Origin of the sequence: Pseudomonas sp. lyk4-R2A-8 (genome assembly GCF_030209095.1) — a bacterium.
GTDB lineage: Bacteria > Pseudomonadota > Gammaproteobacteria > Pseudomonadales > Pseudomonadaceae > Aquipseudomonas > Aquipseudomonas quebecensis.
The window spans coordinates 56,668-114,338 of the sequence record NZ_JARVSS010000005.1 but is presented as its reverse complement, the minus strand read 5'-3'; the positions used below and the strand labels follow the sequence as shown (position 1 = coordinate 114,338).

Sequence of the window (57,671 nt, the reverse complement as noted above, 5' to 3'; positions counted from 1 at the left end):
GCGCCGGTATCGACGGCTACAACGGCTACGGCCAGCGTGGTTCGTACCCGGTGATCGAGCACACCATCCAGGCCATCGTCGAGATGTTCCCGGTGCTGTCGCGCGTGCGCATGAACCGCCAGTGGGGCGGCATCGTCGACACCACGCCGGATGCGTGCCCGATCATCTCCAAGACCCCGGTACCGAACATGTTCTTCAACTGCGGTTGGGGCACCGGTGGCTTCAAGGCCACGCCGGGCTCAGGCAACGTATTTGCCGCGAGCCTCGCCAAGGGTGAAATGCACCCGTTGGCCGCACCTTTCTCCATCGACCGTTTCCACAACGGTGCGTTGATCGACGAACACGGCGCCGCGGCCGTCGCCCACTAACAGGAGAAACTCCCTATGTTGCATATCTTCTGTCCTCACTGTGGCGAACTGCGCTCCGAAGAGGAATTCCATGCATCCGGCCAAGCGCACATCCCGCGCCCGCTGGACCCGAATGCCTGCACCGACGCAGAGTGGGGCGACTACATGTTCTTCCGCGACAACCCCCGTGGCCTGCACCACGAACTGTGGATTCACGCCGCCGGTTGCCGCCAGTACTTCAACGCGACCCGCGACACCGTGACCTACGAAATTCTTGAAACCTACAAGATCGGTGAGAAGCCTCAGTTCACCGCCAAGGCCTCTGGAGAGAAGGTATGAGCCAGATCAATCGCCTGTCCAACGGTGGCCGGATCGACCGTAATAAAGTCCTGACCTTCAGCTTCAACGGCCAGAGCTACAAAGGCTTCGAGGGCGACACCCTGGCCGCTGCTTTACTGGCCAACGGCGTCGATATCATCGGCCGCAGCTTCAAATATTCGCGCCCGCGGGGCATCTACGCCGCCGGCGCCGAAGAGCCGAACGCCGTGCTGCAGATCGGCGCTACCGAGGCCACGCAAATCCCTAACGTGCGCGCTACGCAACAGGCGCTGTACCAAGGGTTGGTTGCCACCAGCACCAACGGCTGGCCGAGCGTCAACAACGACATGATGGGCATCCTCGGCAAGGTCGGCGGCAAGCTGATGCCACCGGGCTTCTACTACAAAACCTTCATGTACCCGCAATCGTTCTGGATGACCTACGAGAAGTACATCCGCAAGGCTGCCGGCCTTGGTCGCTCGCCGACCGAGAACGATCCGGACACCTACGACAACTTCAACCGACACTGCGACGTGCTGGTGGTCGGCGCCGGCCCTGCGGGTCTCGCCGCCGCACTGGCCGCCGCGCGCAGCGGTGCCCGCGTGATCCTGGCCGATGAGCAGGAAGAGTTCGGTGGTTCGCTGCTCGATTCGCGCGAAAGCCTGGACGGCAAACCGGCCACTGAATGGGTGGCCAGCGTTATCGCCGAATTGAAAGCCCTGCCGGACGTGGTGCTGCTGCCCCGCGCCACCGTCAACGGCTACCACGACCATAACTTCCTGACCATTCACGAGCGCCTGACCGACCATCTCGGTGACCGCGCGCCCATCGGCGTGGTGCGTCAGCGTATCCACCGTGTACGTGCCAAGCGCGTGGTGCTGGCCACCGGTGCGTGCGAGCGTCCGCTGGTGTACGGCAACAACGACGTGCCGGGCAACATGCTCGCTGGTGCGGTTTCCACCTACGTGCGCCGCTACGGTGTGGCGCCAGGTAAAAAACTGGTGCTGTCGACCAACAACGACCACGCCTACCGCGTTGCATTGGACTGGCTGGATGCGGGCCTGCAAGTGGTGGCGGTCGCTGATGTGCGCCACAACCCACGCGGCGCGCTGGTGGAGGAAGCCCGCGCCAAAGGTATTCGCATCCTCACCGGCAGCGCTGTGGTCGAAGCCCGTGGCACCAAGCGCGTGACCGCTGCGCGTGTCGCCGCGATTGACGTCAAGGCGCATAAAGTCACCAGCCCCGGCGAGTGGCTGGACTGCGACCTGGTGGCCAGCTCCGGCGGCTACAGCCCGGTGGTTCACCTGGCCTCGCACCTGGGCGGCAAGCCGACCTGGCGTGAAGACATTCTCGGTTTTGTACCGGGCGAAGCGCCGCAAAAACGCGTGTGCGTCGGTGGTATCAACGGCGTCTACGGCCTCGGCGATTCCCTGGCCGATGGTTTTGAAGGCGGCGTGCGCGCCGCCAGCGAAGCCGGTTTTGCCCCGGTGGAAGGCACCCTGCCAAAGGCCTTGAGCCGTCTGGAAGAGCCAACACTGGCCGTTTACCAAGTGCCGCACGACAAGCCGACCGCACGGGCGCCGAAGCAATTCGTCGACCTGCAGAACGACGTCACCGCTGCCGCCATCGAACTGGCCACCCGCGAAGGCTTCGAGTCGGTCGAGCACGTCAAGCGCTACACCGCGCTGGGCTTCGGCACCGACCAGGGCAAGCTGGGTAACGTCAACGGCCTGGCGATTGCCGCGCGCTCGCTGAATGTGACCATCCCGCAGATGGGCACCACCATGTTCCGTCCCAACTACACGCCGGTCACCTTCGGCGCCGTAGCGGGCCGGCACTGTGGGCATATCTTCGAACCGGTGCGCTACACCGCGCTGCACGCCTGGCACGTGAAGAACGGCGCCGAGTTTGAAGACGTCGGCCAGTGGAAACGCCCGTGGTACTTCCCACGCAACGGTGAAGGCCTGCACGCTGCGGTGAAACGCGAATGCCTGGCCGTGCGCGACAGCGTCGGCCTGCTGGATGCGTCCACCCTCGGCAAGATCGACATTCAAGGCCCGGATGCCCGTGAGTTCCTCAACCGCATCTACACCAACGCCTGGACCAAGCTTGACGTGGGCAAGGCGCGCTACGGCCTGATGTGCAAGGAAGACGGCATGGTCTTCGACGACGGTGTGACCGCGTGCCTGGCTGACAACCACTTCCTGATGACCACCACCACCGGCGGCGCTGCCCGCGTACTGCAGTGGCTGGAAATCTACCAACAGACCGAATGGCCGGACCTCAAGGTGTACTTCACCTCGGTCACTGACCATTGGGCAACCATGACCCTGTCCGGCCCCAACAGCCGCAAGCTGCTGGCGGAAGTCACCGACATCGACCTGGACAAGGACGGCTTCCCGTTCATGACCTGGAAAGAAGGGTTGGTGGGCGGTGTACCGGCGCGGGTGTTCCGTATCTCGTTTACCGGTGAGTTGTCGTATGAGGTCAACGTGCAGGCCGACTACGCCATGGGCGTACTGGAACAGATCGTCGCCGCTGGCAAGAAGTACAACCTGACCCCTTACGGCACCGAGACCATGCACGTACTGCGGGCCGAGAAGGGCTTCATCATCGTCGGCCAGGACACCGACGGCTCGATGACCCCGGACGACCTGAACATGGGCTGGTGCGTAGGCCGTACCAAGCCGTTCTCGTGGATCGGCTGGCGCGGCATGAACCGTGAAGACTGCGTGCGTGAAGAGCGCAAGCAACTGGTGGGCCTCAAGCCGATCGACCCGAATGTGTGGCTGCCGGAAGGCGCGCAACTGGTGCTCGATCCGAAGCAGACGATCCCGATGAAGATGGTCGGTCACGTCACCTCAAGTTATGCGCACAACTCCCTGGGTTATTCGTTTGCCATGGGCGTGGTGAAAGGCGGCTTGAAGCGCATCGGCGAACGGGTGTTCTCGCCTCAGGCCGATGGCAGCGTGATCGAAGCGGAGATTGTGTCTTCGGTGTTCTTTGACCCGAAAGGCGATCGCCAGAACATTTGACACCTGATCGTTCCCACGCTCCGCGTGGGAATGCATCCCGGGACGCTCTGCGTCCCAAGAGCGGACGCAGAGCGTCCAAAGCGGCATTCCCACGCAGAGCCTGGGAACGATCAATTTAAGACACAGGTGCTTTATGACAGCAGCCAATGTTTACCAACAACGCCCCACCTCCGGCGCCAAGGCCGAGTCGTCGCTGCACCATGCCGACCTCGCCAGCCTGGTCGGCAAGGGTCGCAAGAACGCCGGCGTGACCGTGCGTGAAAAGAAACTGCTCGGCCATCTCACGATCCGTGGTGACGGCCATGACGCGGCCTTTGCCGCCGGCGTGCACAAGGCTCTGGGCATCGAATTGCCGGGCGCCCTGCAGGTGATCGTCAAAGGCGAAACCAGCCTGCAATGGCTCGGCCCGGATGAATGGTTGCTGATCGTGCCGAGCGGTGAAGAGTTCGCCGCCGAGCAGAACCTGCGTGCCGCTCTGGCTGATTTGCATATCCAGATCGTCAATGTCAGCGGCGGCCAGCAGATCCTTGAACTGAGCGGCCCGAACGTACGCGACGTGCTGATGAAGTCCACCAGCTACGACGTCCACCCCAACAACTTCCCGGTGGGCAAGGCGGTGGGCACGGTGTTCGCCAAGTCCCAACTGGTGATCCGCCATACCGCTGAAGACACCTGGGAACTGGTGATTCGTCGCAGTTTTTCGGATTACTGGTGGTTGTGGTTGCAGGATGCCTCGGCCGAGTTCGGTCTGAGCGTCGTCGCATGATCGTTCCCACGCTCCGCGTGGGAATGCCGCCATGGACGCTCTGCGTCCGCTTTTGGGACGTGGAACGTCCCGGTATGCATTCCCACGCAGAGCGTGGGAACGATCAGCCTGAGGAGTGACTCATGAGCCGCGCACCCGATACATGGATTTTGACCGCCGACTGCCCCAGCGTGCTCGGCACGGTGGACGCGGTCACCCGCTACCTGTTCGAGCAGGGCTGCTACGTCACCGAGCACCATTCGTTCGATGACCGCCTCTCGGGCCGGTTTTTCATTCGCGTTGAATTCCGTCAGCCCGGCGATTTCGACGAGCAGGCTTTCCGCGATGGCCTGGCCACGCGCGGTAAAGCCTTTGGCATGATCTTCGAGCTGACGGCACCGAACTACCGGCCAAAAGTGGTGATCATGGTCTCCAAGGCCGATCACTGCCTCAACGACCTGCTGTACCGCCAGCGCATCGGCCAACTGTCGATGGACGTGGTGGCGGTGGTGTCCAACCACCCCGATCTCAAGCCGTTGGCCGACTGGCATCAGATTCCCTACTACCATTTCCCCCTCGACCCCAACGACAAACCGTCCCAGGAGCGTCAGGTGTGGCAAGTGGTGGAAGACACCGGCGCTGAACTGGTGATTCTTGCGCGTTATATGCAAGTGCTGTCGCCGGAGCTGTGCCGCAAGCTCGATGGCAAGGCCATCAACATTCACCACTCGTTGTTGCCGGGGTTCAAGGGTGCCAAGCCGTATCACCAGGCGTACAACAAGGGCGTCAAACTGGTGGGCGCCACGGCGCATTACATCAACAACGACCTGGACGAAGGCCCGATCATCGCCCAGGGCGTGGAGGTGGTGGATCACAGCCACTATCCCGAGGACTTGATTGCCAAGGGGCGCGATATTGAAGGGCTGACACTGGCCCGGGCCGTTGGGTATCACATCGAAAAACGTGTGTTCTTGAACGCTAACAGGACGGTCGTTCTTTAGTGGCAAGTTGCAAGCTTCAAGCCGCAGGAAAAAGCGGCACTGCACACTTCTTGCGGCGGGTAGCTTGCCGCTTGAAGCTCGCTCCACTCTCTCAACAACGATAAATATAGAGGTGACTGACATGTCTGGTAATCGTGGTGTCGTGTATCTCGGCAACGGCAAGGTCGAAGTACAGAAAATCGACTATCCCAAAATGCAGGACCCCCGTGGCAGGAAGATTGAGCACGGCGTCATCCTGCGCGTGGTCTCCACCAACATCTGCGGCTCCGACCAACACATGGTGCGCGGCCGCACCACTGCCCAGACCGGCCTGGTGCTCGGTCACGAGATCACCGGTGAAGTGATCGAGAAGGGCAGCGACGTCGAAAACCTGAAGATCGGCGACCTGGTTTCCGTCCCCTTTAACGTCGCCTGCGGCCGCTGCCGTTCGTGCAAAGAGCAACACACCGGGGTGTGCCTCACCGTTAACCCGGCCCGTGCCGGTGGCGCCTACGGCTATGTCGACATGGGCGACTGGACCGGCGGCCAGGCCGAATACGTGCTGGTGCCGTATGCCGACTTCAACCTGCTCAAACTGCCGGATCGCGACAAGGCCATGGAGAAAATCCGTGACCTGACCTGCCTTTCCGACATTCTGCCGACGGGCTACCACGGCGCCGTCACGGCTGGTGTTGGCCCTGGCAGCACCGTCTATATCGCCGGTGCCGGCCCGGTCGGCCTGGCCGCTGCTGCCTCTGCGCGGCTGTTGGGCGCGGCGGTGGTGATCATCGGCGATGTGAACTCCATCCGCCTGGCCCACGCCAAGGCCCAGGGTTTTGAAATCGTCGACCTGTCCACCGATACGCCGTTGCATGAACAGATCGCCGCGCTGCTCGGCGAGCCGGAAGTGGACTGCGCCGTCGACTGCGTGGGTTTTGAAGCACGCGGCCACGGCCATGACGGCGTCAAGGCCGAAGCCCCGGCCACGGTGCTCAACTCACTAATGGGCGTGGTGCGCGTGGCCGGCAAAATCGGTATCCCTGGCCTGTACGTCACCGAAGATCCAGGTGCCGTGGATGCCGCCGCGAAAATGGGCAGCCTGAGCATTCGTTTCGGCCTGGGCTGGGCCAAGTCTCACAGCTTCCACACCGGCCAGACCCCGGTGATGAAGTACAACCGCCAACTGATGCAGGCGATCATGTGGGACCGCATCAACATCGCCGAAATCGTCGGCGTGCAGGTGATCAGCCTGGACGACGCGCCACGTGGGTACGGCGAGTTCGATGCGGGCGTGCCGAAGAAGTTTGTGATTGATCCGCACAAGTTGTTCAGCGCGGCGTAAGGCCCAATCACACGAAGACCCGAATGTGGGAGGGGGCAAGCCTCTCCCACATCGGGTTGTGGTATTTGGGATATCAGCGGTTGGCCAGGGCGCCCTGATAGACGGTGGGGCCGGTGGGTTGCTTGCTCACCGAACCGCCTTTGGTCTCCGAACTCACCATCAACTCCACCGGTTTGCTGATGGACGCTTGCTGACGTGGGTTCAGGCCAATGATGCCTTTGCCGTCCTCCGGCAACAGGCCCAGGGAGATCGGGGTGCCGTCTTTGGGGATCGCCCACAGTTCCAGGCTCTTATCCGGCTCCGCCGCGGCGGCGGCGATGGGTTGCACTTCGAGGTAATCCTTGTGCGCCATGATCTGCGCGGCCGGCTGCTGGGTGGTGGTCACCAGGGTGGCGGCGGATTTGACGCTGTCGTGGGTGTAGATCGCGCCGCCGATGCCGGCAACCACCACGACACAGGCGCCGACGAACAGGCGAGGGCGGCTCCAGAATGCAGGCTTGTGCTCAATCACTGGGGGTTGGATCGCAGTCATAAGTCTCTTCCTGACAAATTTTGTAGTCAGTTCATGGACCCGCTTTGGCTGGATCGGTTCCTCCCAGGGCTTGGAACAACCGACCGGTTACCCAGTCCAACGCCTGCTTTTGCCCTTATATCCCGAGGTTGGTCCAATGAAGATTTCACGCGGTTTCGCCCTTTCCTGCCTGATGACGCTGGCTGCCGGGCCCGCATTCGCTGCGGGCTTCAGCCTGGGCGACGCGGCCAATGCGATTTCCGGTATGCAGGGTGGCAACAACAAAGCCGCCGCTGCCGCACCGTCGTCCGAGACGGCCGACCTGCTGAGCGCGTTGACCTCGCAACTGAACGTCACGCCGGAGCAAGCCATCGGCGGCACCGGCGCCATGCTTGGCCTGGCGCGCAACCAGTTGAGCGGCAAAGACTACTCACAGTTGGGCCAGAGCGTGCCCGGGCTTGACCAGTTGTCGGGCAACAATGCTCTGGGCAGCCTCGGAGCCTTGAGCGGGATGCTTGGCCAGACCGGCGGCAGCAAGACCAGCGGCCTCGACGGCCTGCTGGGTAACGTGAAGAACACCAACGACCTCAACACCGCGTTCAGCGCCCTGGGCATGGACAGCGGCATGGTCGGCCAGTTTGCCCCGGTGATCCTGCAGTTCCTGGGCAGCCAGGGCGCCAACAGCTCGGTGCTGGGCAAACTGGCTCAGGCCTGGGGTACCGGCAGCTGATTACCCCTGCGCGCGCAGGTGTTCGATGCGCGCGTCTTTCTCTTCCCAGAGCTGGTTGACCCAGCTCTGTACGGTCTGGCGAAACACCGGATCGTTCTCGTAATCTCCCTGCCACAACGCCGGGTCCAGCTCGCGGGTCTGGATATCGATGATCACCTTCGGCACCGCGCCGCTGATCAAGTCCCAGAACCCCGGAGTGTGCTGCGACGGGTAGACCACGGTGACGTCGAGAACCGCATCCAGCTGTTCACCCATCGCCGCCAGCACAAACGCCACACCGCCCGCCTTGGGCTTGAGCAACCGCTTGAACGGTGACGCCTGCTGCGCGTGTTTGGCCTGGCTGAAGCGCGTGCCTTCCAGGTAATTGACCACCGTTACCGGCTGGCGCTTGAACAGCTCACAGGCCTGTTTGGTGATCTTCAAGTCCTGGCCCGCCAGCTCCGGGTGCCTGGCCAGGAACGCCTTGGTGTAGCGCTTCATGAACGGGTAATCCAGCGCCCACCAGGCCAGCCCCAGGAAGGGCACCCAGATCAGCTCTTTTTTCAGGAAGAACTTGAAGAACGGCGTACGCCGGTTGAGGGCCTGGACCAGCGCCGGGATGTCCACCCAGGACTGGTGGTTGCCGATGACCAGGTACGACGTGTCGCTGCGCAAATCCTCCCCGCCACGAATGTCCCACTGCGTTGGAATGCACAGGGCGAAGATCAGCTTGTCGATCTCGGCCCAGGTCTCGGCGATCCACATCACCGCCCAGGACATGTAGTCCCGATAACGACCGGGCGCCACCAGCTTGAGCAGGGCAAACACCATCAGCGGCCCGATCAGGACCAGCGTATTGAGTAACAGCAGCAATGTAACCAGACAGCCGATGAGCAGGCGGCGCATAAGCAACTCTTGGCAGGGTGTGGGCGGGCCATGATAAGCAGCTTGAGTCTAGAGGCCAAATCACAAAACGCCGGGGGATCTAACTAAGTAGCGCTTATGCGGTCTAGAATCCGCCTACTTCTTTTCCAAGGAATCACTTCGTGAAACTGCTCCTTGCCTCCCTCGCCCTGGTTGCCCTGCCGGTCATGGCCGCCGAACCGACCCTTTACGGTCGCTACGAATACATCCAGTTGCCGGAGATCGGCGAAACCTTCAAGGCCAAGATGGACACCGGCGCGCTGACCGCCTCGCTGTCGGCCCGTGACATCCAGACCTTTACCCGCGATGGCGACGACTGGGTGCGCTTCCGCCTCGGCGGCACGGGCGCATCCGACAAGGTCTACGAACACAAAGTCTCGCGCATCAGCAAGATCAAGAGCCGTGCCGACGAAGATGACGACAAGGACGAAGCCACCGTGGCCAAACGCCCGGTCATCGACCTGGAAATGTGCCTGGGCAACGTCAAGCGCACCGTCGAGGTCAACCTCACCGACCGCAGCAGTTTCAATTACCCGCTGCTGATCGGTGCCAAGGCCCTGCGTGAGTTCGGCGCTGCGGTAAATCCGGCCCGTCGGTACACTGCTGACAAACCGGACTGCTGACGGACTGCCATGCCCCACATCCTGATTGTCGAAGACGAAGCCGCGATTGCCGACACGTTGATATTCGCCCTGCAAGGCGAGGGCTTCGGCACTACTTGGCTGAGCCTGGGCCAGGCGGCGCTGGAGCATCAACGCAAGACGCCGGCCGACCTGATCATTCTCGACATCGGTCTGCCGGATATCAGTGGCTTTGAGACCTGCAAGCAGTTGCGCCGTTTCAGCGAAGTGCCTGTCATGTTCCTCAGTGCCCGCGACGGCGAGATCGACCGGGTGGTGGGGCTGGAGATCGGCGCCGACGATTACGTGGTCAAGCCGTTCAGCCCAAGGGAAGTGGCGGCGCGGGTCAAGGCGATCCTCAAGCGCGTCGGCCCCGGCGTGGCGCCGGCGTTGTTCCAGGTGGACCTGGAGCGCATGCAGATCGCCTATCGCGGTCAGCCCTTGAGCCTGACGCGCCATGAATTTCGTCTGCTGCAGAGCCTGCTGGAACAACCTGAGCGGGTGTTCAGCCGCGAACAGCTGCTGGACGCCGTGGGCGTGCCCGCCGATGCCGGCTACGAGCGCAACATCGACAGCCATATCAAAAGCCTGCGCAGCAAACTGCGCGGCGTTGCCGCCGAAGCCGAACCGATCCAGACCCATCGCGGCCTCGGCTACAGCTACAGTCCGAGCCACGGCTGATGCGCCTGGGGCTGCGGATTTTCCTGGTGTACGCGCTGTTTATCGGCCTGACCGGCTATTTCGTGCTCAGCACCGTAATGAAGGAAATCCGCCCCGGCGTGCGCCAGTCCACCGAAGAAACCCTGGTGGACACTGCCAACCTGTTGGCCGAGATCCTGCGCGATGATGTGAAAAATGGCACCCTCGGCCAAAGCCACTGGCCCGAATTGCTCAAGGCCTACGGCAACCGCCAGCCGGGCGCGACCATTTGGGGGTTGCCGAAAAACCAGGTCAACCACCGTATCTACGTGACCGACGCCAACGGCACCGTGCTGCTCGATTCCAGCGGCGTGGCGGTGGGCCAGGACTATTCGAAATGGAACGACGTTTACCTGACCCTGCGTGGCGAATACGGCGCGCGCTCCACCCGCAGCAACCCGGAGGACGCCACCTCGTCGGTGATGCACGTGGGCGCGCCGATCCGCGATAACGGCCAGATCATCGGCGTGGTCACCGTGGCCAAGCCGAACAGCTCGTTGCAGCCTTACGTCGACCGCACCGAGCGGCGCCTGCTGTGGTACGGCGCCGGCCTGGTGACCCTTGGTTTGCTGTTGGGCGCCTTGTTGTCGTGGTGGTTAAGCGTTGCGTTAAGACGACTGACCGCCTATGCCGAAGCGGTCAGCGAGGGCCGGCGGGCCGAGTTGCCGCATTACCGCGGCGGCGAGTTGAAGCAGTTATCCACCGCGGTGGAGCACATGCGCACGCAGTTGGAGGGCAAGGCCTACGTCGAACATTATGTGCACACCCTGACCCACGAGCTGAAAAGCCCGCTGGCGGCCATTCGCGGCGCGGCGGAGCTGTTGCAGGGCGATATGAGCCGTGAGCAGCAGCAGCGCTTTGTCGGCAATATCGACAGCGAAAGCGCGCGCTTGCAACAGTTGATCGAACGCCTGCTCAACCTGGCGCAGGTGGAGCAGCGCCAGGGATTGGAAGAACAAGTGAGTATCCCGCTGGCGGCCCTGGTAGACGATGTGCTCAATGCCCAATGTGCGCGCATCGAAGGCGCCGGGTTACACGTCGAACAAGCGATTGCGGCGGATGTGAAAGTGTTTGGCGAACCCTTCCTGTTGCGTCAGGCGTTGGGCAATCTGCTGGACAACGCCCTGGATTTCACCCCGTCGGGTGGCACGTTGCGCTTCAGTGCGAGCAGCCGGCACAACGATGTGCAGGTGAGCCTGTTCAACCAGGCCGCGCCGATTCCCGACTATGCCTTGCCCCGCTTGAGTGAGCGGTTCTATTCATTGCCGCGTCCGGTCAGTGGGCGCAAGAGCACGGGCCTGGGTTTGAACTTCGTCGAGGAGGTGATGAAGCTGCACGGTGGCGCCCTGCAGATCGGCAACACGTCGGGCGGCGTGCAGGTGGTGCTGCATCTCCACACAGTCTCCACAATGCCCACATAAAACACCCACGCACGCGGCTCACGCTCTGCCCATCAAAACAGGGAGAGCCCCATGAACCGCAGCCTGCTTTTCAAACTTGGCGCCATTGCGCTACTGATCCTGCTGTTGCTGATTCCGTTGTTGATGATCAACGGCATCATCAGTGACCGCCAGCAACTGCGCGACGGTGTCGTGATGGACATCGCCCGCAGCTCCAGCTACGCCCAGCGCCTGACCGGGCCGGTGATGGTGGTGCCGTATCGCAAGACCGTGCGTGAGTGGAAGCTCAACGAGAAGCTCAACAAGCGCTACGAGGAAACCCGTGAAGAGCGTGGCCGCTTGTATTTCCTGCCGGACCGTTTTGAACTCGATGGCAAGGTGCAGACCGAGTTGCGCGCGCGGGGTATTTACCAGGCGCGGCTGTTCCATGCCGACACCCGTATCAGCGGGCGTTTTGAGCTGCCTGCGCAGTTGGGCATCACCGAACACTTTGAGGATTACCGTTTTGAGCCGGCTTTTCTGGCGGTGGGTATCAGCGATATTCGCGGCATCGAAAATGCGCTGAAGCTGGAGCTGGGCAGCCAGCGCCTGGAATTCGAACCAGGCTCACAAGTGGACTGGCTGGGGGAGGGCGTGCATGTGGCGCTACCGGAACAGGACAGCAAAAAGCCGGCGATGGTGGACTTCGCCTTCGACCTGCGCCTGCAAGGCACCGAACAACTGCAAGTGGTGCCGGTGGGCAAGACCAGTCAGGTTTCCCTCGCGTCCAACTGGCCGCACCCCAGCTTTATCGGCAACTTCCTGCCGACCCAGCGTGACATCACCGACAAAGGCTTCACCGCCAGCTGGCAAACCTCGTTCTTCTCCACCAACCTCGAACAGGCCCTGCAAGCCTGCCTGGATCGCCAGGGCTGTGAGGACTTCAACAACCGCAGCTTCGGCGTGAACTTCATCGATCCGGTGGACCAGTACCTCAAGAGCGACCGTGCGATCAAATATGCGCTGCTGTTCATCGCCCTGACCTTTGCCGGCTTCTTCCTGTTCGAAGTGCTCAAGAGCCTGGCGGTGCACCCGATTCAATATGCCTTGGTGGGCGTGGCGCTGGCGTTCTTTTATCTGCTGCTGTTGTCGCTGTCCGAGCACCTGGGGTTTGCCCTGGCGTACCTGATTTCCGCAAGCGCATGCGTGATGTTGATCGGTTTCTATGTGTGCCATGTGCTGCGCAGTGTCGCCCATGGCCTGGGGTTCTCAGCGGGGCTCGCGGCGTTGTATGGCTTGTTGTATGGGCTGCTGAGTGCGGAGGATTACGCACTGCTGATGGGCTCGCTGCTGCTGTTCGGCCTGCTCGGGACGGTGATGGTGCTGACGCGCAACCTGGACTGGTACGGCGTGGGCAAGCGCAAGGCGACCGAGCCGCTGCAGTTTGATCTGGAGGCGGTGCAATGATCGGCTTGCGCGAGGATCGACAAGTAGGGGCGCAGTTAGCCACAAGGATCGCCACATTCCTTGCTGTCACCACCGTCCAAGGTGGGGGTGGGCTTGCCCGCGATAGCGGTGGTTCACAAACAGATGTACTGAATGACATACCGCAGTCGCGGGCAAGCCCGCTCCCACATTGGGTCGGTGTGCAGGTCAGGCCGGTGGTTGGGTCTGCTGCATCGAAGGCCGCTGGCTGACGTCGGCGTACCAGGCGGCAAGCTGCGGGTTGTCCACGCGCCATTGCATATCCGGATGGCGAAAATCCAGATAGCCCAAGGCACAGGCCACGCTGATCGCGGCGACGTCGAAATGGCTGGCCAGTTCGGCGATGGCATTCTGTTCCAGCTCGGCGAGGGTGCGGCGGATTTTGTTGCGCTGTTCGTCGAGCCACTGATCCCAGTGTTTCTCCACCGGGCGCAGGGCGGTTTCATAGCGCACCAGCACGGCGGCATCCAGGATGCCGTCGGCCATCGAGGCCAGGGTCAGGCGACGCCAGCGCGCCGAGCCGTCGCGGGGGATCAGCGAGTTGCCGACGTGCTGGTGGTCGAAGTAATCGAGGATCACCCGGCTGTCGTGCAGCACGCTGCCATCGGCCAGGCGCAGGGCCGGGATCTTGCCCACGGGATTGCCGTCGACCAACTGCGCATCGGGGTTGACCGGCGTCGGCATGCAGGCGTGCAGGGCCACGCGGTCCTGCTGGCCGGTTTCGAGCAGCAGCACGCGGACTTTGCGTACGAACGGCGATGCAGGGTTGTGGAACAAGGTCATGTTGGGCGTGGACATGGGCATTCCTCTGGATTGACTGTGGCTAGCCTAGAGGGTCGCGCGGTGGCTGGCGAGGGGCAGGTTGAGGGCTCATCGGGGGCAAGCCCCCTCCCACACTTTGAATGTGTTCACAAATCAAAAATGTGGGAGGGGGCTTGCCCCCGATGAGGCCCTCAGCCACGACGCTTGAACAACCCCCAACTACCAATGGCCGCCGGTATGCCCAACCCCACCCAGCTCAACGAATCCCATAGCCCATCCCCCAGCAACGCCGCAAACAACCCCGCGGCGCTGAGCACGCCAATCCCCAGCGGAATGCCAAATACCTTCCAGAAACTCGACTGGCGTGGCCTCATGCCTTGCCCGCCCTGCGCTTGGCGATCCACAAGTAGATCCCGCTGATCAGCACGACGATGGTCAGCCCGTCCAACAGCGCCCACAGGACTTTCATCGGCATGCCGCCATAGTCGCCAAAGTGCAGCGGCTGGGACAGGCCCATGGCGTCCATGTACCAGGGCCGCTCGGCGATGGCCGTGACCTGCAGGGTGCTGGCGTCGATCAGCACCGGGGTGAGCAGGTGCGAGGTCAGGTGGGTGCTGCCTTTCATGAACACCGCGTAGTGATGCTCGCTGGAAAAGCGCGTACCGGGGAAGGCGATAAAGTCCGGCTGCATGCCGGGTGCGGCGCGTGCGGCGATGCTCAGCAACTCGCTGGCCGGGGCGCGTGAGGTCAGCGGCGGCGCGTCCTTGTACGGTTCGATCAGGGCCGTAAGGCTGTCCTGGCGCCAGGCGGCGATGATCAGGTCGGCGCAGGCGCTGATCACGCCGGTCACGCCCACCACCAGCGCCCAGGTCAACGTGACCACGCCGATCAGGTTATGCAGGTCGAGCCAGCGCAGGCGAGTGGTTTTGTCCCGGCGCACGCTGGCGAATTTCAGACGGCGCATGAACGGCAGGTACAGCACCGTGCCGGAAATGATCGCCAGCACAAACAGCACGCCCATGAACGCCAGCAGCAGCTTGCCCGGCAGACCGGCGAACATATCCACATGCAGGCGCAGCAAAAACAAGGTGAAACCGCCATTGGCCGAGGGCATCTCCAGCGCTTCGCCGGTGCGTGCATCGAGCATGAAGGTGTGGGACGCGTTCGGCTCCGTGCCGGCGGTGGCGGCCATAATCGCGATCACACCGTTCGGGTCGTCTTCATCCCAGGCCAGGTATTGCAGGGCCTCTGCGGGGCGATGGGCCAGGGCCTTGTTCGCCAGTTGTTCCAGGTTCAATCGCGGCGTATCGGCCGGCATCTGCTGGAGCTGGGGTTCGTTGCCCAGCAGATGGTCGATCTCATGGTGAAACACCAGCGGCAGGCCGGTCAGGGCGAGCAGCAGCAGGAACGCCGTACAGATCAGGCTGGTCCAGGTGTGGACGAAGGACCAGCGACGGATGGTTGTGCTTTTCATGCTTCAGCCTGCTGCCTGTGCGCCGATCACCATTGGTACGTGGCGCTGGCGACGACGCTGCGCTGGTCGCCGAAGTAGCAGTAAAAGCCATCGCAGGTCGAAATGTAGTCTTTGTCGAACAGGTTGGTGGCGTTCAATTTTACCGATGCGCCTTTGAGGCTGTTATCCAGGCGACCCAGGTCGTAATGCACTGCGGCATCGAACACCGTGTAGGCGTCGGCCTTGCCAAGCCAGGTATTGCCTTGGTCACCGTAAGTGTTGCCGGTGTAGCGCGCACCAAAGCCAACGCCGAAACCGTCGAGTACACCGGTATGCCAGGTGTAGTCCGTCCATAGGGAGGCTTGCTGGTTTGGCATCAGTTGCAGACGATTGCCTTTGTAGTCACCTTTTTGCACTTCGGATTTTGCCAGGGTGTAGGAGGCGATGACTTTGAGGTTTTCAGTCACATCTGACACTGCCTCCAATTCCAGGCCTTTTACTTTCACTTCACCGGACTGGTTAGTGACGGGGATACTGCCTGCCGTGGTTGTGGTCACCAGCACATTTTTCTGGGTCAGGTCGTAAATGGCGGCAGTCAGCAGCGTGTTCGAACCCGCAGGCTGGTATTTGATACCCAGTTCCCATTGTTTGCCTTCGGTGGGTTTATACGACTCAGTGGCGGAGACGCTGGCATTACTCGCAGGCTGAAAGGACTCGGCGTAGGAGATGTAGGGTACAAAGCCGGAGTCAAACACATAGCTGAGTGCCGCATTGCCACTGAAATGCTTAATGCGGTCGGTATTGGTCGCGTCGTTCTGGTTGAAATATGTGGTGCCTTGATGCACCCAGTCTTCACGGCCGCCCACGGTCAGGCGCCATTTATCCAGTGCCAATTGATCCTGGATATAGAGACCCGTCTGCACGGTTTTCTGGTTGTAGTCGTAATACGCACCCGAACGTGCGGGGCGCACGATAGGCTGGCCGTATATTGGATTGTTGACGTTAGTCTTCAGCCCGTCGCCGTAAATCGACAGGTAGGAGGTGTCGGTGCGTTGGTGATCCAGGCCCAGCAGAAGGGTATGAGTGAGGTCGCCAGTGCTGAAGTCGGCCTGAAAGTTATTGTCGAGGGCCAATTGGCCGATATTTTCATCCACATTGGTCGAGGTGCGGCCCACGTCGCCATTGGCCTCTACCTGCGTGAACGGATAGGCACCTACGGTCAGCGTCTGGAACGACAACTCGGATTTGGTATAGCGCAGGTTCTGCTTGAACTGCCACGTATCGTTAAAGCGATGCTCGAAGGCATAGCCCAGCGCGTAATAGGTGCGGTCGTAGAACTCATAGTCCGGATCGCCGAGGTTCTTGTGGTGCGACACCTCCCCCAGCGGCGATTTGATCTTGGTGCCCTGGATCGGCAGGAACTGGCTGGTGGCGCCGGTATCGTCGCGGGTGAACTGCGACAGCAAGGTCAGCCGGGTGTCGGGGTCGATGTTCCAGGTCAGGCTGGGTGCGATGTTGTAGCGCTTGTTGTCGATGTGATCGACCTGGGTGCCGGAGTCGCGCACCACGCCGCTCAGGCCGTAGAGAAACTGGCCATCGTCGTCGATCTTGCCGGTGCTGGAGAAGTTGATCTGGCGGTGGTTGTCGCTGCCGTACTGCACTTGCACCGCATGGCTGGTCTGCTCGCTGGGACGGCTGCTGACCATGTCCAGCAGGCCACCCGGCGGGGTCTGGCCGTACACCGACGAGGCCGGCCCGCGCAGCAGGGCCAGGCGGTCGAGGTTCCAGGTCTCGGCTTTTGGGTTGGCATACACGCCGCGTGGCAGGGGCAGGCCGTCGAGGAATTGGGTGGGTTCGAAGCCGCGTACCCGCATCCAGTCGTAGCGAGTGTCGCTGCCGTAGCTGGCGGACACGATGCCGGGCATGTATTTGACCGCATCATCGAGGGTGTGAACGCTGCGGTCCTGCATTTGCTGGCGGGTGGCGACGGAGATCGAGCGTGGCGCTTCCACCAGGGCGGTGTCGGTCTTGGTGCCGGCGGCGGTGCGTGTCGCCAGGTAGCCTTGGGCCGGGCCCCAGGCACTTTCATAGCTGCCTTGCCCGGTGATGTTGGTTTCCGGCAATGCCACCACGCCGTCCGGAATCGCCACCAGGGTAAACGTCCCGGCGCTGCTCTGTTCCAACTGCAATCCCGTGCCGTGCAGGGCCTGGCGCAGTGCGCTCTGGGCATCGAACTGGCCGTTTACGGGGGCGGAGGTTTTACCGGCGGCCAGGGCCGGGTCGAGGGTCAACGCCAGGCCGGCCTGGCTGGCGATCTGGTTGAGCGTGCTGGCCAAAGGCGCCGCCGGCAGGTTGTAGGCTCGCACGCTGGAGGTCTGTTCGGCGGCCAACAGCTGAGGCGTAATCAGCGGTGTGCTGAGGGCAATGGCCACGGCCAACAGACTGGGGCGCAGCAGGGTATCTAGCGTGCGGGACATGAGGCGGCTCCTGAATGGAAGTAATTCGCAATTGCCTATGTGCCGAGCGAGATTGGAAAAGTGATAGGGCGAGATGAAAATATTTTTTTGCCGGGGATTTCTCGGTGTGTTTGAAGGCCTATCGGGGGCAAGCCCCCTCCCACAGTTAATCGGGTTTTGTTCAGGTAAATGTGGGAGGGGCTTGCCCCCGATAGCCTCAGCCCAGGCATTACTGATGCCTAAGGCCTGGCACCCACCGTCACCCACCACGGCGTGCGCTGCCTGATCTGCACCGGTAATGTCGGCAACAGCGCATTGAGCGCCAGTGTGGTGTCGTGCAGCGGGAAGCTGCCGGTGATGCGCAGGTCGGCCACGGTTTTATCCACACCCAGGTAACCGGGCCGGTAGCGGCTCAATTCCTCGATCACGTCGCCCAGGCGCGCGTTGTCCACCACCAGCATGCCGCGTGTCCACGCATCGGTGGCAGGGCTCACCGCCAGCAGTGGGCCGAGGCCGTCGCTGCGCATCAGCACCTGCTGGCCTTCTTTGAAGATCTGTTCCTGATGCAGTGCCTGCGGCTGCGCCGCCACGGCTGACTGCAGCACGCTCAGGCGCGTGGCGTCGTCTTCGCGCTTGACGATAAACCGCGTGCCCAGCGCCCGCAGGCGGCCGTCGCGGGTTTGCACGTAGAACGGGCGAGCGTCGTTGTGGCCGGTTTCGACGAGGATTTCACCGTCCTGCAACACGATCAATCGGCGCTTTTCATCGAAGCGCACGTCGATGGCGCTGTGCGTGTTGAGGTTGATCTGCGTGCCGTCCGACAGTTTCAGGGTGCGCTGCTCGCCGGTGGCGGTGCGTTGATCGGCCAGCCAGTAGTGGATCGGCACATAGCGCTCGCCCGCAAACAAAGCCAGGCCGCAGATGAGCGCGATGCTCGCCAGGCCGCTGCCGAGCTTGCGCACCCGTTGGCGAATGGCCTGGCGCGACTGCAACAGCGCCGCCCGCGCCGGGCCCGAGGCGACGCTGAAACGTTGGTCGAGCATGCCCAGCTGCCGCCAGGCGCGGGCGTGTTCTTCATCGCTGGCCAGCCATTTGCTGAACTCTTCCCGTTCCAGGGCACTGCCATCGCCCGAATCCAGGGACAACTGCCAGGCAATGGCGGCATCGAGCACGCGGGCCGAGACCGGTCGGGTGCCGATCGCACTCATGTCGGCTCGCCATACAGCGCGACGTAGCACTGGCGAATGCCCTGGGCCAGGTACTGGCGCACGCGCGGCACCGACACGCCGAGGCGCTGGGCGATCTGCGCATGGCCGAGACCGTCGAGGCGGCTGTAGAGAAACGCCGCGCGAGCCTTGCTCGACAGTGTGCCAAGCAGACGGTCGATGGCCTTGAGGTCTTCGAGGATCAGGTGCTGGGCTTCGGGTGAGGGGTGTTCGCTTTCCGGGATCAGCATCAACTCGGCCAGGTAAGCCTGCTCCAGCGCCGTGCGCCGGAAATAGTCGAACAGCAGGCCCTTGGCGATGGCCACCAGAAATGCCCTTGGCTCGCGCGGTTCCGGCAACGTGTCGCGACCCAGCAGGCGCATGAACGTGTCCTGGCTCAGGTCTTCGGCGCGGCTCGGGCAGGCCACGTTGCGCCGCAACCAGGCCAGCAGCCAGCCGCGATGGTCGCGATACAACGCACCAACCCGCTCACTGTGTGGGGTCTGGATCGACGACAAGGCATCACCGAATAAACAAGAGGTTTAAACTAACGAGAATTATTCGCGATTGTGTCAGAGGCGGTGGGTGGGCGCAATTGGCGTCTGTCGGGAGATGAGATTAAAACGATGGCGCCTGTTGGCGCCGTTTCCATTGGCTTACGCGCCCGTGCAATGCGTGCGGCGTGTCGATGAACTGCCGACGCGCACGGCTGAACAGGATCAGCATCAATTCCGCCGTGGCCAGGGCGTCAGCGCTGGCGTGGTGGCGTTCGCCGACCTCCAGGTGGAAATACTTGACCCAATCGTCCAGCCCAGCCTCGCGAATAGGTGCTTCGGGGCATAGCAGCGGGGCGATGTCGGCCACATCCAGAAACGGGTGAACCAGGCGATACCCCAGGCTGTCCTTGAGCGCGCGGCCCAGCATGTGTTGATCGAAAGGCGCATGGAACGCCAGCAACGGGCTGTCACCGAGGAACTCCATGAAGTCCAGCAGGGCCTCCACCGGGTCGCTGCCGGCGGCAATGGCACTGGGCCCCAGGCCGTGGATCAGCACACTGGGGCTGAGTCGGGTGTGGGCGCGGTGCAGGGTGCGTTCGAACAACTGGGAAAAATCCACCGCGCCATCCTCGATCACCACTGCGCCAATGGACAGCACCTGGTCACGGTTGAGGTTCAGGCCGCTGGTTTCCAGGTCCAGCACCACCCAGCGTTGGCTGCGCAAGGCGTCTTCACTCAGCGGCGCGGGTCTGCGCAGTTGCGCCAAGCGTCGTTGCTGCGTCGCATCAAGCTGGGGTTTGGCCGTGCGCAGCCAGCCGAACAGGCTCACAGCTGATACCGCAAGGTCAGGCTGCTTTGCAGGCGCTGGGCCTGGCGCAGGGATTCGCGCAGGATGCGCCGGTCCAGGTGGTTGAGACTGTCGGGGTCGACGCGGTTCGAATAGGGCTGGTTTTCGCGACTTTGCCGTTGATGCTGCTGCATGCGGGTTTGCTGAATAAAGTGGTAGGCCTCTTCGTACGCGGCGCCGTCCAGCGCTTCGATGACCTCCCTGACCACCAATTGGCGCAGCCGCTCCAGCGTGTTGTTGGCGTGAATGCCATTGGCCAGGGCCAGCAGACGCGCGCCATCCACGAACGGGGTGAGGCCCTGCACCTTGAGATCCAGGGTGGCTTTTTCGCCGGCTTTGCGGCTCAGCACAAAGTCACGGAAACGCCCGACCGGAGGGCGCTGGCGCAGCGCGTTCTCGGCCAGCATGCGTTGGAACAGGCGGTTATCCGCGACCTGATCGAGAACGCCCTGGCGCAACAGCTCGCAGCCTTGCTCGTCGCCCCACACCACGCGCAAGTCAAAATAGATATTCGAACCCAGCAGGTTTTCCGGCGTCGCCTCGCGAATGAACGCCGCAAAGCGCCGTGCCCATTCGGCCCGCGACAGGCACAACTCCGGGTTGCCGGCCATGATATTGCCCTTGCACAGGCTGAAACCGCATAGCGCCAGGCTCTGGTTGATCTGCTGGGCCAGCGGCAGCAGGCGAGCACGGATCGCAACCGCGTCGGCGGCGTCCCTGGCCTCGAACAGAATGCCGTTGTCCTGGTCGGTGTACAGCGTCTGCTCGCGACGGCCTTCGCTGCCGAAGCACAGCCAGCTGAAAGGCACGCCCGGGTCGCCCTTTTCAGCGAGGGTCAGCTCGATCACCCGGCAAACGGTGTGATCGTTGAGCAGGGTAATGATGTGGGTGATCTGGGTGGATGACGCGCCGTGGGCCAGCATGCGCTCGACCAATTGGCCGATCTCGCCGCGAATCGCCACCAGGTTGTCGATACGCGGGGCGTTGCGGATGGTGCGCGCCAGGTGCACGAGATCCACGCGTTGCAGGGAAAACAGATCGCGCTCGGACACCACGCCGCACAGGCGCTGGTCCTTGACCAGGCACACATGGGCAATATGCCGTTCGGTCATGGCGATGGCGGCGTCGAAGGCGCTGTGGTCCGGCGTCAGGAAGAACGGTGACTGGGTCATGTGCGCGTCGATGGCCTGGCTGAAATCGCTGACGCCGTCGGCCACCACATGGCGTAGGTCGCGCAGGGTAAAAATCCCCAGCGGCGCCTTGTTATCGTCGACGATGACAATGCTGCCCACTTGCTGCTCGTGCATCAGTGTCACTGCTTCGCGCAGTGGCGTGTGCGGGCTGCAGGTGACCGGATGGCGCATGGCCAAATCGCCCAGGCGCGTATTGAGCGAGTATTGGGTGCCGAGGGTTTCCACCGCTTTTTGCTGCACTTGCTGGTTAACCTGATCCAGCAGGCTGCTGACGCCGCGCAGGGCAAAGTCGCGAAATGGGCTGGAGAGGGCGAACAACTTGATAAAGGCTGGCTTGTTCAGTTGCAGGCAAAAGGTGTCTTCGGCGGCCTTGTGCTCGGTGCGCGTGGCGCGTTCGCCCAACAGCGCGGCCAGGGGGAAGCATTCACCGGTGGTGATTTCAAAGGTGGTCTCGGTGGTGTCCGGCCGTTCGCCGATCACGCGGCCTTGTTTGACAATGTAGAAATGTTCGACCGGCCCGCCGGAGGGTTTGAGGATGCTGTCACCGGGAGCATAAAAGCGTAATTGGCATTGTTCCACCAGGTACGCCAGGTGCGCGTTTTCCATCTGGTTGAACGGCGGGAAGCGTTGCAGGAACTGCAGCGTGCCCTGGATATTTTGCAACACCGCAGTTTTCCCCGCCTGGGCGAAGGCATCAGCTTTACTCATTACAGTGACCGCGTTTTTTTGTCGTTATCGAGGTGCATGGTCGGCTCCTGCGCCATGGGTGCCCATTGGACGTAAGTCTAGGTCTATGAAAACGCAGCGGGACTAGGGAAAAACCTTACATGGTTATCGTCCAAACTCCGTAGAACGCCCACTAGGCAAACTTTCCGACGAAGTGCACATTGTTCGACCTTCCGCAGATGTCTGACGAGTGCTGGGAGATTGATTAGAACCGCTGAGAACCGTATGTCCGACCACGATATTTTGAGTGATGCCGAGCGCGAGGCGCTCAACGCCGTGATGCTGGAACCCGATCTACCGCCACAACGCGTGTTGATTGTCGACGACGACAAGGACGCGCGCGAACTGCTGGCGGAGATCCTGGGCCTGGACGGCATTCGCTGCATGACCGCCGACAGTGGTGAGCGGGCGTGGGACTTGTTGAAATCCAGCAGCTCCATCGGCTTGTTGATTACCGACCTGCGCATGCAACCCAGCAACGGGTTGGAGCTGATCAAACAGGTGCGCGAATCCACCCGCGCGGCGCTGCCGATCATCATCATGTCGGGGGATGCCGAAGCGCCCGATGTCATTGATGCCATGCATTTGAGTGTGGTGGATTTTCTGCTCAAGCCGATTGATAGCGTGAAGCTGGCGAAGTTGGTGAAGCGGGAGCTGGGGATGGCTTCCTGATTTTGCATTGAGTGTACGGGGCTCAACGGCGGCAGGCTTCTCACACTGTTGACCGCGTACTTCCTGTAGGAATGCGTTCACCGCTTGCTCGTTCACCCTCAAAGAAAAAGCCCTGATCTTTCGATCAGGGCTTTTTCATTTACAGGCCGTTTTTAGCCTTGAATTCCCGACGCCGACGGTGCAACACCGGCTCGGTATACCCATTAGGCTGCTTGGTCCCTTCAATCACCAGTTCCACCGCCGCCTGGAACGCGATGTTGCTGTCGAAATCCGGTGCCAAAGGGCGATACAGCGCGTCCCCGGCGTTCTGGCGGTCCACCACCGGCGCCATGCGCTTGAGGCTTTCCATCACTTGCGCGTGATTGACGATGCCATGGCGCAGCCAGTTGGCGATGTGCTGGCTGGAAATACGCAGGGTGGCACGGTCTTCCATCAGGCCGACGTCGTTGATGTCCGGCACTTTCGAGCAGCCGACGCCCTGGTCGATCCAGCGCACCACATAACCGAGGATGCCCTGGGCGTTGTTGTCCAGCTCGTTGCGGATTTCTTCCTCGGTCCAAGCGGTGTTCTGCGCCAGCGGGATGGTCAGGATATCGTCCACCGAGGCGCGCTCGCGCTTGGCCAGCTCGGCCTGGCGCGCGAACACGTCGACCTTGTGGTAGTGCAGCGCGTGCAATGCGGCCGCCGTGGGCGAAGGCACCCAGGCGGTGTTGGCGCCGGCCAGGGGGTGGGCGATTTTCTGTTCGAGCATCGCCGCCATCAGGTCGGGCATTGCCCACATGCCTTTACCGATCTGTGCACGCCCTTGCAGGCCGGTGCTCAAGCCGATATCGACGTTCCAGTTTTCATACGCCGCGATCCACTTTTCCGACTTCATCGCTGCCTTGCGCACCATCGCGCCGGCTTCCATGGAGGTGTGGATTTCATCGCCGGTGCGGTCGAGGAAGCCGGTGTTGATAAACACCACACGCTCGCTGGCGGCCTTGATGCAGGCTTTGAGGTTGACCGTGGTGCGGCGCTCCTCGTCCATGATCCCGACTTTGAGGGTATTGCGCGGCAGGTTCAGCACGTCTTCGATGCGGCCGAACAGCTCGTTGGTGAACGCGACTTCTTCCGGGCCGTGCATCTTCGGTTTCACGATGTACACCGAACCTGTACGGCTGTTCTTGCGACTGGTATTGCCGTTGAGGCTATGGATCGCCGCCAGGCTGGTGATCAAACCGTCGAGAATACCTTCCGGCACTTCGTTGCCGTCTTTATCCAGGATCGCGTCGATGGTCATCAGGTGGCCAACGTTGCGCACGAACAGCAGCGAGCGGCCATGCAGCGTCACGTCCTGGCCATCCACGCCGGTGTAGACACGGTCGGGGTTCATGGTGCGGGTGAAGGTCTTGCCACCCTTGGCCACGTCTTCGGCCAGGTCGCCCTTCATCAGGCCGAGCCAGTTGCGGTAGATCACCACTTTGTCGTCGGCATCCACGGCGGCGACGGAATCCTCGCAGTCCATGATGGTGGTCAGCGCGGCTTCCATCAGCACGTCTTTGACGCCGGCGGCATCGGTCTGGCCGACCGGGCTGCTGGCGTCGATCTGGATTTCGAAGTGCAGGCCGTTGTGCTTGAGCAGGATCGCGATCGGTTGGGCGCTGTCGCCCTGGAAGCCGATCAATTGACTGTCGTCGCGCAGGCCGCTGTTGCTGCCGCCTTTGAGGCTGACGATCAGTTTGCCGTCGGCAATCTTGTAGCCGGTGGAATCGGCATGGCTGCCGGCGCTGAGCGGTGCGGCTTCGTCGAGGAAGGCGCGGGCGAAGGCGATGACCTTGTCGCCGCGCACCTTGTTGTAGCCTTTGCCCTTCTCGGCGCCATCGGCTTCGCTGATGGCGTCGGTGCCGTAGAGCGCGTCGTACAGCGAACCCCAGCGGGCGTTGGATGCGTTGAGGGCGAAGCGCGCATTCATTACCGGCACCACCAACTGCGGGCCGGCCATGCGCGCGATTTCGTCATCGACGTTTTGGGTCGAGGCCTGGAAATCCGCGGCTTCTGGCAGCAGGTATCCAATGTCTTGCAGGAAGGCTTTGTAGGCCACCGGGTCGTGGGCCTGGCCGGCATGGGTCTGGTGCCAGGTATCGATCCGCGCTTGGAAATCATCGCGTTTGGCGAGTAGGGCTTTGTTCTTCGGCGCCAGGTCGTGGATGACCTTGTCGGCACCGGCCCAGAACTGGTCGGCAGTGATGCCGGTACCGGGAATGGCTTCGTGGTTCACGAAGTCGAACAGGACTTTGGCGACCTGCAGGCCACCGACTTGAACGTGTTCAGTCATTGCTTGCCTCACTCTGCGGAGCTTATGCGCTGTTTCAGATTTTCATTATGTAGTGCACGGTTGGGCATACTACATGATGACTTGCGGTTGTGAAAATTAGACTAAATACGTCGTTTAGCGACCCACTTTGGTCGTACGGTCACAGCGGAGAACGGTATGTTCTCAAAAACCTATTGGATTGTTCCAGATAAATATAAAAATGGTACACGATTTGTTTTCGAGGGCCCTCGGGTCCACCTTGTAGATTGACTTCCAGAGGGCTTCGCTATGGACCATCTTGTACTCACTATTATTGCCGCCGACAAACCCGGCCTGGTGGAACGCATCGCGCAGAACATCGCTGCCCACAGCGGCAACTGGCTGGACAGCCGCATGGCCCACATGGCGGGGCAGTTTGCCGGCATCCTGCGGGTGAGTGTGCCGACGGAGAATCGTCAGGCCCTGGTGGGGGCGTTGGAGGACTTATCCACCCACGGCATTCGCGTGCTGGTGGGCGAGGGCAGCACCGGGCAGGCACCGGCTTCCAAGCCCATCGTGATGACGTTGGTGGGCAATGATCGCGCGGGCATCGTGCGAGAGATCACGGCGCTGTTGAGCCGGCAGGGCGTCAACCTCGAGAGCCTGAGTACGGGCGTAAGCCCGGCGCCGATGAGTGGGGACCTGCTGTTCAAGGCCGAGGCGCTGTTGCAGGTGCCGTCGACGTTGCCCCTGGATGCGTTGCAAGCCTCGCTGGAAACACTGGCCGATGATCTGATGGTGGAACTGCACCACGAAGAGTAATCACAGGGTTATGCATGGAAATCTTGCATGGGCCTGTGGATAACCTGTAGAGACTGCTCGGCAGGCCACGTGGGCCGAGGCTCTTCGTAAACTGAGCAAAAAACGAGCAGTTTCAATGGCTTGTGCACAAATGGCGGGGACCAGCTTGTGGATAACCTTGGGGTGAATGTCTGCAAGCCACACAGACCGTGGCTTGCAGAGTTTTGTACGTTATTTGATCAGCGTTTACGTACGCTCAGCCAGGCGTCCACGCTGTACACCAGCAGCCCGGCCCAGATGAACGCGAAGGCCAGCAGCGTGCTCGGCGCCAAATGTTCGCCGAACAGCAGCACCGCTTCCAGCAACACCAACGTGGGCGCCACGTACTGCAAAAAGCCCAATGCGGTGTAAGGCAAATGCCGCGCGGCGGCGTTGAAACACACCAGCGGGATCAGTGTCACCGGGCCCGCGGCCACCAGCCACCAGGCTTCGGAGGTGCTCCAGAATGCCAGTTGCGCACTGTGTGCGCTGGGGTTGAACAGCAGCCACGCCACCGCAATCGGCACCAGCATCCAGGTTTCCACCACCAGCCCCGGCAACGCCTTGACCGGTGCCTGCTTGCGGATCAATCCGTAGAAACCGAAGGTCAACGCCAGCGCCAGCGACACCCATGGCAAGCTACCGACCTGCCACACCTGTTGCGCCACGCCCACGGCGGCCAATATCACCGCCACCCATTGCAAGCGGCGCAGACGCTCGCCCAACAGCAGCATGCCCAGCAGCACGTTCACCAGCGGGTTGATGTAGTAACCCAGGCTCGCTTCGAGCATGCGCCCGCTGTTGACCGACCACACATAGGTCAGCCAGTTGGCCGCAATCAGCGAACCGCTCAGTGCCAAAATCGCCAGTCGCTTGGGGTTGTCGCGCAGCTCGCGAAACCAGCCGGGATGTTTCCACACCATCAGCAGCAAGCCCCCGAACAGCGCCGACCACAGCACCCGATGCACGATGATCTCGGCGGCGGGTACGCTGGCGATGGCTTTGAAGTAGAGCGGGAACAGGCCCCAGATGACGTAGGCGCTCAGGCCCAGGATGTACCCCTTGCGGGGGTTGGCGGCTTGCATGCGGAATCCTTGCTTAGGCAGCTAACAAAGCGCGATTGTAAGGATATTTCTCAACCAATGGGACTGCTTGGTAATGAGTTGTGCTTTGTATGGGAGGGGCAAGGCCCTCCCACCTTAGAAGCAATCAGAAGAGTTTCAGCGGCTCTTCGTTGAGGGCTGAGAGTTGCTCACGCAACGCCAGGACCTGATCGCCCCAATACCGCTCCGTGCCGAACCACGGGAAGCTGTGGGGGAACGCCGGATCATCCCAACGCCGCGCCAGCCAGGCGCTGTAGTGCATCAAACGCAAGGCGCGCAGCGGTTCGATCAGCGCCAGTTCTCGCGGGTCAAAATCGTGAAACTCCTGGTAGCCGTCCATTAATTCCGACAGCTGGCCCAGGCATTCCTGGCGATCACCGGCGAGCATCATCCACAGGTCCTGCACCGCCGGGCCCATGCGGCAGTCGTCCAGGTCAACGATATGGAACATCTCGTCGCGGCACATCATGTTGCCGGGGTGGCAATCGCCGTGCATGCGGATGTTCTTGTGCGGGGTGGCCTTGTACACCTCCTCCACGCGTTTGAGCAGGTCGCGCGCCACCGATTCGTAGGCCGGCAGCAGGCTTTTGGGAATGAAATTGCCCTCCAGCAGCGTGGTCAGCGAATCGTGCCCGAAGTTCTTCACTCCCAATGCTTCGCGGTGTTCGAACGGCCGCGTGGAGCCCACGGCGTGCAAGCGCCCCAGCAGTTGCCCCAGGCGATAGAGTTGGTCCAGATTGCCCGGTTCCGGCGCACGGCCGCCGCGCCGGGGGAACAGGGTAAAGCGGAATCCCGCATGCTCGAACAGGCTTTCGCCGTTGTGGATAAGCGGCGCCACCACCGGTACATCGCACTCGGCCAGCTCAAAGGTGAAACGGTGTTCTTCCAGAATCGCTTCGTTGGTCCAGCGCTGCGGCCGGTAGAACTTGGCGATCAGCGGCTCGGCGTCTTCGATGCCCACTTGGTACACGCGGTTTTCGTAGCTGTTGAGCGCCAATACGCGGGCATCGCTTAAAAAACCGATGCTTTCGACGGCGTCGAGTACCAGGTCGGGGGTGAGTGTTTCAAACGGGTGGGCCATGCGAACTCCTGCGCGCAGCAGGGCGCCGCGTCCGGCCGGGTATGGTAACGCACACGGCTTGAGATAGGGGGCGACTGTGCCATTGTCATCGGGGGCAAACTCCCCCCACCTTTGAAGGTCATCACCAGTCAAAATGTGGGAGGGGGCTTGCCCCCGATAAGGCCGTGTCAGGCGCCGACGATCCCGCCGTCATCCCGCCGAATGGCCAGCACCGACGAGCGCGGTTTGCCGTTGGGCAAGTGCTCCGGCCAGGTCGAACCGCCGGTTTCGCCCGGGTGCTGGATGCCCACAAACAGCGTCTTCTGATCCGGCGCGAAGCTGATGCCGGTCACCTCGCACGCCACCGGTCCGACCATGAAACGGCGGATTTCGCCGGTGCTCGGGTCGGCGCAGAGCATTTGATTGTTGCCCATGCCGGCGAAGTCGCCGCTGTTGCTGTAGTCGCCGTCGGTGAGAATCCACAGACGCCCGGCCTTATCGAAGCCCAGGCCGTCGGGGCTGTTGAACATGTTCTGCGGGTTGATGTTCGACGAGCCGCCCTTGGGCGCGCCGGCGTGCACCTGCGGGTTGCCGGCCACCACGAACAGGTCCCAGCTGAAATCGTCGGCACCATGGTCGTCGGCGTTGGCCTTCCAGCGCAGGATCTGGCCGTAGACGTTCTTCTCGCGTGGGTTGGGCCCGCCCACTGGCTGGCCGTCCTCGCCGCGCTTGGCGTTGTTGGTCAGGGTGCAATAGACCTGGCCGTCGGTGGGGCTGACCACGATCCATTCCGGGCGGTCCATGCGCGTGGCCTTGACCACGCTGGCGGCCAGGCGCGCGTGAATGAGCACTTCGGCCTGGCTGGCGAAACCGCTGCCGGCGTCGATGCCGTTTTTGCCATGGGTCAACTCCACCCACTGACCCTTGCCACGCGGATGGTCGGCGTTGCCGTCGCCGGCATCGAAGATCGCCACGTACAAGGTGCCGTGGTCGAGCAGGTCTTTGTTGGCTTTGGGGTTCTTGTGGTTGATCTTGTCGCGGCTGACGAACTTGTAAATGAACTCACCGCGCTCGTCATCGCCCATGTACACCACGGCGCGGCCATCACGGGTTTGCGCCAGTGCCGCGTTCTCGTGTTTGAAGCGGCCCAGGGCCGTGCGTTTGGCCGGGGTGGACTGCGGATCGAACGGGTCGATTTCCACTACCCAGCCATGGCGGTTGAGTTCGTTGGGGTTCTTGGCCATGTCGAAACGCGGGTCGTGCAGGTGCCAGTTGATCTCTTTGCTGGCCGCCACCACGCCGTAGCGTTTCTGCCCGGCGTCGAAGGCTTGCTGCGGGTTGCTGCTGCCGAAGCAGTCGGTGAAGTTTTCTTCGCAGGTCAGGTAGGTGCCCCAGGGGGTCATGCCGTTGGCGCAGTTCTGGAAGGTGCCGAGGGCTTTCTTGCCGGACTTGTCGGCGCTGGTCTTCAACCACTCATGGCCGGCGGCGGGGCCACTGAGGCGGATCGGCGTGTTGCCGTGAATGCGACGGTTGTAGCGTGAGTCCTGAACGAAGTGCCAGGTGTCCCCCTTACGCCGAATTTCGATGACCGATACGCCTTCGCTGGCCTGGGCCTTGCGCACCTCTTCGGCCGATTGCGGCGTACCGCCGTGGGCATAGAGATAACGGTAGTTGGTGTATTCGTTATTGATCGCCATCAGCGCGCGGTTGTTGTCGCCGGGGAAGGGGAACAGGCTCATGCCGTCGTTGTGGTCGCCGAACTGCTGCTCCTGTGCCACCGCTGTGCCGTTGCCGGACGGGTCGAAGGCCGGCGCATTCTTGTGCAGCGGCTGGCCCCAGCTGATCAGCACCGAGGCGCTGTAGCCTGGCGGCAGGCTGATGGTGTCGCTGGTGGCGGCGGCGATGCTGTCGAAACCCAGCAACGGGCTGGCGTTAGCGGCATTGACCGCCAGGGCGCTGCGGCTGAGCAGGTTGCCGCCCAGGAACATCGCGGCACCGCACAGGGCGCCGGCACCGATAAAGCGGCGACGGGTCAGGCCGACCATCTGTTCGAGGTCGGTGGCTTGGTTCTCTTCTAACAGGCTCATCTCAGGCTCCTTGAGTGCTTTTTGCCAACACCTTAAGCAGCGGCCGTGACGAAATTGTTGCAGTTTGAAGAAACGCCTCCCTTATACGGGCGTTCCCAGCAATACCTGGCTCGGCGCGAATTGCACCTGGATCGGCTGGCCGGTTGCCGCGCCCAGTGCTTCAAACGCATTGGCCTGGGCCAAAGCGCAGAGGACCAGGCCATTTGGCAAGATGATGCGCACTTCGGCGGGGCCATCGTCGGCGTGGAGAATTGTCTCGATTACGCCGTCCAGGCAATTGTTTCCAGGTGTTGCGGTTCGCCCTGGGCCCAGCAGCTCCAGCCACCCGGCCTTGATCAGCGCCACGGTTTCCACGCCCGGTTCCAGTTCCAGCCGTTGCGTGCTGTCGTGGGTGATCTGCGCCTTGAGCGTCAGGCCACCGGCCAACTGCAGATGGATCAGGTCATTGCGGCCCTGAGACTCGATGGCGTGGACCCGGCCATGCAACTGGTTGCGGGCGCTGGTGCGCAGCATCAGGCGGCCGAGCAGGTTGAAATCACTGGCCGCTTCGTCCGACGCCAGCACCTCGGCCTGCAGTAGTTGCAGGCGCTGATACAGGCGCAACACCCGCTCGCCCTCGTGGGTCAGCCGTGCACCGCCGCCGCCTTTGCCGCCCACACTGCGCTCGACCAAGGGCTGTTGCGCGAGGTTGTTAAGCTCATCGATGGCGTCCCACGCGGCTTTGTAACTCAGGCCCGCGCTCTTGGCCGCGCGGGTGATCGAGCCTTGTTCGGCAATATGGGCCAGCAGCGCAATACGCTGCGGGCGGCGGATGATGTGTTGGCTGAGGGGCGTCGGCAGAGGCATGGCAATACGCTTGAATGGGCTCGACCGAACGTTGCGGGCAAGACGGACCGCCGTCAAGTCAGGCGCCGGGCCTGGGCGTGCGGGCCAGGCAATACACATCGACCTGGCGCGCGCCGGCACTGATCAGCAGGTGGCTCAGGCTGTGGGCGGTGGCGCCCGTGGTGAGCACATCGTCCACCAGCGCAAAGTGGCGGCCTTGCACCTGCGCATCGGGCGCCAGGGCAAAGGCGTTGAGCAGGTTGCGTCGGCGTGTCCGGGCGTCGAGGGCCTGTTGCGCGACGGTTTCGTGGGGACGCAGCAGCAACTGTGCATCGCAGGCAATGTTCAGGTCCTGGCTGAGCCAGCGCGCAACCATCAGCGCCTGGTTGTAGCCGCGCTCGCGCAGGCGCTTGCGGGCCAGAGGCACCGGCAGCAGGCAGTCGGGACGCGCCAGGTCGGTGTTGTCGAAGCGATGCTGCACGTGCTGCGCGAGCAGTCGCGCAAGCATCTGCCCCAACGGCCAGCGCGCCTGATGCTTGAAGCGGCTGATCAGGCTGTCGACCGGAAAGCTGTAGGACCAGGGCGCGATCACCTGTTTAAACGCAGGCGGCTTTTTCTGGCATTGGCCACAGGTCAGTCCGTCCATCGGCAAGGGCAGTGCGCACACGTCGCACTGGTCCAGCAGCCACGGCAGCTCGGTTTCGCAGACGTTGCACACACACTGCGCCGATTCGGTGGTTTCATCGCAGATTAAACAGATTTGTTCGTTTTTTAACCAGTTGTAAACTTGGTGTTTGTGTCCAGGTTGACAGTGCATGAATCTTCCTTAAATATGCCGAGCATCCGTGTCGTGCCTGTGGGTATTGCCTGCCCGTAGCGCCTGCCGAAGCATAATCAAGGAATCGCCCATGAGCGCCAGCACCACCGCCACCTTGCGTCACGATTGGTCGTTAGCCGAAGTCAAAGCGTTGTTCGTGCAACCGTTCAATGACCTGTTGTTCCAGGCGCAGACCGTGCACCGCGCGCATTTCGACGCCAACCGCGTACAGGTGTCGACCCTGCTGTCGATCAAAACCGGTGCTTGCCCGGAAGATTGCAAATATTGTCCGCAGTCGGGTCACTACAACACCGGCCTGGAAAAAGAAAAGCTGATGGAAGTGCAGAAGGTGCTCGAAGAGGCCGCGCGTGCCAAGGCCATCGGTTCGACCCGTTTCTGCATGGGCGCCGCGTGGAAACACCCGTCGGCCAAAGACATGCCCTACGTGCTGCAGATGGTCAAAGGCGTCAAGGCCATGGGCCTGGAGACCTGCATGACCCTCGGTCGCCTCGATCAGGACCAGACCGCAGCCCTGGCCGAGGCTGGCCTCGACTATTACAACCACAACCTCGACACCTCGCCGGAGTTCTACGGCTCGATCATCACCACCCGCACCTATAGCGAGCGCCTGCAGACCCTGGCCTATGTGCGTGAGTCGGGAATGAAGATCTGTTCCGGCGGCATCCTCGGCATGGGCGAGTCCCTCGACGACCGCGCCAACCTGCTGATCCAACTGGCCAATCTGCCGGAGCATCCCGAGTCGGTGCCGATCAACATGCTGGTGAAGGTGGCCGGTACGCCGCTGGAAAATGCCGATGACATCGACCCGTTCGACTTTATTCGTATGCTGGCGGTGGCGCGCATCCTGATGCCCACCTCCCATGTGCGCCTGTCGGCCGGTCGCGAAGCCATGAACGAGCAGATGCAGGCACTGGCCTTTTTTGCCGGCGCCAACTCGATCTTCTACGGCGACAAACTGCTGACCACCGCCAACCCGCAGGCGGACAAGGACATGCAGCTGTTCGCCCGTCTGGGCATCCAGCCGGAGGCGCGCGAAGAGCACGCCGATGAGGTGCACCAGGCGGCGATCGAACAGGCCTTGGTGGAGCAGAAAAGCAGCGAGCAGTTCTACAACGCCGTCGTTTAATTGAAGTGCGATCCCAATGTGGGAGGGGGCTTGCCCCCGATAGCGGTGGGTCAGTCAACACATGCGCTGGCACACCCTCATCGGGAGCAAGCTCCCTCCCATATGGTTGACCGAGTTAAACCTGCCAATCCGAGGCCTGCATGTCTTTCGATCTCGCCGCGCGCCTCGCTGCCCGTCGTGCCGAACACCTTTATCGCCAACGGCCGTTGCTTGCCAGTCCTCAAGGCCCGCAGGTAGTCGTCGACGGCCAGTCATTGCTCGCATTCTGCAACAACGATTACCTGGGCCTGGCCAATCATCCACAGGTGATCGAAGCCTGGCGCGCCGGTGCGTCCCGCTGGGGCGTGGGCGGCGGCGCTTCGCACCTGGTGGTCGGCCATGCGACGCCACACCATGAACTGGAAGAAGCCTTGGCAGACCTCACCGGTCGCCCACGCGCTCTGCTGTTCACCACTGGCTACATGGCCAACCTCGGTGCGGTCACGGCGCTGGTAGGCCAGGGCGATACCGTGCTCGAAGACCGCCTCAACCATGCGTCATTGCTGGACGCGGGGCTGCTGTCCGGGGCGCGTTTCAATCGCTACCTGCATAACGACGCCGCCAGCCTGGCCAGGCGCCTGGAGAAGGCCACCGGCAACACCCTGGTGGTCACCGACGGCGTGTTCAGCATGGACGGCGATCTCGCGGACCTGCCCGCGCTGGCTCGGGAAGCCCGCGCAAAAGGCGCCTGGTTGATGGTGGATGACGCCCACGGCTTCGGCCCCCTGGGCGCCAACGGCGGCGGGATTGTCGAGCATTTCGGCCTGAGCCAGGAGGACGTGCCGGTGCTGGTCGGGACTTTAGGAAAGGCGTTCGGCACCGCCGGTGCGTTTGTGGCGGGCAGTGAAGACCTGATCGAGAGCCTGATCCAGTTCGCCCGGCCGTACATCTACACCACCAGCCAACCGCCCGCGCTGGCCTGTGCCACTTTGAAAAGCCTGGAGCTGCTGCGCACCGAACACTGGCGCCGCGAACACCTCAATGCGCTCATTCGCCAGTTCCGCCACGGCGCCGAACAGATCGGTCTGGACTTGATGCCCAGCTTTACGCCGATCCAACCGATCCTGGTCGGCGACAGTGCCCGGGCGATGCGCCTGTCCCGGATGCTGCGCGAGCGTGGCCTGATGGTCAGCGCAATCCGCCCGCCGACCGTGCCCGCCGGCAGTGCGCGTTTGCGTGTGACGCTGACGGCCGCCCATACCGAAGCACAGGTGCAGTTGTTGCTAGACGCGTTGCAAGTGTGTTGGGAGCGCGACCATGCGTGATCGACTGATTCTGTTGCCGGGCTGGGGCCTGGGTATCTCACCGCTGGAGCCGTTGGCCGCGGCCTTGCGTGGCGTGGATGAACACCTGCAGGTGCACATCGAGCCGCTGCCCGCGCTGGACTCCAGCGACCTGAATGAATGGCTCGACGAACTCGACGCCACCCTGCCGGACAACGCCTGGCTGGGCGGCTGGTCCCTCGGCGGGATGCTGGCCAGCGAGCTGGCGGCACGCCGCGGCGCACGCTGCTGCGGCCTGGTGACACTGGCAAGCAACCCGTGTTTTGTCGGCCATGACGGCTGGCCCAACGCGATGCCCGCCGAGACGTTCGATGCCTTCCTCGCCGGTTGCCACGCCGATTCCCAAGTCACGCTCAAGCGCTTCGGCCTGCTGTGTGCCAAGGGCGCCGCCGACCCGCGCGGTCTGGCGCGTTTGTTGGTCGGCGGCGCACCGAATACGCCTTCTGAGGGGTTGATGAACGGCCTCGAACTGCTCGCGCAACTGGACACCCGCGATGCGTTGCTGGCCTATCGCGGGCCGCAATTGCACCTGTTTGGCGGCACGGATGAGCTGGTGCCCGCCGAAGCCGCCAGTGAATTGCTGGCCCTGCTGCCCGAGGTTGAAATCGGCCTGATTGAGCAGGCCGGTCACGCTTTTCTTCTGGAGGACCCCCACGGTGTTGCGGCGGCCATCCAGGCTTTTTTGCATGAGTGCGTTGATGACTGACTTATCCCATCCCCCGCTGCCCGGCGCCTTGCCGGATAAACGCCAGGTCGCGGCGTCGTTCTCCCGCGCGGCGGCCAGCTATGACAGCGTTGCCGAGTTGCAACGGGCAGTGGGTGGTGAATTGCTGGCGCGTTTGCCGGCGGGCATCGCACCCGCGCGCTGGCTGGATATGGGCTGCGGTACCGGTTATTTCAGTCGGGCGTTGCGCGAGCGGCTGCCCCACAGCCACGGCGTGGCGCTGGATATCGCCGAAGGCATGCTCAATCACGCGCGGCCGTTGGGCGGCGCGGCACACTTTATTGCCGGGGACGCGGAGCGTCTGCCGCTCAAAGACGACAGCTGCGGTCTGATTTTCTCCAGCCTGGCGGTGCAGTGGTGCGCCCATTTCGAGTCGGTGCTCAGCGAAGCCCGTCGCGTGCTGCAGCCGGGCGGTGTGCTGGCGTTCGCCAGCCTGTGCGTGGGCACGCTGGAGGAACTGCGTGAAAGTTGGCGCGCGGCCGATGGCCTGGTGCACGTCAACCGCTTCCGCACCTTCGACACGTACCAGCAACTGTGCGCCGCCAGTGGCCTGCGTACATTGAGCCTGACGCGTCACGCCCATGTGCTGCACTACCCGGATGTACGCAGCCTGACCCATGAACTCAAGGCACTTGGTGCGCACAACCTGAACCCCGGCCGGCCGGGTGGCTTGACGGGGCGCGCGCGGATTGCTGCACTGGTGCAGGCCTATGAGCAGTTCCGCCAGGCCCAGGGTCTGCCGGCGACTTACCAAGTGGTCTATGCCGTACTGGAGAAGCCTCTATGAGCGCCGCCTATTTCATCACCGGCACCGACACCGATGTGGGCAAGACCACCATCGCCGCGGGCCTGTTGTACGCAGCTCGGCAGGCGGGCAAAAGCACGGCGGCCGGTAAACCGGTGGCGTCCGGTTGCGCGGTGACGCCCAAGGGCCTGCGCAACGCCGATGCACTGGCGCTGCTGGCTGAGTGTTCGGTGCCGCTGACCTATGCCGAAGTGAACCCCGTGGCCTTCGAACCCGCCATCGCTCCGCATTTGGCCGCGCGTGAGGCGGGTGTTGCACTGACGGTGCAGTCGCTGCTCAAGCCGATGCAACAGGTCCTGGCGCGGCAGGCCGATTTCACCCTGATCGAAGGAGCCGGCGGCTGGCGCGTGCCATTGGCCGATCAGGCCAACCTCTCGGACCTGGCGATGGCGCTCAAGCTGCCGGTGATCCTGGTCGTGGGTGTACGCCTGGGTTGCATCAGCCATGCCTTGTTGACTGCAGAAGCGATTGCGCGGGATGGTTTGTCGCTGGCGGGGTGGGTGGCCAATATCGTCGACCCCAAGACCTCTCGTCTGGAAGAAAACCTCGCCACCCTGGCCGAGCGCTTGCCCGCGCCATGCCTGGGGCGCGTACCCAAGCTCAAGCACGCCAGCGCCGAGGCGGTCGCTGAGTACCTGCAACTGGACCTGCTTGACTGATTTTGGCTATCGCTTGGGCATTGTGCCATTAGTGTTTTTAACGGGCGTTTTGCCACCAACTCTGCTTCAATCACAGCTCATGATTCTCTAAAGGCAGGTTGACGCCATGGAAATCTCTGGAAGCAGCGCGTTTTATTCGGGCCTGAGCAGCATTCAGGCCGGGCAGAGCCGTGTCGACCAGGCCGCCGGCAGAATTGCCAGCGCCGCCACGAGCCAGCCGTCGGATGCGCAGATCGACCGCCTGCGCGCCAACGACCGTGCCCAACCTTCCAACTCCGCCAGCAATATGGTCGAAATGGCCGAGGGCAAGTTTCAGGTGGAGCTGGGCGTCAAAGTCGCCAAGGCTTCGGATGAAATGCTCGGTACGCTGATCGACACCTACGCTTAGCCCGCGCTTTATTGCGCAGCGGGCCTGCCCCGCGCGGGCTGCTTGGCAGCCCGGACGCTCCTATCCACTCCCCCGATCCAACGCGCTGGTCCTGACCTCGGCCCGGCGTGTTTGTTTTGATTCTCTACACTCACCTCATGTGGCATTGCGCCGCAAGCGTAGTCGTGGGCGGCATTGATGTGCGTCATGACAAACGGCATCTGGACGGCGCTTGACATCCCCAGGTCGTAAACGTATGTTTCAAACACCTGTTTGACCGCCACAGCACATCCACGCGGTTGTTCATTCCAGATACATCAGCAGAGGTTTATCGCTATGCCTGACTACAAGGCCCCCTTGCGTGATATTCGCTTCGTTCGTGACGAACTGCTTGGCTATGAAGCGCACTATCAGAGCCTGCCGGCTTGCCAGGACGCTACCCCGGACATGGTCGACGCCATCCTCGAAGAAGGCGCCAAGTTTTGTGAGCAAGTGCTGGCACCGCTGAACCGCGTGGGCGACCTGGAAGGGTGCACCTGGAGTGAGTCGGGCGTTAAAACGCCAACCGGTTTCAAGGAAGCCTACAAGCAATTCGTCGAAGGCGGCTGGCCAAGCCTGGCCCATGATGTGGAGCACGGCGGCCAAGGCCTGCCGGAATCCCTGGGCCTGGCGGTCAGCGAGATGGTCGGCGAGGCCAACTGGTCGTGGGGCATGTACCCAGGCCTGTCTCACGGCGCGATGAACACCATTTCCGAGCACGGCACGCCCGAGCAGCAAGAGGCGTACCTGACCAAGCTGGTGTCGGGCGAATGGACCGGCACCATGTGCCTGACCGAGCCGCACTGCGGCACCGACCTGGGCATGCTGCGCACCAAGGCCGAGCCTCAGGCCGACGGTTCCTACAAAGTCACCGGCACCAAAATCTTCATCTCGGCCGGTGAACACGACATGGCCGATAACATCGTGCACATCGTGCTGGCTCGCCTGCCGGACGCACCGGCCGGCACCAAAGGCATCTCGCTGTTCATCGTGCCCAAGTTCCTGCCCAACGCCGATGGCTCGATCGGCCAGCGCAATGCGGTGAGCTGTGGTTCCCTGGAACATAAGATGGGCATCCACGGCAACGCCACCTGCGTGATGAACTTCGATGCGGCCACCGGTTACCTGATCGGCCCGGCCAACAAAGGCTTGAACTGCATGTTCACCTTTATGAACACCGCTCGCCTGGGCACTGCGCTGCAAGGCCTGGCTCACGCTGAAATCGGCTTCCAGGGCGGCCTGAAATACGCCCGCGATCGCCTGCAAATGCGTTCCCTGACCGGCCCGAAAGCCCCGGACAAGGCCGCCGACCCAATCATCGTGCACCCTGATGTGCGCCGCATGCTGCTGACCATGAAAGCCTTCGCCGAAGGCAACCGTGCGATGGTGTACTTCACGGCCAAGCAAGTGGACATCGTCAAGTACGGCACCGACGACGAAGCCAAGAAACAGGCCGACGGCCTGCTGGCCTTCATGACCCCGATCGCCAAGGCCTTCATGACCGAAGTCGGTTTTGAAGCGGCCAACCACGGCGTGCAGATCTACGGCGGTCACGGTTTCATCGCCGAGTGGGGCATGGAGCAGAACGTGCGCGACAGCCGCATTTCGATGCTGTACGAAGGCACCACCGGCATCCAGGCCCTGGACCTGCTCGGCCGCAAAGTGCTGATGACCCAAGGCGAAGCGCTCAAGGGCTTCACCAAGATCGTGCACAAGTTCTGCCAGGCCAACGAAGGCAACGAAGCGGTCAGCGAGTTCGTCGCGCCGTTGGCGGCGTTGAACAAAGAGTGGGGCGAATTGACCATGAAGGTCGGCATGGCGGCGATGAAAGATCGTGAAGAAGTCGGTGCCGCGTCGGTGGACTACCTGATGTACTCCGGCTACGCCTGCCTGGCCTACTTCTGGGCCGACATGGCACGCCTGGCCGCCGAGAAACTGGCTGCCGGCACCACCGAAGAGGCGTTCTACACCGCCAAGCTGCAGACCGCGCGCTTCTACTTCCAGCGTATCCTGCCACGCACCCGTACCCACGTGGCGACCATGCTGTCGGGCGCCAGCAACCTGATGGACATGAAAGAAGAAAACTTCGGCCTGGCTTACTAAGCCTTACCGGGTTACTTCCAATGCCGCCGCTTCCCCTGGGGAGCGGCGGTTTTTTTTGCCTGATAAAAAACGCAGCTTATCGCTCAGGGAATGCGCAGGCCTGCCGTTAAAGTGATGGCAATGTGATACATGTCGAACAGGGTGTGCTTAACTGTTCGCGCTAAGGCGAAGTGCCATTACTTTTCTGCGGGTCGGAGCTTTACCCTTGTCACGCGTGTCCGCTGTCCGTTTCAGCCATTTCCTTCCGTCATTGCTGCTATTGCTGGCCGGGCTCTCGGCTGCGTACGTCAAGGACCTCAACGTCTTCTTCACCTCGCTGTTCAACGTATTGCCGACCCTGGTGCTGTTGCTCGGTGGTTCGTACTGCGCGGTGTACCGCCGCCAGCGCGAACTGTTTTTGATGATCACGGTGTACGTCGCTTACTTCCTGCTCGACACCCAGACTGATTTTTATCGCGACAACGGCCGCGTGCGCGAAGACGCGGCGGTGGTGTTTCATCTGTGCTGCCTGCTATTGCCGTTACTGTTCAGCATCTACGCGCTGTGGCAGGAAAAAACCCACTTGTTCCGCGACTTTGTCGCACGTTGCGCGGTGCTGCTGGCTGTCGGCAGTGTCGCGTTGGCGCTGGAGCAAAGTTATCCCCAGGCGCTGTTGAACTGGTTGGCGGAAATTCGCTGGCCGGTGCTGCATGGCAACTGGATGAGCCTGATTCAACTGTCGTATCCGATGTTCCTGATCGGTTTTGTCACCCTCGCGGCGCAGTACTGGTACCAGCCACGTCCCTTGCATGCGGCGCAACTGGTAGGCGTGATGGGGTTGTTCTGGATGCTGCCGCAAACCTTCATCCTGCCGTTCACCCTGAACATCATGTGCAGCCAGGTCATGCTGATGATTGCGGCCGGTGTGGCCCATGAGGCCTATCAAATGGCATTCCGTGACGAACTGACCGGTCTGCCGGGGCGACGCGCCCTCAACGAGCGCATGCAGCGCCTGGGGCGCAACTATGTGCTGGCGATGACCGATGTCGATCACTTCAAGCGTTTCAACGACACCCACGGCCATGATGTCGGCGACCAGGTGCTGCGCCTGGTGGCGAGCAAGCTGTCCAAGGTCAATGGTGGCGGGCGCGCTTACCGTTACGGCGGCGAAGAATTTGCCGTGGTGTTCGCGGGCAAGACCCTGGACGAATGCATGCCGCATCTGGAGGAGATCCGCGAGATCGTCGCCAACTACGATATCAAGCTGCGCAACTCGGACCGCCCGCAGGATGACCAGCAGGGTCGCCAACGCCGGGCGGGCAGTGGGGCGTCGAGTGTTTCGGTGACGGTCAGTATCGGCGTCGCCGAGCGCCAGGTGGAGCAGCGTACGCCCGAAGAGGTGCTCAAATCCGCCGACCAGGCACTGTACGCAGCGAAGGGCGCGGGGCGTAACTGCGTGGTCGCGGCCGGGCAGAACCGTCGTGGCGCGGTGCGCATGCAGAGCGCTGCCGGTTGACTGATGGCGGTGTATTCAGCGGCCCTACAGTGATTGAACGACGCGCGGGCCGGCAGTAGGTTGGAGCCATCTGCCGCCGGAGACATCGCCATGCCTGAGTACAAAGCTCCCCTGCGCGACATGCGCTTTCTGATCGACAACGTATTTGATTTCCACGGCCACTACGCCGCAGTGGGCGCGACGGACGCGAGCCCGGATATGGTCAGTGCAATCCTTGAAGAGGGTGCGAAATTCTGTGAAAACGTGCTGTCGCCCCTCAACCGCAGCGGCGATGAAGAGGGCTGCCACTTCGACAATGGTGTGGTGACCACACCCAAAGGCTTCAAGGAAGCCTTCGCCCAGTACGTGGAAGGCGGCTGGCACGGCGTAGCGGCCGACCCGGCCTACGGCGGCCAGGGCTTGCCGCAGTCCCTGGGCCTGGTGCTCAGCGAGATGATCGGCTCCAGCAATACCTCGTGGGGCATGTACCCAGGCCTGACCCACGGCGCCATGTCGGCGATTCACGCCCACGGCACGGCCGAGCAGAAGGACACCTACCTGAGCAAGCTCACAGCCGGCGAATGGACCGGCACCATGTGCCTGACCGAGGCCCATTGCGGCACCGACCTGGGCCTGATCAAGACCCGCGCCGTGCCCCAGGCCGATGGCAGCTATGCCGTCACCGGCAGCAAAATCTTCATCTCGGCCGGCGAGCACGACCTGAGCGCCAATATCATCCATCTGGTGCTGGCCAAGCTGCCGGACGCGCCGGCGGGCACCAAAGGTATTTCGTTGTTTATCGTGCCCAAGTTCCACGCCGATTCCGGCGAGCGCAACACGGTGTACTGCGGCTCCATCGAACACAAAATGGGCATCAAGGCATCGGCCACGTGCGTGCTCAACTTCGATGGCGCCAAAGGCTTCCTGATCGGTGAGGCCAACAAAGGCCTTAACTGCATGTTCACCATGATGAACCACGCGCGACTGGGCACCGGCATGCAAGGCCTGTGCAACGGCGAGGCGAGTTTCCAGGGCGCCATCAAGTACGCCAATGACCGCCTGCAGATGCGCTCGCTGACCGGCGCCAAAGCCCCGGACAAAGCCGCCGACCCGATCATCGTGCACGCCGACGTGCGACGCATGCTGCTGACCATGAAAGCCTTCAACGAAGGCAATCGCGCACTGGCCTATTTCACCGCGCAGCTGCTGGACACCGCCCATCTGAGCGACGATGCCGCCCAGCGCCAGGAAGCTGAAGACCTGCTGGCCTTTCTGACACCGATCTGCAAAGCCTTTATGACCGATACCGGGTTGGAGGTGACCAACCTCGGCATGCAGATCTTCGGCGGCCACGGCTACATTCGCGAATGGGGCATGGAGCAACTGGCACGGGATGCACGCATCGCGCCGATCTATGAGGGCACCAACGGCATCCAGGCCCTCGACCTGCTGGGCCGCAAGGTGCTTGGCAGCCAAGGCAGGCTGCTGCGCGGGTTTACCAAAGTGGTGCATAAGTTCTGCGCCGCGAATGCCGAGCACCCGCAATTCAACGCGTATGTGGCGCAGCTCAATCACCTGAACCAGGACTGGGGAGAGCTGACCACCAAGGTGGGTATGGCCGCGATGAAGAACCCGGACGAAGTGGGCGCGGCGGCTGTGGATTACTTGATGTACAGCGGCTACATCATCCTCGCCTATCTGTGGTTGCGCATGGCCATTGCCGCGCAGGCCCACAGCGACGGTGAGTTCGCCAAGGCCAAGCTGGCCACCTGCGAGTTCTACTTTAAACGCCTGTTGCCGCGTACCTCCACCCATCGCGCGGCCGTGGAAGCAGGCAGTGACTGCCTGATGAGTCTGCCTGCGGAGGCATTTCTGCCTGGATGACTTAAAAATACCAATCAGTCACAAGTGGACCCTATGTGTCTCAAAAGTTGTTCGGTTACACTCGGGGCCTGCAAAACCGATCCTACCGAATCACTTTTTACGTTCTAACGAGGTTTGCCATGGCTGATTACAAAGCGCCGCTGCGGGATATGCGCTTCGTCCTCAACGAAGTGTTCGAGGTTGCCAACACGTGGGCCCAACTGCCGGCATTGGCGGACAGCGTGGACGCCGAAACCGTTGAGGCGATCCTCGAAGAAGCCGGCAAAGTCACTGCCAAATCCATCGCCCCGCTCAGTCGCGGCGGCGATGAGCAGGGCTGCCGCTGGGCGGACACGGTGGTGTCCACCCCGGATGGTTTTCCACAGGCCTACAAAACCTACGCCGAAGGTGGTTGGGTGGGGGTGGGCGGCGATCCTGCGTTTGGCGGGATGGGCATGCCCAAGGCAGTGTCGGCCCAGGTTGAAGAGATGATCAACTCGTCGAGCCTGGCCTTCGGCCTGTACCCGATGCTGACCTCCGGCGCCTGCGTTTCGATTGCGACTCACGCCACCGAAACGCTCAAGGCCACTTACCTGCCGAAAATGTATTCGGGCGAGTGGGCCGGTTCCATGTGCCTCACCGAAGCCCACGCCGGCACCGACCTGGGGATTATTCGTACCAAAGCCGAGCCGCAGGCGGACGGTTCCTACAAGGTCAGCGGAACCAAGATCTTTATCACCGGCGGTGAACACGATCTGACCGAAAATATCATCCACCTGGTGCTGGCCAAGTTGCCTGACGCCCCGGCCGGGCCCAAGGGCATCTCGCTGTTCCTGGTGCCCAAGTTCATGGTCAATGCCGATGGCAGCCTGGGTGCGCGTAACCCGGTGAGCTGCGGTTCCATCGAGCACAAGATGGGTATCCAGGCCTCCGCCACCTGCGTGATGAATTTCGACGAAGCCGTGGGTTACCTGGTGGGCGAGCCTAACCGTGGTTTGGCGGCGATGTTCACGATGATGAACTACGAGCGCCTGGGCGTTGGTATCCAAGGCCTGGCATCCGGTGAGCGTTCCTACCAGAACGCCATCGAGTACGCGCGTGACCGCTTGCAGAGCCGCGCGCCGACCGGCGCCCAGGCCAAGGACAAAGTGGCTGATCCGATTATCGTCCACCCCGACGTGCGTCGCATGCTGCTGACCATGAAAGCGTCGAACGAAGGTGGTCGTGCGTTCTCCACCTACGTGGCGACTCAACTGGATATCGCCAAGTTCAGCGACGACGCCGCAGCCCGCGAGCGCGCCGACAACCTGGTGGCCTTGCTCACACCGGTGGCCAAGGCGTTTCTCAGCGACCTGGGCCTGGAAACCACCGTGCTTGGCCAGCAGGTGTTTGGTGGCCACGGTTACATCCGCGAATGGGGCCAGGAGCAACTGGTGCGCGATGTGCGTATTACGCAGATCTACGAAGGCACCAATGGCATCCAGGCCCTGGACTTGATGGGACGCAAGATCGTCGGCAGTGGCGGCGCGTTCTACCGCTTGTTTGCCGACGAAATCCGCCAGTTCACCGCCAACGCCGGGTCTGAGCTGGGCGAATTCATCCGCCCGCTGAATGCGGCGGTGGATAACCTGGATGAGTTGACCGCCTGGGTGCTTGATCGCGCCAAGACCAACCCCAACGAAATCGGCGCGGCGTCGGTGGAGTATTTGCATGCGTTTGGTTACATGGCGTATGCCTACATGTGGGCGCGCATGGCCAAGGCCGCGTGGGGCAAGGAGGGCGAAGACGATTTCTACGCCAGCAAATTGGGCACCGCGCGCTTCTACTTCGCGCGCCTGTTGCCGCGTATCCACTCGTTGAGTGCGTCGGTAAAAGCCGGGAGCGAATCGCTGTTTTTGCTGGATGAAGCCCAGTTCTAAAGGCGTGGAGGGCGTGTAAGCAATCTCTTACATGACGTGCTGCTAATCGTCCTCTATCGCCACATTGGATCCATCGATAATCTACTTCACATGGACGTCGCGCAGGAAGCGCAAAGCAACAACACGGACACGTAGGATTCTGCCAGGACGGCGGAGTGAAATGGATGTCAGGGAAACAGTCTGCAAAGCCCCGCTTCGGCGGGGTTTTCTTTTGCCCGCGAAAAAGTCAGGCGGGCGTCTGCGGGGCGTTCATCACGTCTTCGAGCAAGGTGCGCAGCAAGGCCATCGTTGCCTGCTGGCGCTGCACATCACGGCACACCAACCCGACTTTGAGCGGCACCCGTGGTTCGCTCAAGGGTTTCCATAGCAGTGACTGACTGTTGTGCTCATCCTGGGAGCGTCCCGGCAGCACCGTCGCCAGCCGCGTATGAGGCAAGCTGTCGAGAATCCCCACCATGGTATTGAGCTCGGCCTGCACCTGCGGACGCCGTCCGAGGTTGGCGAGCTGGCCTTGCCAGATCTGCCGAATCTGAAACTCCTCCCCCAGCAGCAACATCGGCAACTCAGCCGCCTGCTTCAACGAGACCTTTTTGAATTCCCGCAAAGGATGGTCCTCGGGGATGACCACTTTCAGCTCATCTTCGTACAGCAACACGCCTTGCAACCCAGGCTGACGTGGCGGCAGGTAGCTGATGCCGATGTCCAGCGAGCCGTTGAGCAGGCGCCGTTCAATTTCCAGCCCGGTCAATTCATAGATCTGCACCACCAGGTGCGGTTGGGCTTTGCGCACCCGTTCGAGCATCTGCGGCACCAGGCTGGTGTGCACGGTCTGCAGCACACCGATGGCCAACGTGCGCAACGCCTGGCCTTTGAAGTGACGCAACGCTTCGACGGCGTGCTGCATGCCATCGATCAACGGCAGTGCATGGTTGTAGAGCGTGTGCGCTGCCAGGGTTGGCAGCAGGCGTTTGCTGCTGCGCTCGAACAGGCTGACGTCCAGGTGCTGCTCCAAATGACGGATCTGCTGTGACAACGCCGGTTGGGAAATCGACAGGCGTTCTGCAGCCCGGCCCACATGGCCTTCTTCATACACCGCGACGAAATAACGCAGTTGCTTAAAATCCATAAGGTTTGCTTATCGAAAAAGCTGGAAAAACGAAATGGCCCAGGGCCCTCGAGACGCCTAGTCTAGCGCCTATTCGCAGGGCTTACAGGGCCGAATCGAGCAATGAACAGCGTTCACGTTGATAGCGTTTATATAGGCAACTCAAAAAACCTCCAGCCCGTGGGTGGGCAAGGTTCACTTGCCGCTGGAGGTGAAGTGTGAATCTGTTCACCTTGCGCCGTCCCGCGCCGAGCCTGGATGACCTGGTGCTCGAAGTGTCACCCGGTGAACCGTCCGGTGATGCGCTGATGCCCACCGTCGCCAAGCCCCCGCAAGTATTCGTGCGCGGACAGGGTTCCTGGTTATGGGACAGTGACGACCGCGCCTATCTCGATTTCAGCCAGGGCAATGCCGCCAATAGCCTCGGCCACAGCCCACAGGTGCTGATCAAGGCGCTTGCCGACCAGACCCAGGCATTGATCAACCCCGGCATGGCCCTGCACAACCGTACGCAACTCAGTCTGGTCGAACGCTTGTGCCATCGCACCGGCAGCGACCAGGCTTACCTGCTTAACAGCGGCGCGGAGGCGTGCGAGGCGGCGATCAAGCTGGCGCGTAAATGGGGCCAACTGCATCGCGGTGGGGCTTACCGCATCATCAGCGCGAGCAACGCGCGACACGGTCGCAGCTTCGCGGCGCTCGCGGCCTCCACCGGCGCCCAGGAAAACCGTTTCGAGCCGCAGTTGCCCGGCTTCAGCCACGTACCCTTCAACGACTTGCCAGCACTGCACGCCGCCGTGGACGCCCAAACCGTGGCCATCATGCTTGAGCCGATCCAGGGTGCCGGAGTGGTGCCGGCGACCGAGCACTATCTTAAGGGCGTCGAACGGCTGTGCCGGGAATTGGGGATTCTGCTGATCCTCGACGAGGTGCAAACCGGCATGGGGCGTTGCGGGACGTTACTGGCCGAGCAGCACTATGGGGTGCGCGCCGACATCATCACCCTGGGCAAAGGCTTGGGCGGCGGTGTGCCGTTGGCGGCGCTGCTGGCGCGGGGTAACGCCTGTTGCTTCGACCTGGGCGAGCTGGAAGGCACCCATCATGGCAATGCGCTGATGGCGTCGGCCGGTGCCGCGGTGCTCACCAACGTGCTGGAGCATGGTTTTCTTGAGCACGTGCGTGAGTCCGGCCTCTATCTGGGCGAGGGCCTGGCGCGCCTGGCTTACCGTTATGACCATGGCGCACCGCGCGGCCAGGGCCTTCTATGGGGGCTGACGTTGTCGGAAGAATCCGCGGATGCGGTGGTCAATGCGGCTTTACATGAAGGCCTGATCCTCAGCGCCCCGCAGCCCGACTGCCTGCGCTTCACCCCCGCGCTGACCGTGAGCAAAAGCAACATCGACGAAATGCTTCTGCGCCTGGCCCGCGCTTTCTCCCGCGTGCGCACTGCGCAATTGCAATGTCGCAAAGGCATCGCTGTTTAACCCGATTTCCTGAACCGTCTCGCGGTATACGCAGCACCCCCAGCCTGATTTTTTTGGCTGGGGGTGTTTTTTTGCCTGATTGTTAACGCATGGCTCCGTGCCAGATCCCACTGAACCCTCACGAACACCCAAGGTCGATTAGCTACACGGCTCACACGAGCCGATTGATTGGAGCTGACCCATGGATTTCATTCGCATCATCATCGCCATTCTGCTGCCGCCACTGGGGGTGTTTCTGCAAGTGGGCTTCGCCGGCGCGTTCTGGCTGAATATTCTGCTGACCCTGTGCGGTTACATCCCAGGCATCGTCCACGCGGTGTACATCATCGCCAAGCGTTAAGGCCCTCAGCCTTTCGCGATCAGGCGTGAGTTGCGCTCATTGCGAAAGGCCAGTTGCTCGATGGTCTGGGTGGCGTGTTCGGCTTCTTCCCGCGCCTTGAGGATGAGGCCGTGATGCTCGGACTTGCTGCACACCGGGTCGGCATTGCTGGCATCTCCCGTGAGCATGAAGGCCTGGCAACGGCAGCCGCCGAAGTCCTTCTCTTTTTCGTCACATGAACGGCACGGCTCGGGCATCCAGTCGTAGCCGCGAAAGCGATTGAAGCCAAACGAGTCGTACCAGATGTGCTGCATGCTGTGGTCGCGCACATTGGGAAATTGCACCGGCATTTGTCGGGCGCCGTGACACGGCAGGGCAGTGCCGTCCGGCGTCACCGTCAGAAAGATACTGCCCCAGCCATTCATGCAGGCCTTCGGGCGTTCCTCGTAGTAATCCGGCGTCACGAAGATCAATTTGCACGGGTGGCCTTCGGCTTCGAGCCTGGCGCGGTATTCATTGGTGATGCGCTCGGCGCGTACCAGTTGCTCCCGGGTCGGTAACAGGCCCACGCGATTGAGCTGCGCCCAGCCATAGAACTGGCAGGTGGCGAGTTCGACGAAGTCCGCTTCCAAGGCGATGCACAGCTCGATGATGCGGTCGATCTTGTCGATATTGTGCCGATGGGTGACGAAGTTGAGCACCATCGGGTAGCCGTGTGCTTTCACCGCGCGGGCCATTTCCAGCTTTTGCGCGAAGGCCTTTTTCGAGCCGGCCAGCAGGTTGTTCACCTGTTCGTCGCTGGCCTGGAAGCTGATCTGGATATGGTCCAGGCCGGCTTTCTTGAAGTCGCTGATCTTCTGCTCGGTCAGGCCGATGCCGGAGGTGATCAGGTTGGTATAGAAGCCTAGCCTGCGCGCCTCGCCGATCAGCTCGGCAAGGTCTTGTCGCACCAGCGGTTCACCGCCGGAAAACCCCAGTTGCGCGGCGCCCATCTCGCGGGCTTCGCGAAACACCTTGAACCATTGCTCGGTGCTCAGCTCTTTGCCCTGCTCGGCGAAGTCCAGCGGGTTGGAGCAGTACGGGCATTGCAGCGGGCAGCGGTAGGTCAGTTCGGCCAATAGCCAAAGCGGCAGGCCGATCGGCGGTTTTTCAGGCAAGGGTAATCCAGTGCTCTGCACGGGCGACCTCCATGAATTGCTCGATGTCGTCGCCCAGCTCAGGCACGCCGGGGAACTGTTCTTCGAGCGCGGCAATGATCGCCGCCACGTCGCGCTCTCCGTCGATCAAGCCACCAATCAGCGCGGCGCTGTCATTGAGCTTGATCATGCCTTCGGGGTAGAGCAACACATGGCCTTTCTGCGCGGGCTCGTACTGGTAGCGGTAGCCCTGGCGCCAGGTCGGTTTTCTGCTGCGATCAAAGCTCATAGGGTGATCCCTTTATGCCACACCCGCTGGTCGGTCACGCTGTGGTACGGCGGGCGGTTCAGTTCGTAGGCCATGCTCATGGCGTCCAGCATGCTCCATAGGATATCCAGTTTGAACTGGAGAATTTCCAGCATGCGCTCCTGGCCTTCGCGGGTGGTGTAGTGCTGCAGGGTGATTGCCAGGCCGTGTTCCACATCGCGGCGGGCCTGGCCCAGGCGAGTGCGAAAGTACTCGTAACCGGCCGGATCGATCCACGGATAATGCTGCGGCCAACTGTCGAGGCGCGACTGGTGGATCTGCGGCGCGAACAGTTCGGTCAGCGAGCTGCTGGCGGCTTCCTGCCAACTGGCGCGACGGGCGAAGTTGACGTAAGCGTCTACCGCAAACCGCACGCCGGGCAAGACCAGTTCCTGGGAGCGCAGTTGCTCGGGGTCCAGACCCACCGCCTGGCCCAGGCGCAGCCAGGCCTCGATGCCGCCGTCTTCACCCGGTGCGCCGTCGTGGTCGAGCAGGCGCTGGATCCACTCGCGACGTATCTCACGGTCCGGGCAATTGGCCAGGATGGCGGCGTCCTTCAGCGGAATATTCACTTGGTAATAGAAGCGGTTGGCAACCCAGCCCTGGATCTGCTCGCGGGTGGCGCGGCCTTCATACATCGCCACATGGTAGGGGTGATGGATATGGTAGAAGGCGCCCTTTGCCCGCAGGGCCTGTTCGAAGGCGTCGCGCGTCATTGGTATGTCAGTCATTTGGCTTGCTCCTACAATTCAATGCTCATGCCGTCGTAAGCCACTTCCACATTGCGTCGCACCAGCTCGGCGCGCTCGGGGGAGTCTTCGTCGAGGATCGGGTTGGTGTTGTTGATGTGGATAAGTACCTTGCGCTGCGTTGGCAACTGCTCAAGCACTTCCAGCATACCGCCGGGGCCGTTCTGTGCCAGGTGGCCCATCTCGCGCCCGGTGCGGGTGCCGACGCCCCGGCGTTGCATTTCGTCGTCGTCCCACATCGTGCCGTCCACCAGCAGGCAATCGCTGCCGGCCATGATGTCCAGCAACGGCGCATCGACCTTGCCCAGGCCTGGGGCGTAGAACAGTTTGCCGCCGGTGCGCAGGTCTTCGACGATCAGGCCGATGTTGTCGCCCGGGTGCGGGTCGAAGCGGTGCGGCGAGTAGGGCGGTGCCGCGCTGCGCAACGGCAGCGGGGTGAAACGCAGGTTGGGGCAGGACGGGATGGTGAAGCCGGCATCCAGTTCGATGCGGTTCCAGGCCAGGCCGCCGTTCCAATGGGTCAGCATCGTGAACAGCGGAAAACCGGTGCTCAGGTCTTCATGGACCATGTCGGTGCACCAGACTTGATGCGGGCAGCCTTCGCGCAGGCTCAGCAGGCCGGTGGTGTGGTCGATCTGGCTGTCCATCAGGATGATTGCGCTGATGCCGGTGTCACGCAGGGCGCGGCCCGGTTGCATCGGCGCGAAGCTTTGCAGTTGCGCGCGAATATCCGGCGAGGCATTGCACAGCACCCAATTCACGCCATCGTCGGAGATTGCGATGGACGACTGGGTGCGCGCGTGGGCTCGTAGGCTGCCATCACGAAAACCTGCGCAGTTCACGCAATTGCAGTTCCACTGCGGGAAACCACCGCCGGCGGCGGAACCTAGAATCTGGACAAACATGGCCGCTCCATCAAGCAAAGCTCAAAACAAAAACGCCCCGGGCGAACCGAGGCGTTGTCATACCCAGCCGATTAACGGCTGGCGAAGTACATGGTGACTTCGAAACCGATGCGCAGATCAGTGTAAGCAGGTTTGGACCAGGTCATATTCTTACTCCTACGAAGGGATGGGACGTTTACTACCAAGTAATACATATAGTCCACCTCCAGTCGGAGATGTTCAGATGTGTGCGTGGGAATGTTACGCAATTCTTTTCAAGTTAGCGCTGTCTTGGTGGAAAAAGGCTGTTGCAGGGTTGGCAATGATCAACCTTTAACCGTCCAGAGGTCCGTCGAAGGCGCGCCGTTGGCGACCCAGAGCCAGCCGCCGACGGCGTCCTTCAGGTGCTGGGCGGCATGCTGCAAATCGGCGTAGGTGCAGGCATATAGATGTTGCTGGAGGCGCTCCAGGTAATCCGACGGATGGCCCGCCAGGTGCGCATGCCACAGCAGTTCCGCTGCTTGCGATGTCGGCAGCGTGTCGACGTTGAATTGCTGCGCCAGGGCCGTGTTGCCCAAGTCTGTATCGCGCTCGATCAGCGTAGGCACTTGCGCCAGGAAGCGGTGCAGGTGCTGCACAATTTCATCCAGAGACAGGTGCGGAGATTGCACGCCAAACAACAGGCCGGTCTGCCCGTTGATCTGTCGGATACCGCTGAACACGGCGTAGCCGATTTGCTGTTCCACCCGCAAGCGTTGGTAAAACGGCCCCTGCACCCGATGAACAAGCAGGCGCCATGCGGCTTCATCCGCCAGGGAAAGACTGGGTGTCGGGCAGAACAGCAACAACGCGGCTTCGCTGGCGTCGGTTTTAACTGCATGCCACACGCACTGACCGTTGAGGTCACGGGGTTGGCGCTCAATGCCCGCCGGTTGCCCCGGCAAGCCGGCGGCAGCTGTTTTTATCAGCGCCTCGCACGTTGCCGGCAAGCCTATACCCAGCCCATGCCAACGGGCGGTATGCCAGGAAGCAGGCTGATGTGCGCGCTCGGCCGTGGTCTCTGCGCAGTAAGCGGGCAATGCTTTAAGCAATGCGCGAATGGCGAGCGGCGGCGGCGTGGTGTCGGGTGTTGGGTGCGCCTGCGTAAGGCTTTGCGCCAACGCTTCGAGTACCTTCGGCATGAGCGCGTGAAGCCCGACCATGCTGATCCGCCAATCGTGGCCGGTCGTTTCAAACGTTAACGCCAGCCCAGCCTGGCGAGCGTTTTCGCTCAAGACGTGCAACGCACCTTCCAGTCCGGACGGCGCGGGTGAGTCAAACCGCCAGTTCAGGTACAACGCGCCTTCCTGGCGGTCTGTGGGTACAGCCTGGTTGAAGGTCAGCGCGGATGCTTCCCGGCGACCCCGCGAGCGGTCCTGGGCAAAGGTACGCAAGCCGCGGTGGGCGCTGGTCTGGCCACGAATCAGGCCGGCACGCGGTTCTGTGTCGGAGGGGCGTAGGAAGGGGTTGTCGGGTGGCCGTTGCCACGTTTGCTTGGCGGCTGGCAGTTGCAGTGAATCCAGCAGCGTGTGCAGCGCCGCGATGCTGTGGTCTGACAGCGCTTCGCTGTCGTTGCGGGCCAGTGCCAGTGCGCCCTGAACCTGCCGCTGGCGCACGGTCACTCGGGCGAATTCCTCGCGCAGTGGCGTCCAGTCACTGTGTGCGAAAAAGCTCAGCCAATCGTGCAGCAAGGCTTCAACCGGTGTGACCGATTCGCCTGGCTGGCTGAGGGTAAAGTCGATATCCAACAGCGCCTGCCCGGCGAAGTGGTAAAGCACGCTTGCGTGTAACGCGGTGGCCATGCCTTGGGCTTGCAGTTCAGCCAGCAGCCCGCCGGGCGCCGGGTTGTTGAGCCAGGTGCACAGAAACTCCAAGGTTTCGCGTGGCGCGTTGCAGGCGATGACGTGGTGCAGTTGCTGGCCGGCGACATGGCGATAAGCCTGGGGTTGGCCGTCCATCAGGGCCGGTGGTGCGGCCTGTGGATGTCCAGAGCCGGTGGGGATGATTTCGCCGAAGCGGTGTGCCAGGGCTTGGAGCTCGTCCAGCGGTTGGGGACCGGCCAGGCTCAATGTCATCTGCCCACTCTGGTAGAACTGTGCGTGAAATGCTCGCAAGGCTTGCTGAAAGGCTTCCGTTTCGACCGGCAGGCTGTCCCGGTTGCCGGCATGGAAGTCCCGAAGCGGATGACCGTTCGCGACACCTTCGAGCAATGCCACTTGCTGCTGGGCCTTGGCATCCCTCGACCAGGCGACAAACTCTGCCTGCAGCACTTCGCGCTCGCGTAGCTGATCGTCGAGTGCCAGGCGTGGTCGGGCGAGCATGTCCGCCAAGCGCTCCAGCCCTTGTGCAACGTTCGGCACCGGCAGTTCGAAGAAAAATTCGGTGATGCGCTCGCGGGTACTGGCGTTGACCTGTCCGCCATGCCGCTGCACGTAGGTCATCAGCCCTTCGCCTGTCGGAAAACGCTCGGTTCCCAGGAACAACAGGTGTTCCAGAAAATGCGCCAACCCCGGCCACGCCAAGGGCGCGTCATGACTACCGGCGGCCACCCGCACAACAGCGGCGCAGCGCTGTAAATGGGGCGCTGCGTGCAGGATGACACGCAGGCCATTGGCCAGAGTCAGAGTGGCAGAGTGAGGGTGGGCCGGGGCGGGCATGGGCACTTCCAGAACGTGGGGAGTGCCCATGCTAGCAAACCCGCGGGATCAGGGCTTGTGCAGCGTGCCGTACAACTCGGGGCGGCGGTCGTGCAAATAGTCATTGGCGATGCGTGCGTCGAGGATTGCCTGGTGATCCACGGTGCCGACAATCAGGGCTTCATCCAGGCCTGCCAGGGCAATGCGCTCGCCATTCGGCGCTGCCAGGCTGCTTTGCCCGCAGTAGTGAAGGTCCTCTTCGTTCCCGCAGTAGTTGGCATACGCCACGTAGCACTGGTTCTCGAACGCGCGCGCGCGCACGGTAACGTCGGCGATAAAGTCGAACGGCACCATATTGGCGGTGGGCACCAGGATCAGTTCAGCGCCGGCCAGGGCCAGGCGGCGGGCGTTTTCAGGGAACTCCAGGTCGTAGCAGATCAGCATCCCCAGCTTCCAGCCGTTGAGTTCCACCACCGGGAAATCATCCTCCCCGGCGCTGAACATCGAGTGGTCCAGGTCGCCGAACAAATGGGTCTTGCGGTAGTTGCACAGGCGCTGGCCGTTGGCGTCGATCAACTGCACGGCATTGTAGATATCCCCGTTTGCGGCGCGCTCCGGGTAGCCATAGAGGATGGCCAGGCGGGCGTTTTTCGCAAGCTCGGCAATCGCCTGCGCCGAGTCCCCGTCCTGCGCTTCGGCCAGGGCCCCGGCGGCTTCGGCACCGATGTTATAGCCGGTAAGAAACATCTCCGGCAGCACCAGCACATCGGCGCTGCCGGATGCCTCATGCGCCACGGTGTGCAGGCGCTTGAGGTTAGCCGCCACATCCAGCGGCAGGGGCGGGCATTGGTAGAGGGCGACACGCATGGCTTGGCTCCTTAATCGGCGAGGGCGATTGGCCCGATCTCGTCGAACACGTCACCTGGCCCTGGGTTTTCAGGATGAGTGCGGCCGCCGAAGTGATTCATGATGCCCCACACGGCATTCAACGAGGTCTGCACCGCGCCTTCCACCCAGGCGGGTGTCCAGGACACATCATCGCCGGCGATGAAAATCCCGCGTTGTTCGGCAGGCATGTCCTTTTGCATGAAGTGCGCGTACATGCGCTGGTTATAGCGATAGTGACCGGGCAGCGCGCCCTTGAAGGCACCGAGGAAGTGTGGATCGGCCTCCCAGGACACGGTGATCGGGTCGCCGATGATGCGGGCCTTGATATCGACTTTCGGGTAGATCTTGCTCAGCGCGTCGAGGGCCAGTTTCACCCGCTTATCGATTGGCTGCGGGAGCATTTTCAGTGCGTCGCTCATCCACGAGTACGACAGGCAGATCACGCCAGGCTTGTCGTCGCCGTTATCGAACAGGTAGGTACCGCGAGTCAGGCGATCGGTGAGGGTCATGCTCATCAGGTCGCGGCCCGTTTCAGGGTCTTTGTCTTTCCAGAACGGGCGGTCGACCATCACGAAGGTTTTCGAGGACTGCATGTAGCGGGTGCGGTCCAGGGCCATCCACATTTTTTGCGAGAACAGCGTTTCATCGCACTCGATCTGGGTGGTCAGCAGCCAGCTCTGGCAAGTGGTGAGCACAGCCGCGTATTCGCGAGTATCGCCGTAGGTGTCGGTGACGGCAAAGCGGCCGTCGGCGGCGTGGGCAATGCGCTTGACCCCGGCCCGTGGCGCACCACGGTGCAGCGAACTGAGGCTGGTGCCCGCCGGCCAGTGGGCGCAACGCTGCGGCACATGGCGCCAGATGCCCATGGGCACCTGGGCCACGCCGCCGACCACCAGATGCTGGTGATCGTCGCAGTTGGTCATCACCACGCGGAAGATCTCCAGCATTGAGTTGGGGAAGTCCGAGTCCCAGCCGCCGGTGCCGAAACCGACCTGGCCGAACACTTCACGGTGGTGGAACGACAACTTGGCGAAGGCTTTGGAGGTGGCGACGAAATCGTAGAAGGTGCGGTCGTCCCACAACGGCACCAGCTTATTCCACAGGGCCTTGAGGCGTGGCACGTCGCGGTCGCGGATGGCTTGCTGGATATCGCCGAACTGCGAGCCGGCCTCCAGCGCATCGGCCCAGGCGTCAGCCACTTCCTGAAACAGGGCTGGCAGATCCGACAGTTTCTGTGCGTAGTGGGTCTGGCCTTCGAGGTCGATCACGGTACTGCCGGAGGCGGGCGTCAGTGGGTTGGGGAATGGTTTGGTGTCCAGTCCCAGCTTGTCCACGTAGTGGTAGAACGCGGTGGACGACACCGGGAAGCGCATGCCGCCGAGTTCGGCGATGATACCTTCGGCCCCTTCAAACGCCTGGGAGCGCAGGCGTCCGCCCATCTTCGAGGCTTCGTACACCACGGGTTTGAGGCCCAGCTTCATCAGCTCGTACGCCGCGACCAGCCCGGCGATGCCCGCCCCCACGATCGCCACCTCGGCGCCATGCTGTTCAGCCGGGATGCTGCCCAGGCCGGCGGGGTGTTCGATCCAGTCATCGAAGGCAAACGGGAAGTCCGGGCCAAAAATGGTGATGGGTTTTTTCCCGTCTGCGGGGTGGCGATGGGGCTTGCTGACAGTGCTCGACGGAATGCTCATGGCTGACCTTACTGAAGGCTCGGCGGGACGCGACCCGCTGAGTATAGGAAAAGATGGCAGCCAGTTTAGGCAGCGTTGCGCTCGTTAATAAGGCGCAATGTGTCGTCGAATTGGCTTCATTTCAGTCGATATGACGAAATGTTCGGTCAGATTGGCTGACCGCGATCCAATTTGTTACTGAGGATGATCGAGGTGGTGGTTTTCTCGACCCCGTCGACGCTACCGATCTGGTCCAGCAGTTGGTCCAGCTGCTCCGGCGAATCGGTGCGCAGCCAGGCCACGTAATCGAACTCGCCGCTCACCGCGCACAGCTGTTGCACCTGGGCCATGGCGCTAAGCCTGCGCAGCACTTCTTTACCGGAGCGCGGCTGTACGGTAATGCCGACATAAGCCTGCAGGCCGCCATCCACCACACGCTGGCCCAGGCGCACGCCATAACCGGTGATCACTTGGGTTTTTTCCAGGCGCGCCAGGCGCGAGGTGACCGTGGTACGCGCAATGCCTAAGCGCCTGGCCAGCATGGCCACGCTTTCGCGGGCGTTGATCTGCAGCGCAGCGATCAGCTGGCGATCGATTTCATCCAGGACAGACAAGGGCAGAACTCCGTGAGGCAGCGATGGATGCGCATGTTACAGACTTGCATCGGCGGCAGGCAGCGCGCGAACAGTGGGGAACTGGCAAATCGGGTGGGCTGTAGTTCAAGGCGTTCAGGGATATTGGGCAGTTGTTTGCCAAGTGAGATGTGGACGTTTTTGCAAAGAGTCAGATTTTTAAAGATTGATTGCCCGCGACTTTCCAACTGCCAGAAACGCGAAAGCCGCGCAATGCGCGGCTTTGGAGTTGGTGGGCCCACACGGACTTGAACCGTGGACCAAAGGATTATGAGTCCTCTGCTCTGACCAACTGAGCTATAGGCCCTTAACAGGTCGCGGATTATAACGATGGTTTCCTCGCTGTGCTATCCGAAAAGTCCTCAACCTTCATACGAAGGAAGGTTGCGGCGAAAAGTGCTGGCGGCAGAGGCAGGCTGACGATGTAGCCTTGCATTTGTTCGCAGCCTTCATCGGCCAGAAAGGCTTGCTGTGCGGGGTTTTCCACGCCCTCGGCGATGATGGTGAATTGCATGCTGTGGCCCAGGGCGATGATGGCGCGCACGATGGCGGCGTCATGGGTGTCGTCGGGCAGGCCGCGGACGAAGGATTGATCGATTTTCAGGAAGTCCAACGGCAGGCGTTTGAGGTAGCTGAGGGAGGAGTACCCGGTGCCGAAGTCATCGATCGCCAGTTGGACGCCCAGGCGCTTGAGTTCGTGCAGTACGTCGAGGGCTTCTTCAGCCTGGCTCATGATGAAGTTTTCGGTGATCTCCAGTTGCAGGCAGCCTGGCTCCAGGCGGTAGTCGCGCAGTAACTGTTCGATGCGCGGCAGCAGCTTGGGGTGGCGCAGTTGTGCGCCGGCGAGGTTGACCGACAGCGGGCCGAAATCGTCGAAAGTGCCTTGCCAGGCGTGAAGCTGGCGGCAGGCCTGCTCCAGCACCCAATCGCCGATCTGCAGGATCATGCCGTTTTCTTCCGCAAGGGGGATGAAATGTTCGGGCGGCACGTCGCCGAAGGTCGGGTGGTGCCAGCGGATCAAGGCTTCGGCGCCGATCAGCGCGTGGGTCTTGAGGCACAGTTTGGGTTGGTAGTAGAGGCTGCATTCGTTGCGTTCGATGGCGCGGCGAAGTTCTTGTTCCAGGGCGACGCGCTCCTTGGCCTGTGCGGTGAGGTCGCGGGTGTAGCTTTCAACCCGGTTGCGCCCCTTGGCTTTGGAGCGGTACATCGCGGCGTCGGCGTTCTTGACCAGAGTGGCGACGTCGGTGCCGTCCTGCGGGTAGAGACTGGTGCCGATGCTGGCACTGATAAAGAACTCGTGCTCGCCGGCCTGGAATGGCGGGGTGAAGCACGCCAACAGTTTATTGGCCAGGTGCTCGGCATCGCTGGGGTGTTGCAGGCCGGGCAGCAGGATGATGAATTCGTCGCCGCCCAGGCGCGCGACGGTGTCGATGTCCCGCAGTTGCTCTTTGAGGCGCAGGGCGATGTCCTTGAGCAACAGGTCGC

The 57,671-nt window shown here is 62.1% G+C and carries 52 protein-coding genes and 1 tRNA gene (2 of these 53 only partly in view); 25 read left to right on the top strand and 28 right to left on the bottom strand.

The window, feature by feature from the left end; all coding sequences use genetic code 11:
• The 6 genes from QRN10_RS06625 to fdhA form a co-directional block, all read left to right on the top strand.
• Positions 1–368 carry the end of a sarcosine oxidase subunit beta gene (locus QRN10_RS06625; RefSeq protein WP_010207084.1) on the top strand. 883 nt of this gene lie to the left of the window's left edge, so the window shows 368 of its 1,251 coding nt (coding positions 884–1,251); the start codon falls outside the window, past its left edge; the stop codon is at positions 366–368.
• Positions 369–383: 15 nt separating this feature from the next.
• Positions 384–686, top strand: coding sequence for a sarcosine oxidase subunit delta (locus tag QRN10_RS06620; RefSeq protein ID WP_065885450.1), 303 nt, complete (start codon positions 384–386; stop codon positions 684–686).
• Positions 683–3,700: a sarcosine oxidase subunit alpha gene (locus QRN10_RS06615; protein ID WP_285428047.1), complete on the top strand. Its 3,018-nt coding sequence runs from the start codon at positions 683–685 to the stop codon at positions 3,698–3,700. The genes QRN10_RS06620 and QRN10_RS06615 overlap by 4 nt, the downstream gene beginning before the upstream one ends.
• A gap of 133 nt (positions 3,701–3,833) precedes the next feature.
• Positions 3,834–4,466, top strand: a complete 633-nt coding sequence (locus tag QRN10_RS06610) for a sarcosine oxidase subunit gamma (protein WP_285428045.1) — start codon at positions 3,834–3,836, stop codon at positions 4,464–4,466.
• A 122-nt stretch (positions 4,467–4,588) separates the two neighbouring features.
• Positions 4,589–5,446 (top strand): formyltetrahydrofolate deformylase, encoded by an 858-nt coding sequence (gene purU, locus QRN10_RS06605; RefSeq protein ID WP_253509643.1) that lies wholly within the window; start codon positions 4,589–4,591, stop codon positions 5,444–5,446.
• 121 nt (positions 5,447–5,567) lie between these two features.
• Positions 5,568–6,767, top strand: a complete 1,200-nt coding sequence (gene fdhA, locus QRN10_RS06600) for a formaldehyde dehydrogenase, glutathione-independent (protein ID WP_005792122.1) — start codon at positions 5,568–5,570, stop codon at positions 6,765–6,767.
• Between the two features lie 73 nt (positions 6,768–6,840).
• Here fdhA and QRN10_RS06595 read toward each other — a convergent pair whose 3' ends face one another.
• Complete coding sequence (locus QRN10_RS06595) at positions 6,841–7,299, bottom strand: anti-sigma factor domain-containing protein (protein ID WP_181080181.1); 459 nt, start codon at positions 7,297–7,299, stop codon at positions 6,841–6,843.
• A gap of 136 nt (positions 7,300–7,435) precedes the next feature.
• Here QRN10_RS06595 and QRN10_RS06590 point away from each other — a divergent pair, with 136 nt between their 5' ends.
• Entirely contained in the window at positions 7,436–8,008 is a 573-nt protein-coding gene (locus QRN10_RS06590; protein WP_181080182.1) for a DUF2780 domain-containing protein, read from the top strand.
• Here the strand turns inward: QRN10_RS06590 and yihG are convergent, their stop codons facing one another.
• Positions 8,009–8,893 carry a 1-acylglycerol-3-phosphate O-acyltransferase, YihG family gene (gene yihG, locus QRN10_RS06585; protein ID WP_253509642.1) on the bottom strand — a complete coding sequence of 295 codons (885 nt, stop codon included), beginning with the start codon at positions 8,891–8,893 and terminating at the stop codon, positions 8,009–8,011.
• Between the two features lie 140 nt (positions 8,894–9,033).
• On the opposite strand from yihG, the gene rloA2 reads away from it, so the two are divergent.
• From rloA2 to creD, 4 genes are read left to right on the top strand one after another with little or no spacing between them, the layout of a single operon-like run.
• Positions 9,034–9,534 carry a retropepsin-like aspartic peptidase RloA2 gene (rloA2, locus tag QRN10_RS06580; protein WP_181080184.1) on the top strand — a complete coding sequence of 167 codons (501 nt, stop codon included), beginning with the start codon at positions 9,034–9,036 and terminating at the stop codon, positions 9,532–9,534.
• Positions 9,535–9,543: 9 nt separating this feature from the next.
• Positions 9,544–10,212, top strand: a complete 669-nt coding sequence (gene creB / locus QRN10_RS06575) for a two-component system response regulator CreB (protein ID WP_181080185.1) — start codon at positions 9,544–9,546, stop codon at positions 10,210–10,212.
• Positions 10,212–11,651 (top strand): two-component system sensor histidine kinase CreC, encoded by a 1,440-nt coding sequence (gene creC, locus QRN10_RS06570; protein WP_285428044.1) that lies wholly within the window; start codon positions 10,212–10,214, stop codon positions 11,649–11,651. Before creB ends, creC begins: the two co-directional genes overlap by 1 nt.
• Positions 11,652–11,702: 51 nt before the next feature.
• A complete protein-coding gene (gene creD / locus QRN10_RS06565; protein WP_253509640.1) occupies positions 11,703–13,076 on the top strand; it encodes a cell envelope integrity protein CreD in 1,374 nt (457 codons plus the stop codon).
• A 186-nt stretch (positions 13,077–13,262) separates the two neighbouring features.
• Here the strand turns inward: creD and QRN10_RS06560 are convergent, their stop codons facing one another.
• From QRN10_RS06560 to QRN10_RS06525, 8 genes are all read right to left on the bottom strand, one after another.
• Positions 13,263–13,892: a glutathione S-transferase gene (locus tag QRN10_RS06560; RefSeq protein ID WP_253509639.1), complete on the bottom strand. Its 630-nt coding sequence runs from the start codon at positions 13,890–13,892 to the stop codon at positions 13,263–13,265.
• 155 nt (positions 13,893–14,047) lie between these two features.
• The gene (locus QRN10_RS06555; protein WP_181080189.1) at positions 14,048–14,230 is read right to left on the bottom strand and encodes a hypothetical protein; all 183 of its coding nucleotides are present in this window, start codon (positions 14,228–14,230) and stop codon (positions 14,048–14,050) included.
• Complete coding sequence (locus QRN10_RS06550; protein WP_285428043.1) at positions 14,227–15,330, bottom strand: PepSY-associated TM helix domain-containing protein; 1,104 nt, start codon at positions 15,328–15,330, stop codon at positions 14,227–14,229. The genes QRN10_RS06555 and QRN10_RS06550 overlap by 4 nt, the downstream gene beginning before the upstream one ends.
• Before the next feature lie 26 nt (positions 15,331–15,356).
• Positions 15,357–17,786: a TonB-dependent siderophore receptor gene (locus tag QRN10_RS06545; protein WP_285428042.1), complete on the bottom strand. Its 2,430-nt coding sequence runs from the start codon at positions 17,784–17,786 to the stop codon at positions 15,357–15,359.
• A gap of 218 nt (positions 17,787–18,004) precedes the next feature.
• Positions 18,005–18,973, bottom strand: a complete 969-nt coding sequence (locus QRN10_RS06540) for a FecR domain-containing protein (RefSeq protein WP_266247138.1) — start codon at positions 18,971–18,973, stop codon at positions 18,005–18,007.
• Entirely contained in the window at positions 18,970–19,488 is a 519-nt protein-coding gene (locus QRN10_RS06535; RefSeq protein ID WP_266247136.1) for an RNA polymerase sigma factor, read from the bottom strand. Before QRN10_RS06535 ends, QRN10_RS06540 begins: the two co-directional genes overlap by 4 nt.
• A gap of 100 nt (positions 19,489–19,588) precedes the next feature.
• Positions 19,589–20,296 carry a 3'-5' exonuclease gene (locus QRN10_RS06530; protein ID WP_285428041.1) on the bottom strand — a complete coding sequence of 236 codons (708 nt, stop codon included), beginning with the start codon at positions 20,294–20,296 and terminating at the stop codon, positions 19,589–19,591.
• On the bottom strand, positions 20,293–22,215 hold the full coding sequence (locus QRN10_RS06525) for a putative nucleotidyltransferase substrate binding domain-containing protein (protein WP_285428040.1): 1,923 nt from the start codon (positions 22,213–22,215) through the stop codon (positions 20,293–20,295). Before QRN10_RS06525 ends, QRN10_RS06530 begins: the two co-directional genes overlap by 4 nt.
• Positions 22,216–22,458: 243 nt before the next feature.
• Between QRN10_RS06525 and QRN10_RS06520 the strand changes: the two genes are divergently transcribed.
• A complete protein-coding gene (locus tag QRN10_RS06520; RefSeq protein WP_181080196.1) occupies positions 22,459–22,905 on the top strand; it encodes a response regulator in 447 nt (148 codons plus the stop codon).
• A gap of 139 nt (positions 22,906–23,044) precedes the next feature.
• Here QRN10_RS06520 and QRN10_RS06515 read toward each other — a convergent pair whose 3' ends face one another.
• Complete coding sequence (locus tag QRN10_RS06515; protein WP_285428039.1) at positions 23,045–25,222, bottom strand: malate synthase G; 2,178 nt, start codon at positions 25,220–25,222, stop codon at positions 23,045–23,047.
• A 267-nt stretch (positions 25,223–25,489) separates the two neighbouring features.
• Here QRN10_RS06515 and QRN10_RS06510 point away from each other — a divergent pair, with 267 nt between their 5' ends.
• Positions 25,490–26,002, top strand: coding sequence for a glycine cleavage system transcriptional repressor (locus tag QRN10_RS06510; protein WP_253509632.1), 513 nt, complete (start codon positions 25,490–25,492; stop codon positions 26,000–26,002).
• Positions 26,003–26,220: 218 nt separating this feature from the next.
• Here the strand turns inward: QRN10_RS06510 and rarD are convergent, their stop codons facing one another.
• From rarD to QRN10_RS06485, 5 genes are all read right to left on the bottom strand, one after another.
• The gene (rarD, locus tag QRN10_RS06505; protein ID WP_285428038.1) at positions 26,221–27,105 is read right to left on the bottom strand and encodes an EamA family transporter RarD; all 885 of its coding nucleotides are present in this window, start codon (positions 27,103–27,105) and stop codon (positions 26,221–26,223) included.
• A 124-nt stretch (positions 27,106–27,229) separates the two neighbouring features.
• Positions 27,230–28,204 carry a serine/threonine protein kinase gene (locus QRN10_RS06500; RefSeq protein ID WP_057702225.1) on the bottom strand — a complete coding sequence of 325 codons (975 nt, stop codon included), beginning with the start codon at positions 28,202–28,204 and terminating at the stop codon, positions 27,230–27,232.
• A gap of 167 nt (positions 28,205–28,371) precedes the next feature.
• The gene (locus QRN10_RS06495; protein WP_181080200.1) at positions 28,372–30,270 is read right to left on the bottom strand and encodes a PhoX family protein; all 1,899 of its coding nucleotides are present in this window, start codon (positions 30,268–30,270) and stop codon (positions 28,372–28,374) included.
• A gap of 81 nt (positions 30,271–30,351) precedes the next feature.
• A complete protein-coding gene (locus QRN10_RS06490; protein ID WP_285428037.1) occupies positions 30,352–31,116 on the bottom strand; it encodes a TOBE domain-containing protein in 765 nt (254 codons plus the stop codon).
• 58 nt (positions 31,117–31,174) lie between these two features.
• The gene (locus tag QRN10_RS06485; protein WP_181080202.1) at positions 31,175–31,912 is read right to left on the bottom strand and encodes a ComFC family protein; all 738 of its coding nucleotides are present in this window, start codon (positions 31,910–31,912) and stop codon (positions 31,175–31,177) included.
• A 91-nt stretch (positions 31,913–32,003) separates the two neighbouring features.
• On the opposite strand from QRN10_RS06485, the gene bioB reads away from it, so the two are divergent.
• From bioB to QRN10_RS06435, 10 genes are all read left to right on the top strand, one after another.
• Positions 32,004–33,059 (top strand): biotin synthase BioB, encoded by a 1,056-nt coding sequence (gene bioB / locus QRN10_RS06480; protein WP_181080203.1) that lies wholly within the window; start codon positions 32,004–32,006, stop codon positions 33,057–33,059.
• 140 nt (positions 33,060–33,199) lie between these two features.
• On the top strand, positions 33,200–34,363 hold the full coding sequence (bioF, locus tag QRN10_RS06475; RefSeq protein WP_285428035.1) for an 8-amino-7-oxononanoate synthase: 1,164 nt from the start codon (positions 33,200–33,202) through the stop codon (positions 34,361–34,363).
• Positions 34,356–35,087: an alpha/beta fold hydrolase gene (locus QRN10_RS06470; RefSeq protein WP_285428034.1), complete on the top strand. Its 732-nt coding sequence runs from the start codon at positions 34,356–34,358 to the stop codon at positions 35,085–35,087. Before bioF ends, QRN10_RS06470 begins: the two co-directional genes overlap by 8 nt.
• Entirely contained in the window at positions 35,080–35,892 is an 813-nt protein-coding gene (bioC, locus tag QRN10_RS06465) for a malonyl-ACP O-methyltransferase BioC (RefSeq protein ID WP_266247119.1), read from the top strand. Before QRN10_RS06470 ends, bioC begins: the two co-directional genes overlap by 8 nt.
• Entirely contained in the window at positions 35,889–36,569 is a 681-nt protein-coding gene (gene bioD, locus QRN10_RS06460; protein WP_266247117.1) for a dethiobiotin synthase, read from the top strand. Before bioC ends, bioD begins: the two co-directional genes overlap by 4 nt.
• 106 nt (positions 36,570–36,675) lie before the next feature.
• On the top strand, positions 36,676–36,957 hold the full coding sequence (locus tag QRN10_RS06455; protein WP_181080208.1) for a pyrroloquinoline quinone biosynthesis protein PqqE: 282 nt from the start codon (positions 36,676–36,678) through the stop codon (positions 36,955–36,957).
• A gap of 315 nt (positions 36,958–37,272) precedes the next feature.
• The gene (locus QRN10_RS06450; protein ID WP_181080209.1) at positions 37,273–39,078 is read left to right on the top strand and encodes a phenylacyl-CoA dehydrogenase; all 1,806 of its coding nucleotides are present in this window, start codon (positions 37,273–37,275) and stop codon (positions 39,076–39,078) included.
• A gap of 205 nt (positions 39,079–39,283) precedes the next feature.
• Complete coding sequence (locus QRN10_RS06445) at positions 39,284–40,573, top strand: GGDEF domain-containing protein (protein ID WP_253509624.1); 1,290 nt, start codon at positions 39,284–39,286, stop codon at positions 40,571–40,573.
• Positions 40,574–40,663: 90 nt separating this feature from the next.
• Positions 40,664–42,436: an acyl-CoA dehydrogenase C-terminal domain-containing protein gene (locus tag QRN10_RS06440; protein WP_285428033.1), complete on the top strand. Its 1,773-nt coding sequence runs from the start codon at positions 40,664–40,666 to the stop codon at positions 42,434–42,436.
• Between the two features lie 119 nt (positions 42,437–42,555).
• On the top strand, positions 42,556–44,334 hold the full coding sequence (locus tag QRN10_RS06435; protein ID WP_285428032.1) for an acyl-CoA dehydrogenase C-terminal domain-containing protein: 1,779 nt from the start codon (positions 42,556–42,558) through the stop codon (positions 44,332–44,334).
• 226 nt (positions 44,335–44,560) lie between these two features.
• On the opposite strand, the gene QRN10_RS06430 is transcribed toward QRN10_RS06435, so the two are convergent.
• Positions 44,561–45,460, bottom strand: a complete 900-nt coding sequence (locus QRN10_RS06430; RefSeq protein WP_181080213.1) for a LysR family transcriptional regulator — start codon at positions 45,458–45,460, stop codon at positions 44,561–44,563.
• A 197-nt stretch (positions 45,461–45,657) separates the two neighbouring features.
• Between QRN10_RS06430 and QRN10_RS06425 the strand changes: the two genes are divergently transcribed.
• Positions 45,658–46,923, top strand: a complete 1,266-nt coding sequence (locus tag QRN10_RS06425; protein ID WP_285428031.1) for an aspartate aminotransferase family protein — start codon at positions 45,658–45,660, stop codon at positions 46,921–46,923.
• A gap of 181 nt (positions 46,924–47,104) precedes the next feature.
• On the top strand, positions 47,105–47,263 hold the full coding sequence (locus tag QRN10_RS06420; RefSeq protein ID WP_007904205.1) for a YqaE/Pmp3 family membrane protein: 159 nt from the start codon (positions 47,105–47,107) through the stop codon (positions 47,261–47,263).
• Between the two features lie 5 nt (positions 47,264–47,268).
• Here QRN10_RS06420 and pqqE read toward each other — a convergent pair whose 3' ends face one another.
• The 11 genes from pqqE to QRN10_RS06365 all read right to left on the bottom strand — a co-directional run.
• Entirely contained in the window at positions 47,269–48,399 is a 1,131-nt protein-coding gene (gene pqqE / locus QRN10_RS06415; RefSeq protein ID WP_253509620.1) for a pyrroloquinoline quinone biosynthesis protein PqqE, read from the bottom strand.
• Positions 48,392–48,667, bottom strand: coding sequence for a pyrroloquinoline quinone biosynthesis peptide chaperone PqqD (pqqD, locus tag QRN10_RS06410; RefSeq protein WP_027605935.1), 276 nt, complete (start codon positions 48,665–48,667; stop codon positions 48,392–48,394). Before pqqD ends, pqqE begins: the two co-directional genes overlap by 8 nt.
• Positions 48,664–49,416, bottom strand: coding sequence for a pyrroloquinoline-quinone synthase PqqC (gene pqqC, locus QRN10_RS06405; RefSeq protein WP_253509619.1), 753 nt, complete (start codon positions 49,414–49,416; stop codon positions 48,664–48,666). Before pqqC ends, pqqD begins: the two co-directional genes overlap by 4 nt.
• An 11-nt stretch (positions 49,417–49,427) precedes the next feature.
• The gene (pqqB, locus tag QRN10_RS06400) at positions 49,428–50,339 is read right to left on the bottom strand and encodes a pyrroloquinoline quinone biosynthesis protein PqqB (RefSeq protein WP_181080217.1); all 912 of its coding nucleotides are present in this window, start codon (positions 50,337–50,339) and stop codon (positions 49,428–49,430) included.
• A 71-nt stretch (positions 50,340–50,410) separates the two neighbouring features.
• Entirely contained in the window at positions 50,411–50,485 is a 75-nt protein-coding gene (gene pqqA, locus QRN10_RS06395; RefSeq protein ID WP_003194766.1) for a pyrroloquinoline quinone precursor peptide PqqA, read from the bottom strand.
• A gap of 159 nt (positions 50,486–50,644) precedes the next feature.
• Positions 50,645–53,014, bottom strand: coding sequence for a pyrroloquinoline quinone biosynthesis protein PqqF (gene pqqF / locus QRN10_RS06390; RefSeq protein WP_285428075.1), 2,370 nt, complete (start codon positions 53,012–53,014; stop codon positions 50,645–50,647).
• Between the two features lie 48 nt (positions 53,015–53,062).
• Positions 53,063–53,860, bottom strand: a complete 798-nt coding sequence (locus QRN10_RS06385; protein WP_285428030.1) for a carbon-nitrogen hydrolase family protein — start codon at positions 53,858–53,860, stop codon at positions 53,063–53,065.
• A gap of 11 nt (positions 53,861–53,871) precedes the next feature.
• Positions 53,872–55,575: a flavin monoamine oxidase family protein gene (locus QRN10_RS06380; protein ID WP_181080219.1), complete on the bottom strand. Its 1,704-nt coding sequence runs from the start codon at positions 55,573–55,575 to the stop codon at positions 53,872–53,874.
• A gap of 146 nt (positions 55,576–55,721) precedes the next feature.
• Positions 55,722–56,168 carry an Lrp/AsnC family transcriptional regulator gene (locus QRN10_RS06375; protein WP_181080220.1) on the bottom strand — a complete coding sequence of 149 codons (447 nt, stop codon included), beginning with the start codon at positions 56,166–56,168 and terminating at the stop codon, positions 55,722–55,724.
• A gap of 248 nt (positions 56,169–56,416) precedes the next feature.
• Positions 56,417–56,493 (bottom strand) — tRNA-Ile (locus QRN10_RS06370).
• Positions 56,494–56,508: 15 nt separating this feature from the next.
• Positions 56,509–57,671 carry the 3' end of a bifunctional diguanylate cyclase/phosphodiesterase gene (locus QRN10_RS06365; RefSeq protein WP_285428029.1) on the bottom strand. The gene runs 2,578 nt beyond the window's last position, so the window shows 1,163 of its 3,741 coding nt (coding positions 2,579–3,741); the start codon falls outside the window, past its right edge — the gene reads right to left on this strand; its stop codon occupies positions 56,509–56,511.

Coding starts and splice junctions, on each gene's coding strand:
- pqqD (WP_027605935.1), bottom strand. CDS start 48,667: ATGAGCTTTGATCGCAGCAGAAAACCGACCTGGCGCCAGGGCTACCGC.
- QRN10_RS06515 (WP_285428039.1), bottom strand. CDS start 25,222: ATGACTGAACACGTTCAAGTCGGTGGCCTGCAGGTCGCCAAAGTCCTG.
- QRN10_RS06595 (WP_181080181.1), bottom strand. CDS start 7,299: ATGACTGCGATCCAACCCCCAGTGATTGAGCACAAGCCTGCATTCTGG.
- QRN10_RS06440 (WP_285428033.1), top strand. CDS start 40,664: ATGCCTGAGTACAAAGCTCCCCTGCGCGACATGCGCTTTCTGATCGAC.
- fdhA (WP_005792122.1), top strand. CDS start 5,568: ATGTCTGGTAATCGTGGTGTCGTGTATCTCGGCAACGGCAAGGTCGAA.
- creB (WP_181080185.1), top strand. CDS start 9,544: ATGCCCCACATCCTGATTGTCGAAGACGAAGCCGCGATTGCCGACACG.
- QRN10_RS06420 (WP_007904205.1), top strand. CDS start 47,105: ATGGATTTCATTCGCATCATCATCGCCATTCTGCTGCCGCCACTGGGG.
- yihG (WP_253509642.1), bottom strand. CDS start 8,893: ATGCGCCGCCTGCTCATCGGCTGTCTGGTTACATTGCTGCTGTTACTC.
- bioD (WP_266247117.1), top strand. CDS start 35,889: ATGAGCGCCGCCTATTTCATCACCGGCACCGACACCGATGTGGGCAAG.
- QRN10_RS06430 (WP_181080213.1), bottom strand. CDS start 45,460: ATGGATTTTAAGCAACTGCGTTATTTCGTCGCGGTGTATGAAGAAGGC.
- bioF (WP_285428035.1), top strand. CDS start 33,200: ATGTCTTTCGATCTCGCCGCGCGCCTCGCTGCCCGTCGTGCCGAACAC.
- rarD (WP_285428038.1), bottom strand. CDS start 27,105: ATGCAAGCCGCCAACCCCCGCAAGGGGTACATCCTGGGCCTGAGCGCC.
- QRN10_RS06455 (WP_181080208.1), top strand. CDS start 36,676: ATGGAAATCTCTGGAAGCAGCGCGTTTTATTCGGGCCTGAGCAGCATT.
- QRN10_RS06545 (WP_285428042.1), bottom strand. CDS start 17,786: ATGTCCCGCACGCTAGATACCCTGCTGCGCCCCAGTCTGTTGGCCGTG.
- bioB (WP_181080203.1), top strand. CDS start 32,004: ATGAGCGCCAGCACCACCGCCACCTTGCGTCACGATTGGTCGTTAGCC.
- pqqC (WP_253509619.1), bottom strand. CDS start 49,416: ATGACTGACATACCAATGACGCGCGACGCCTTCGAACAGGCCCTGCGG.
- QRN10_RS06385 (WP_285428030.1), bottom strand. CDS start 53,860: ATGCGTGTCGCCCTCTACCAATGCCCGCCCCTGCCGCTGGATGTGGCG.
- QRN10_RS06380 (WP_181080219.1), bottom strand. CDS start 55,575: ATGAGCATTCCGTCGAGCACTGTCAGCAAGCCCCATCGCCACCCCGCA.
- QRN10_RS06555 (WP_181080189.1), bottom strand. CDS start 14,230: ATGAGGCCACGCCAGTCGAGTTTCTGGAAGGTATTTGGCATTCCGCTG.
- QRN10_RS06525 (WP_285428040.1), bottom strand. CDS start 22,215: ATGAGTAAAGCTGATGCCTTCGCCCAGGCGGGGAAAACTGCGGTGTTG.
- pqqB (WP_181080217.1), bottom strand. CDS start 50,339: ATGTTTGTCCAGATTCTAGGTTCCGCCGCCGGCGGTGGTTTCCCGCAG.
- QRN10_RS06435 (WP_285428032.1), top strand. CDS start 42,556: ATGGCTGATTACAAAGCGCCGCTGCGGGATATGCGCTTCGTCCTCAAC.
- purU (WP_253509643.1), top strand. CDS start 4,589: ATGAGCCGCGCACCCGATACATGGATTTTGACCGCCGACTGCCCCAGC.
- QRN10_RS06485 (WP_181080202.1), bottom strand. CDS start 31,912: ATGCACTGTCAACCTGGACACAAACACCAAGTTTACAACTGGTTAAAA.
- QRN10_RS06510 (WP_253509632.1), top strand. CDS start 25,490: ATGGACCATCTTGTACTCACTATTATTGCCGCCGACAAACCCGGCCTG.
- QRN10_RS06470 (WP_285428034.1), top strand. CDS start 34,356: ATGCGTGATCGACTGATTCTGTTGCCGGGCTGGGGCCTGGGTATCTCA.
- creC (WP_285428044.1), top strand. CDS start 10,212: ATGCGCCTGGGGCTGCGGATTTTCCTGGTGTACGCGCTGTTTATCGGC.
- QRN10_RS06450 (WP_181080209.1), top strand. CDS start 37,273: ATGCCTGACTACAAGGCCCCCTTGCGTGATATTCGCTTCGTTCGTGAC.
- QRN10_RS06500 (WP_057702225.1), bottom strand. CDS start 28,204: ATGGCCCACCCGTTTGAAACACTCACCCCCGACCTGGTACTCGACGCC.
- QRN10_RS06620 (WP_065885450.1), top strand. CDS start 384: ATGTTGCATATCTTCTGTCCTCACTGTGGCGAACTGCGCTCCGAAGAG.
- bioC (WP_266247119.1), top strand. CDS start 35,080: ATGACTGACTTATCCCATCCCCCGCTGCCCGGCGCCTTGCCGGATAAA.
- QRN10_RS06550 (WP_285428043.1), bottom strand. CDS start 15,330: ATGAAAAGCACAACCATCCGTCGCTGGTCCTTCGTCCACACCTGGACC.
- QRN10_RS06610 (WP_285428045.1), top strand. CDS start 3,834: ATGACAGCAGCCAATGTTTACCAACAACGCCCCACCTCCGGCGCCAAG.
- QRN10_RS06615 (WP_285428047.1), top strand. CDS start 683: ATGAGCCAGATCAATCGCCTGTCCAACGGTGGCCGGATCGACCGTAAT.
- QRN10_RS06490 (WP_285428037.1), bottom strand. CDS start 31,116: ATGCCTCTGCCGACGCCCCTCAGCCAACACATCATCCGCCGCCCGCAG.
- QRN10_RS06590 (WP_181080182.1), top strand. CDS start 7,436: ATGAAGATTTCACGCGGTTTCGCCCTTTCCTGCCTGATGACGCTGGCT.
- QRN10_RS06495 (WP_181080200.1), bottom strand. CDS start 30,270: ATGAGCCTGTTAGAAGAGAACCAAGCCACCGACCTCGAACAGATGGTC.
- pqqF (WP_285428075.1), bottom strand. CDS start 53,014: ATGCCCGCCCCGGCCCACCCTCACTCTGCCACTCTGACTCTGGCCAAT.
- QRN10_RS06520 (WP_181080196.1), top strand. CDS start 22,459: ATGTCCGACCACGATATTTTGAGTGATGCCGAGCGCGAGGCGCTCAAC.
- QRN10_RS06560 (WP_253509639.1), bottom strand. CDS start 13,892: ATGTCCACGCCCAACATGACCTTGTTCCACAACCCTGCATCGCCGTTC.
- QRN10_RS06540 (WP_266247138.1), bottom strand. CDS start 18,973: ATGAGTGCGATCGGCACCCGACCGGTCTCGGCCCGCGTGCTCGATGCC.
- creD (WP_253509640.1), top strand. CDS start 11,703: ATGAACCGCAGCCTGCTTTTCAAACTTGGCGCCATTGCGCTACTGATC.